The organism is Eisenbergiella sp. OF01-20, assembly GCF_003478085.1.
In the GTDB taxonomy this organism is placed as follows: domain Bacteria; phylum Bacillota; class Clostridia; order Lachnospirales; family Lachnospiraceae; genus Eisenbergiella.
Genome location: NZ_QUES01000002.1, coordinates 384659 through 442329, shown reverse-complemented (window position 1 = coordinate 442329; position 57671 = coordinate 384659). Strand labels below are relative to the sequence as shown.

45 protein-coding genes (2 of these 45 running past the window's edge) are annotated in these 57671 nt (G+C 49.7%); 30 read left to right on the top strand and 15 right to left on the bottom strand.

Going from position 1 to position 57671, the window contains the following annotated elements; translation table 11 throughout:
- A protein-coding gene (locus DXA36_RS05480; RefSeq protein WP_118677085.1) for a DUF1846 domain-containing protein crosses the window boundary here: on the bottom strand, positions 1 to 499 show its 5' end (the start). Its footprint begins 977 nt before the window's first position; the window shows 499 of its 1476 coding nt (coding positions 1–499); it begins with the start codon at positions 497 to 499; the stop codon falls past the left edge of the window.
- Positions 500 to 521: 22 nt separating this feature from the next.
- Positions 522 to 2126: a CTP synthase gene (locus DXA36_RS05475; RefSeq protein WP_118677083.1), complete on the bottom strand. Its 1605-nt coding sequence runs from the start codon at positions 2124 to 2126 to the stop codon at positions 522 to 524.
- A 287-nt stretch (positions 2127 to 2413) separates the two neighbouring features.
- On the opposite strand from DXA36_RS05475, the gene ftsH reads away from it, so the two are divergent.
- The 10 genes from ftsH (at position 2414) to fba (ending at position 14218) form a co-directional block, all read left to right on the top strand.
- Complete coding sequence (gene ftsH / locus DXA36_RS05470; RefSeq protein ID WP_118677081.1) at positions 2414 to 4879, top strand: ATP-dependent zinc metalloprotease FtsH; 2466 nt, start codon at positions 2414 to 2416, stop codon at positions 4877 to 4879.
- A 95-nt stretch (positions 4880 to 4974) separates the two neighbouring features.
- A complete protein-coding gene (uvrC, locus tag DXA36_RS05465) occupies positions 4975 to 6846 on the top strand; it encodes an excinuclease ABC subunit UvrC (RefSeq protein ID WP_118677079.1) in 1872 nt (623 codons plus the stop codon).
- A 117-nt stretch (positions 6847 to 6963) separates the two neighbouring features.
- Positions 6964 to 7911 (top strand): HPr(Ser) kinase/phosphatase, encoded by a 948-nt coding sequence (hprK, locus tag DXA36_RS05460; RefSeq protein ID WP_118677077.1) that lies wholly within the window; start codon positions 6964 to 6966, stop codon positions 7909 to 7911.
- Positions 7912 to 7914: 3 nt separating this feature from the next.
- Positions 7915 to 8853 carry an ROK family glucokinase gene (locus DXA36_RS05455; protein WP_118677075.1) on the top strand — a complete coding sequence of 313 codons (939 nt, stop codon included), beginning with the start codon at positions 7915 to 7917 and terminating at the stop codon, positions 8851 to 8853.
- 89 nt (positions 8854 to 8942) lie between these two features.
- Positions 8943 to 9854, top strand: coding sequence for a UDP-N-acetylmuramate dehydrogenase (gene murB / locus DXA36_RS05450; protein WP_182478943.1), 912 nt, complete (start codon positions 8943 to 8945; stop codon positions 9852 to 9854).
- A 117-nt stretch (positions 9855 to 9971) separates the two neighbouring features.
- Positions 9972 to 10832 (top strand): RNase adapter RapZ, encoded by an 861-nt coding sequence (gene rapZ / locus DXA36_RS05445; RefSeq protein WP_118677071.1) that lies wholly within the window; start codon positions 9972 to 9974, stop codon positions 10830 to 10832.
- A 40-nt stretch (positions 10833 to 10872) separates the two neighbouring features.
- On the top strand, positions 10873 to 11907 hold the full coding sequence (gene whiA / locus DXA36_RS05440; RefSeq protein WP_118677069.1) for a DNA-binding protein WhiA: 1035 nt from the start codon (positions 10873 to 10875) through the stop codon (positions 11905 to 11907).
- A 38-nt stretch (positions 11908 to 11945) separates the two neighbouring features.
- Positions 11946 to 12209 carry an HPr family phosphocarrier protein gene (locus DXA36_RS05435; RefSeq protein ID WP_009251556.1) on the top strand — a complete coding sequence of 88 codons (264 nt, stop codon included), beginning with the start codon at positions 11946 to 11948 and terminating at the stop codon, positions 12207 to 12209.
- Between the two features lie 92 nt (positions 12210 to 12301).
- On the top strand, positions 12302 to 13207 hold the full coding sequence (locus DXA36_RS05430; protein WP_118677067.1) for a diacylglycerol/lipid kinase family protein: 906 nt from the start codon (positions 12302 to 12304) through the stop codon (positions 13205 to 13207).
- A 147-nt stretch (positions 13208 to 13354) separates the two neighbouring features.
- Complete coding sequence (gene fba / locus DXA36_RS05425; protein WP_118677065.1) at positions 13355 to 14218, top strand: class II fructose-1,6-bisphosphate aldolase; 864 nt, start codon at positions 13355 to 13357, stop codon at positions 14216 to 14218.
- A 123-nt stretch (positions 14219 to 14341) separates the two neighbouring features.
- On the opposite strand, the gene DXA36_RS05420 is transcribed toward fba, so the two are convergent.
- The gene (locus tag DXA36_RS05420; RefSeq protein ID WP_118677064.1) at positions 14342 to 15829 is read right to left on the bottom strand and encodes a GntR family transcriptional regulator; all 1488 of its coding nucleotides are present in this window, start codon (positions 15827 to 15829) and stop codon (positions 14342 to 14344) included.
- Between the two features lie 159 nt (positions 15830 to 15988).
- On the opposite strand from DXA36_RS05420, the gene DXA36_RS05415 reads away from it, so the two are divergent.
- Complete coding sequence (locus DXA36_RS05415) at positions 15989 to 18358, top strand: response regulator (RefSeq protein WP_118677062.1); 2370 nt, start codon at positions 15989 to 15991, stop codon at positions 18356 to 18358.
- Between the two features lie 332 nt (positions 18359 to 18690).
- Here DXA36_RS05415 and DXA36_RS05410 read toward each other — a convergent pair whose 3' ends face one another.
- Positions 18691 to 19212 carry a peptidylprolyl isomerase gene (locus tag DXA36_RS05410; RefSeq protein WP_118677060.1) on the bottom strand — a complete coding sequence of 174 codons (522 nt, stop codon included), beginning with the start codon at positions 19210 to 19212 and terminating at the stop codon, positions 18691 to 18693.
- 169 nt (positions 19213 to 19381) lie between these two features.
- Here DXA36_RS05410 and DXA36_RS05405 point away from each other — a divergent pair, with 169 nt between their 5' ends.
- From DXA36_RS05405 to DXA36_RS05380, 6 genes are all read left to right on the top strand, one after another.
- The gene (locus DXA36_RS05405; protein ID WP_182478942.1) at positions 19382 to 20251 is read left to right on the top strand and encodes a GNAT family N-acetyltransferase; all 870 of its coding nucleotides are present in this window, start codon (positions 19382 to 19384) and stop codon (positions 20249 to 20251) included.
- Positions 20252 to 20296: 45 nt separating this feature from the next.
- On the top strand, positions 20297 to 21901 hold the full coding sequence (locus tag DXA36_RS05400; RefSeq protein ID WP_118677056.1) for a hypothetical protein: 1605 nt from the start codon (positions 20297 to 20299) through the stop codon (positions 21899 to 21901).
- Positions 21902 to 21916: 15 nt separating this feature from the next.
- On the top strand, positions 21917 to 22195 hold the full coding sequence (locus DXA36_RS05395; protein WP_118677054.1) for a hypothetical protein: 279 nt from the start codon (positions 21917 to 21919) through the stop codon (positions 22193 to 22195).
- A 228-nt stretch (positions 22196 to 22423) separates the two neighbouring features.
- Positions 22424 to 22762 (top strand): P-II family nitrogen regulator, encoded by a 339-nt coding sequence (locus DXA36_RS05385; protein ID WP_118677050.1) that lies wholly within the window; start codon positions 22424 to 22426, stop codon positions 22760 to 22762.
- Positions 22763 to 22792: 30 nt separating this feature from the next.
- The gene (locus tag DXA36_RS32865) at positions 22793 to 22930 is read left to right on the top strand and encodes a hypothetical protein (protein ID WP_182478941.1); all 138 of its coding nucleotides are present in this window, start codon (positions 22793 to 22795) and stop codon (positions 22928 to 22930) included.
- Between the two features lie 17 nt (positions 22931 to 22947).
- On the top strand, positions 22948 to 24237 hold the full coding sequence (locus DXA36_RS05380; RefSeq protein ID WP_118677048.1) for an ammonium transporter: 1290 nt from the start codon (positions 22948 to 22950) through the stop codon (positions 24235 to 24237).
- Between the two features lie 25 nt (positions 24238 to 24262).
- Here the strand turns inward: DXA36_RS05380 and DXA36_RS05375 are convergent, their stop codons facing one another.
- On the bottom strand, positions 24263 to 25180 hold the full coding sequence (locus tag DXA36_RS05375; protein ID WP_118677046.1) for a LysR family transcriptional regulator: 918 nt from the start codon (positions 25178 to 25180) through the stop codon (positions 24263 to 24265).
- A gap of 195 nt (positions 25181 to 25375) precedes the next feature.
- Between DXA36_RS05375 and DXA36_RS05370 the strand changes: the two genes are divergently transcribed.
- Complete coding sequence (locus DXA36_RS05370; protein ID WP_118677044.1) at positions 25376 to 26791, top strand: MATE family efflux transporter; 1416 nt, start codon at positions 25376 to 25378, stop codon at positions 26789 to 26791.
- A gap of 145 nt (positions 26792 to 26936) precedes the next feature.
- Positions 26937 to 29444, top strand: a complete 2508-nt coding sequence (locus tag DXA36_RS05365) for a glycoside hydrolase family 95 protein (RefSeq protein WP_118677041.1) — start codon at positions 26937 to 26939, stop codon at positions 29442 to 29444.
- A 143-nt stretch (positions 29445 to 29587) separates the two neighbouring features.
- Here the strand turns inward: DXA36_RS05365 and DXA36_RS05360 are convergent, their stop codons facing one another.
- The 3 genes from DXA36_RS05360 to DXA36_RS05355 all read right to left on the bottom strand — a co-directional run bounded on the left by DXA36_RS05360 (position 29588) and on the right by DXA36_RS05355 (position 32646).
- Entirely contained in the window at positions 29588 to 30082 is a 495-nt protein-coding gene (locus DXA36_RS05360; protein WP_118677039.1) for an HD domain-containing protein, read from the bottom strand.
- Positions 30083 to 30186: 104 nt separating this feature from the next.
- Positions 30187 to 30357 (bottom strand): hypothetical protein, encoded by a 171-nt coding sequence (locus DXA36_RS32860; RefSeq protein ID WP_182478940.1) that lies wholly within the window; start codon positions 30355 to 30357, stop codon positions 30187 to 30189.
- Between the two features lie 21 nt (positions 30358 to 30378).
- On the bottom strand, positions 30379 to 32646 hold the full coding sequence (locus DXA36_RS05355) for a helix-turn-helix transcriptional regulator (RefSeq protein WP_118677037.1): 2268 nt from the start codon (positions 32644 to 32646) through the stop codon (positions 30379 to 30381).
- A gap of 319 nt (positions 32647 to 32965) precedes the next feature.
- On the opposite strand from DXA36_RS05355, the gene DXA36_RS05350 reads away from it, so the two are divergent.
- The 5 genes from DXA36_RS05350 to DXA36_RS05330 all read left to right on the top strand — a co-directional run bounded on the left by DXA36_RS05350 (position 32966) and on the right by DXA36_RS05330 (position 38712).
- Entirely contained in the window at positions 32966 to 34633 is a 1668-nt protein-coding gene (locus DXA36_RS05350; RefSeq protein ID WP_118677035.1) for an extracellular solute-binding protein, read from the top strand.
- Between the two features lie 96 nt (positions 34634 to 34729).
- The gene (locus DXA36_RS05345) at positions 34730 to 35635 is read left to right on the top strand and encodes an ABC transporter permease (RefSeq protein WP_118677033.1); all 906 of its coding nucleotides are present in this window, start codon (positions 34730 to 34732) and stop codon (positions 35633 to 35635) included.
- Positions 35636 to 35681: 46 nt separating this feature from the next.
- Positions 35682 to 36566, top strand: a complete 885-nt coding sequence (locus DXA36_RS05340) for a carbohydrate ABC transporter permease (protein ID WP_118677031.1) — start codon at positions 35682 to 35684, stop codon at positions 36564 to 36566.
- Between the two features lie 52 nt (positions 36567 to 36618).
- Complete coding sequence (locus DXA36_RS05335; protein ID WP_147366548.1) at positions 36619 to 37668, top strand: hypothetical protein; 1050 nt, start codon at positions 36619 to 36621, stop codon at positions 37666 to 37668.
- A 129-nt stretch (positions 37669 to 37797) separates the two neighbouring features.
- Positions 37798 to 38712, top strand: coding sequence for a GNAT family N-acetyltransferase (locus tag DXA36_RS05330; protein WP_118677027.1), 915 nt, complete (start codon positions 37798 to 37800; stop codon positions 38710 to 38712).
- Positions 38713 to 38802: 90 nt separating this feature from the next.
- Here the strand turns inward: DXA36_RS05330 and DXA36_RS05325 are convergent, their stop codons facing one another.
- The 6 genes from DXA36_RS05325 to DXA36_RS05300 form a co-directional block, all read right to left on the bottom strand.
- The gene (locus DXA36_RS05325; protein WP_118677025.1) at positions 38803 to 41115 is read right to left on the bottom strand and encodes a hypothetical protein; all 2313 of its coding nucleotides are present in this window, start codon (positions 41113 to 41115) and stop codon (positions 38803 to 38805) included.
- A gap of 131 nt (positions 41116 to 41246) precedes the next feature.
- A complete protein-coding gene (locus DXA36_RS05320; protein WP_118677023.1) occupies positions 41247 to 42137 on the bottom strand; it encodes a carbohydrate ABC transporter permease in 891 nt (296 codons plus the stop codon).
- Positions 42138 to 42151: 14 nt separating this feature from the next.
- The gene (locus tag DXA36_RS05315) at positions 42152 to 43084 is read right to left on the bottom strand and encodes an ABC transporter permease (RefSeq protein WP_118677021.1); all 933 of its coding nucleotides are present in this window, start codon (positions 43082 to 43084) and stop codon (positions 42152 to 42154) included.
- Positions 43085 to 43212: 128 nt separating this feature from the next.
- Positions 43213 to 45006, bottom strand: a complete 1794-nt coding sequence (locus DXA36_RS05310; RefSeq protein WP_118677019.1) for an extracellular solute-binding protein — start codon at positions 45004 to 45006, stop codon at positions 43213 to 43215.
- Positions 45007 to 45194: 188 nt separating this feature from the next.
- A complete protein-coding gene (locus DXA36_RS05305) occupies positions 45195 to 46556 on the bottom strand; it encodes a response regulator (protein ID WP_118677017.1) in 1362 nt (453 codons plus the stop codon).
- Entirely contained in the window at positions 46553 to 48334 is a 1782-nt protein-coding gene (locus DXA36_RS05300) for a sensor histidine kinase (protein ID WP_118677015.1), read from the bottom strand. The genes DXA36_RS05305 and DXA36_RS05300 overlap by 4 nt, the downstream gene beginning before the upstream one ends.
- A 448-nt stretch (positions 48335 to 48782) precedes the next feature.
- Here DXA36_RS05300 and DXA36_RS05295 point away from each other — a divergent pair, with 448 nt between their 5' ends.
- The 6 genes from DXA36_RS05295 (at position 48783) to DXA36_RS05270 (ending at position 57499) form a co-directional block, all read left to right on the top strand.
- Positions 48783 to 50180, top strand: a complete 1398-nt coding sequence (locus DXA36_RS05295; RefSeq protein ID WP_118677013.1) for a hemolysin family protein — start codon at positions 48783 to 48785, stop codon at positions 50178 to 50180.
- Positions 50149 to 52113: an alpha-L-arabinofuranosidase C-terminal domain-containing protein gene (locus DXA36_RS05290; RefSeq protein WP_118677011.1), complete on the top strand. Its 1965-nt coding sequence runs from the start codon at positions 50149 to 50151 to the stop codon at positions 52111 to 52113. The genes DXA36_RS05295 and DXA36_RS05290 overlap by 32 nt, the downstream gene beginning before the upstream one ends.
- Positions 52114 to 52358: 245 nt before the next feature.
- Entirely contained in the window at positions 52359 to 52826 is a 468-nt protein-coding gene (locus tag DXA36_RS05285; RefSeq protein WP_118677009.1) for a MarR family winged helix-turn-helix transcriptional regulator, read from the top strand.
- 64 nt (positions 52827 to 52890) lie between these two features.
- On the top strand, positions 52891 to 55041 hold the full coding sequence (locus tag DXA36_RS05280) for an ABC transporter ATP-binding protein (RefSeq protein ID WP_118677007.1): 2151 nt from the start codon (positions 52891 to 52893) through the stop codon (positions 55039 to 55041).
- Positions 55038 to 56876: an ABC transporter ATP-binding protein gene (locus DXA36_RS05275; RefSeq protein WP_118677005.1), complete on the top strand. Its 1839-nt coding sequence runs from the start codon at positions 55038 to 55040 to the stop codon at positions 56874 to 56876. The genes DXA36_RS05280 and DXA36_RS05275 overlap by 4 nt, the downstream gene beginning before the upstream one ends.
- Before the next feature lie 17 nt (positions 56877 to 56893).
- Positions 56894 to 57499: a cytidylate kinase-like family protein gene (locus tag DXA36_RS05270; RefSeq protein WP_118677003.1), complete on the top strand. Its 606-nt coding sequence runs from the start codon at positions 56894 to 56896 to the stop codon at positions 57497 to 57499.
- 126 nt (positions 57500 to 57625) lie between these two features.
- Here the strand turns inward: DXA36_RS05270 and DXA36_RS05265 are convergent, their stop codons facing one another.
- On the bottom strand, positions 57626 to 57671 hold the end of the coding sequence (locus DXA36_RS05265; RefSeq protein WP_118677001.1) for an AlbA family DNA-binding domain-containing protein. It continues 251 nt past the right edge of the window; the window shows 46 of its 297 coding nt (coding positions 252–297); its start codon lies off the right edge, out of view; its stop codon occupies positions 57626 to 57628.

Sequence of the window (57671 nt, the reverse complement as noted above, 5' to 3'; positions counted from 1 at the left end):
TGGTTTCCACGTATTCATTCCTGCCATAGCCTTCGTCACTGACAATTAAGTCAATGTTATCGGGATAGCCTTCAATCACATAATGAAGATAGGAGCGGATTCCCAGATTGTTCAGCCGGACGCGGTACTGATCGGCAGAGGGCTGGCCGGAATACTGGGTGATAACAACGGAACTGGCGAGGAACCCCATTTTGCGGAAAGTTTCGATGAGACGGAGGACCTCGGCATCATAGGTAAGCCCGGAATCCATGCGGATTTTATTCCTTTCGATGGAAGGGGCGCTGATGACAAGCACAATTTCCGCCTGATCCTTCAGCTGGCGGAGCATTTTAAATTTACTGTCCGGTTCAAAACCGGGAAGGACACGGGAGGCGTGATAATCGTCAAAAAGCTTACCTCCGAACTCCAGGTACAGCTTGTCGCCGAACATGGCAATACGCTCCCTGATATGCTCTGACTGCATTTTTAAATATTTGTTGTTATCAAATCCGTACTTCATAGCTTCCTCTTCATCATTTCATTTATTTTTTCTTTTGCATGGCGGCGGCGATAAAGCCGCGGAACAGGGGATGCGGCCTGTTGGGTCTTGATTTTAATTCCGGGTGGGCCTGGGTGGCAAGGAAGAACGGATGTCCCGGAAGCTCACACATTTCCACGATACGGCCGTCAGGTGATAGGCCGGAAAGCTTCATACCATTGGCTGTCAGGACACTGCGGTAATCGTTGTTGACTTCATAACGATGGCGGTGCCGCTCGTGGATGGTATCATCCCCATACAGGGAAAAGGCTTTGGAGGTCTTGTCCAGAACACAGGGATAAGAGCCTAAACGGAGGGTGCCTCCGATATCCTCCACGCCATTCTGGTCCGGCATCAGGGCGATAACCGGATGGGTGGTGGAAGGATCCAGTTCCACGCTGTGGGCATCCGCATATCCGAGTACGTTCCGTGCGTATTCCACAATAGACAGCTGCATGCCGAGGCACAGGCCCAAAAAAGGGATATTATGGGTCCTTGCGTAGGAAATTGCCTGGATTTTCCCTTCAATACCCCGGTCGCCGAATCCGCCGGGAACCAGGATGCCGTCCGCATCTCCCAGCATTTCACCGGCATTGGCGGCGGTAACAAGCTCGGAATCCACCCACTTGATATTTACGGTAACGCGGTTGGAAATACCTCCGTGCTTCAGCGCTTCCACAACACTGATATAGGCATCGTGCAGCTGGATATATTTGCCCACCAGGGCGATGGTGACTTCAGACTCCGGAGAGCGGAGGGCTTCCACCATGGCCGTCCAGTCCGTCAGATCCGGTTCCCGGTTTTCCAGGTGCAGGCATTCACAGACAACATCGGCCAGATGCTCTTTTTCCATAGCGAGCGGCGCTTCGTACAGATATTCCACGTCCAGGTTCTGCAGCACATGGGTACTGGGTACATTACAGAAAAGGGCTATTTTATCCTTGATTCCCGTGTCAAGGGGGATTTCGCTGCGGCATACGATGATGTCGGGCTGGATCCCCATTCCCTGCAGTTCTTTGACGCTGGCCTGGGTTGGTTTGGTTTTCAGCTCCTGGGATGCGCGCAGATAGGGGATTAAGGTCACATGGATTAAAATGACATTTTCGTGTCCGGCTTCATGCTGGAACTGCCGGATGGATTCCAGGAAAGGCTGGCTTTCAATATCGCCGACGGTACCACCTACTTCGATAATGGCGATTCGGGTATCATCATCGGTAAAATTGCGGTAAAACCGGCTTTTAATTTCATTGGTAATGTGAGGGATGACCTGAACCGTCCCGCCGCCGTAATCGCCCCTGCGTTCCTTCTGCAGGACAGACCAGTAGATCTTGCCGGTGGTGACGTTGGAATTCTTACCCAGGTTTTCATCGATAAATCTTTCATAATGGCCCAGATCCAGGTCGGTTTCCGTACCGTCGTCGGTGACAAATACCTCGCCGTGCTGGATCGGATTCATGGTTCCGGGGTCAATGTTAATATACGGGTCGAACTTCTGCATGGTAACCTTATAACCCCGTGCCTTCAGAAGCCTGCCCAAAGATGCGGCGGTAATACCTTTACCTAGTCCGGATACCACGCCGCCTGTAACAAATACGTACTTTACTGCCATAGCGTTCTCCATTCTGCCATCAGATGGCCATATAAATTAGAAAAGTACGCCCTGAAGCGTACCGGTTCCCCGCCCTTTGTATCTAAACTCAATTTTAATATTATACAACGGAAAACAGAAAAAAATCTACCGTTTTCTGCAAAAAAATTAATAAATCTTTTATAGTTTGCCCCATAATTTCATAGAATTAATATTGATTTATATTCTCCCAAACCCTATAATAGGAAATGATTATCAGAATTTAGCCAGTTTCTTATAGAGAAGCTGTTACAGAAAGGTTTTACATTATGGATAATAACAACTTAAATAATTATAACGGCGGCAATGGCTTTAACAACGGCCAGGGCGGCGGCCCCGGAAACGGCCAGGGCGGACCGGGGGGAAACGGGCAGCCTCCCAAAAAGCAGAACCTGATGCTGCTTTTAGTTGCAGCGCTGGTCACGCTGGTATGCATGAGTTTTTTCATGAAAATGCTCAGCGGGGTATCCAACCAGGAAATCACCTATAACGAGTTCCTGGAAAAGGTGGATGCGGGCGAGGTCAAGAGTGTGGAAATCACGGATGACCAGATCAATATTATTCCCAAATCCGAGGAGAGCGATAACCCGTTTATGGCTGCCGAGGAAATCAATTATTATACCGGCAGGGTAGAGGACGATACGCTAATCCAGCATCTGTTGGACAAGGGTGTGGAAATAAAAGGGGAAATCCCCGATAATTCCGGGTTCCTGCTCTCCATACTCCTCACCTATGTCCTTCCTTTTGTTATCATTATTTTCCTGTTTAATTTCCTTATGAAGAAGATGTCCGGAGGCGGAGGCCCCATGGGTGTGGGAAAGAGCAACGCCAAGGTTTACGTGCAGAAGGAAACCGGTGTGACATTCAAGGATGTGGCCGGTGAAGATGAGGCCAAGGAATCCCTTGTGGAGGTGGTTGACTTCCTGCATAATCCGGGAAGATATTCCAAAATAGGCGCCAAGCTGCCCAAGGGTGCGCTGCTGGTAGGCCCTCCCGGAACCGGTAAGACCCTGCTTGCCAAGGCGGTGGCCGGGGAAGCCCATGTCCCGTTCTTCTCCCTGACCGGTTCGGACTTTATAGAGCTGTATGTAGGTGTGGGTGCTTCCCGTGTGCGTGATCTGTTCAAGGAAGCTACCAAAAATGCACCATGTATTATATTTATCGATGAAATTGATGCCATCGGCCGCAGCCGTGATTCCAAATACGGCGGCGGGAACGAGGAGCGGGAACAGACACTGAACCAGCTGCTTTCGGAGATGGACGGTTTTGACAGCTCAAGGGGTATCCTGATCCTGGGCGCTACCAACCGGCCGGAGATTCTGGATAAGGCGCTGCTGCGTCCCGGACGTTTTGACAGGCAGATCATCGTGGATAAGCCCGATTTGAAGGGCCGTGTGGAGATCCTGAGAGTACATGCCAAGGATGTGCTCATGGATGATACCGTGGATTTCGATGCCATCGCGCTGGCAACCAGCGGCGCAGTTGGTTCCGATCTGGCTAATATGATTAATGAAGCCGCCATCAATGCGGTAAAGCAGGGCAGGGATTACGTCTGCCAGAAGGATCTGTTCGAGGCGGTGGAGCAGGTGCTTGTGGGAAAAGAGAAAAAAGACCGTATTATGAGCAAGGAAGAGCGTCGTATCGTATCCTATCACGAAGTAGGGCATGCGCTGGTCAGCGCTCTCCAGAAAAACTCGGAACCGGTTCAGAAAATAACCATCGTCCCCAGAACCATGGGTGCCCTGGGATATGTGATGCAGGTGCCGGAGGAGGAAAAATTCCTCAATACCAAGGCGGAACTGCATGATATGCTGGTAGGCCTGCTGGCAGGACGGGCGGCGGAGGAAATCGTGTTCGATACCGTGACCACGGGAGCCTCCAACGATATTGAAAAAGCCACCTCCATTGCCAGGGCTATGGTGACCCAGTACGGCATGAGCAAGAAATTCGGCCTCATCGGCCTGCAGACCGTGGAGAGCCAGTACCTGGACGGACGGGCGGTGATGAACTGTTCCGATGTGACTGCTGCAGAAGTGGATTCCGAGGTTATGCGGATTCTGAAGGAGTGCTACGAAAAGGCTCTGGAACTGCTCCGGGGGAACCGGGAGGTTATGGACCGTATCGCGGAATATCTGATCGAGAAAGAAACCATTACCGGCAAGGAATTTATGAAGATTTACCGCAAGGAAAAAGGGATCCCGGAGCCTGAAGAAGACAGTGCCGGAGAAACCCGTTCCCGTATTTCGGAAAATACCCGTACGGAGACATCCGCCGGTGCTGCTGCGGGGAGTACTGCTGCCGATACCGGTGCATTCTCTTCCGGACAGGAAACCGTGTCCGGGCAGGCAGCGAAAGACGGAGAGGAAATAGTTCCCAAACCCTGGGATCTGCATTTCCGTCAGACGCAGGAGGAAAGCTTCACATCCGGCGGGAATGGAGGCGGACAGACGGCCGACGACGGCGCGGACGGGATTGCGCCTGCCGACGCAGGCCCACAGTCCGACTGGTGGGAAACAAAGGAAAGCGGCATACCGGGCCAGGATTTGGATTTCTTCCGTACCGGGGAGAACGGTACAGAGGAAGCGCCTGCGGGTGAACACCCACAGAATAGTGCAGCTTCGGATGGAACGGCGGAACGCAGCGGGGATAAAGACAACGACGAAACCTCCGCGGGACCGCGCGGGCCGGTAGGAAGATTTTCCAATACCGTGCTTCCTCCTTCCGATAAGAAATAAAATGAAGTTACAGACAAGGGATTCTTATGATTCTGGAATAAGAATCCCTTTTCACGTAAAGATCCCCGCAAGGGGATAACCGGAGTGAATTGAATATGTTTAATTTTGAAGAAGAATTAAAGAAGCTTCCGCCCAAGCCCGGCGTATATATTATGCATGACAAAGAGGATACCATTATTTATGTGGGGAAGGCAATCAGTCTGCGGAACCGGGTGCGTTCCTATTTCCGGGAGAGCACGAACAAAAGCCCGAAAATAGAAAAGATGGTAACGAAAATAGCCAGGTTTGAGTATATCGTCACCGATTCGGAGCTGGAAGCGCTGGTGCTGGAAAATAACCTGATTAAAGAGCACAGCCCCCGCTACAATACGATGCTCAAGGATGATAAAACCTATCCTTATATTAAAGTGACAACGGGGGAAGAATATCCAAGAGTCCTGTTTTCCAGACAGATGAAAAAGGACAAATCCCGCTATTTCGGCCCCTTTACCTCGGCTGCTGCGGTAAAGGATACGATAGAGCTGATAAATAAGCTTTACAAGCTGCGCACCTGCAACAGGGTGCTGCCCAGGGACTGCGGTATGGACAGGCCCTGCCTGAATTACCATATCGGACAGTGCAGCGCGCCGTGCCAGGGCGGAATTTCCCGGGAAGCGTACCGGGAGCAGGTGGATAAGGCCCTGGATTTCTTAAATGGTAATTTCAAGCCTATCCTGGCGGATTTACAGCAGAAAATGGAGCAGGCTTCGGAAAACCTGGAGTTTGAGGAGGCAATCCGTTACCGGGATCTGTACAACAGTGTGAAACAGGTGGCCCAGAAGCAGAAAATTACCGACAGCAACGGGGAGGATAAGGATATCATCGCCCTTGCGAAGGATGAAAACGATGCGGTGGTACAGGTGTTTTTTGTACGGGACGGCAAGCTGATCGGCAGGGAGCATTTTTATATGACCCATGTTTCCGACAGTACCGGGGCCCAGATTCTGCTGGATTTCGTCAAGCAGTTCTATGCCGGAACCCCGTTCGTTCCCAGGGAGCTGATGCTTCAGGAGGAAATCGAGGATGTGGAGGTGCTGGAGCAGTGGCTGGGAAAGCGCAGGGGCGGCCGCGTGCATATCCGTGTGCCTAAGAAGGGCACCAAGGAAAAGCTGGTGGAGCTGGCGGCTACCAATGCATCCCTGGTACTGAGCAAGGACCGGGAACGGATCAAGAGAGAAGAAGGAAGGACCATCGGTGCGGTGAAGGAAATCTGCGGCCTGCTTTCCCTGCCGGATATCAACCGGATGGAGGCCTTTGATATCTCCAATATCAGCGGCTTTGAAAATGTGGGATCCATGGTGGTATATGAAAAAGGGAAACCCAAGCGCAGCGATTACCGGAAGTTTAAAATACGCACCGTCTCAGGCCCTGATGATTACGCCTGCATGAAGGAGGTGCTTACCCGAAGGTTCCTGCACGGGATGGAGGAAGCGAAGGAGCTGCAGGAAAAACAGATTGAGACGGAATTCGGAAGTTTTACCAAATTCCCGGATCTGCTTCTGATGGACGGCGGAAAGGGCCAGGTGAATGTGGCCCGACAGGTGCTGGACGAGCTTCACATAGAAATACCCGTATGCGGCATGGTAAAGGATGATAACCACCGCACAAGGGGGTTATATTACCAGAATAAGGAAATAGTAATAGATACCCGCAGCGAGGGATTTAAACTGATTACCCGGATACAGGATGAAGCCCACCGGTTCGCCATTGAATACCATCGTTCCCTGCGCAGCAAGGAGCAGGTGCGCTCAGTTCTGGACGATATCCCGGGAGTGGGGCCGGCAAGGCGGAAAGCGCTGATGCGGCATTTCAAATCCATAGACGATATCCGCGGCGCGGAGGTTTCCCAGCTGTCCGAAGTGGCTGAGATACCGGTGCATATAGCGGAAGAAATCTATTCTTTTTTTCATGGTTCTGTGGTAAAATAAGCAAAGGTATACGTATGACTGAAAATAAGCCGGATCCGCGCCGGCTGCCGGATATGCATGCGGGCATGTCTGCCCGGCTCGTGTTTCGCGGGAATAATGGAAATCGGAGGACAAGGTATGTCACATGTGAATTTAACACAGATCATTGAGAAAATGAAACTGGAAAACCTGACGCCGGAAATTGATGTAAAGGGTATTAAGATCACCCAGCCGGACATCAACAGGCCGGCGCTGCAGATGGCGGGGTATTTTGAGCATTATGAGGCCACACGCCTTCAGATTATCGGTTTTGTGGAATACACTTACATGGAGTCCATGACGGAGGAGAGAAAGCAGAAAATCTATAACCAGCTGTTATCATACCCCATTCCCTGTATTGTATTTTCCAGAGAGCTTCATCCGGATCCTCTTTTCCTTCAGATTGCCCAGGAAAAAAATGTCCCTATTCTCATGACTAAAAAAGCGACTTCCGCTTTTATGGCAGAAATCATCCGCTGGCTGAATGTTATGCTTGCCCCCTGTATTTCCGTGCACGGCGTGCTGGTTGATGTATATGGGGAAGGCGTGCTGATTACCGGAGAAAGCGGAATCGGCAAATCGGAGGCCGCTTTGGAGCTGATTAAGAGGGGACACCGTCTTGTGTCGGATGATGTTGTGGAAATCCGAAAGGTGAGTGACGACACGCTGATAGGGAATGCCCCGGACATCACCAAGCATTTTATCGAGCTGCGCGGTATCGGAATCATCGATGTAAAGACCCTGTTCGGTGTGTCCAGCGTTAAGGATACCCAGTCCATTGATCTGGTGGTCCGCCTGGAGGACTGGAATAAGGACAAAGAATATGACAGGCTGGGACTGGAAGAGGAATATACAGACTACTTGGGCAACAAGATTGTCTGCCATAACATTCCCATCCGCCCGGGACGGAATCTGGCTATTATCTGTGAGTCGGCGGCAGTCAACCACCGGCAGAAGAAGATGGGCTACAATGCGGCCCAGGAATTGTATACCCGTGTACAGAACTCCCTGGCGCGCAGAAGAGAAGAAGATGAGGAGGACGATTAAATCATGGCAAATTATTGTTTCGGAGTCGATGTGGGAGGCACCACGGTAAAACTGGGCTGTTTTGATACGGAAGGGACTCTCCTGGAAAAATGGGAAATCCCCACAAGAACGGAAAACAGCGGAGAAGCCATTCTTCCCGATGTGGCCGACAGCATTCTGGCTAAAATGAAGGAACGGGAACTGACCCGGGAGGATATCATCGGTGTGGGCGTAGGCGCTCCCGGCCCCATCGACGGGGAAGGAACGGTTTATAACGCCGTTAACCTGGGCTGGGGGACTTTCAGCATCAAGAACCGTCTGCAGAGCCTTCTGAACATCCCCGTGGAGGCCGGAAACGATGCCAATGTGGCCGCACTGGGCGAAATGTGGAAGGGCGGCGGCCAGGGACACAAAAACCTGGTGGCAGTTACCCTGGGGACCGGCGTGGGCGGCGGAATTATCGCGGACGGCAGGATCCTTTCCGGTACCACCGGAGCTGCCGGTGAAATCGGCCACATCCATGTGATGGATGGGGAAACCGAAAAATGCAACTGCGGCAATTACGGCTGCCTGGAGCAGTATACCTCCGCAACCGGTATTGTGAGACTGGCAAAACGCAGACTGGCCCAGGATGACAAACCCAGTGTGCTCAGGAGCAATCCCAATATTTCCGCAAAGGCCGTATTTGATGCGGTAAAAGCGGGGGATGAGCTGGCGGCCGAAGTGGCGGAGCGTTTCGGGGAGATCCTAGGCAAGGAGCTGGCCAATATTGCCGGTGTGGTGAACCCTGAAATATTTGTAATCGGCGGCGGCGTATCCAAAGCGGGGCCGGTTCTGCTGGATTATATCCAGAAGAATTACATACCTTATGTGTTTGCCGGAAGCCGCGGAGCGCTGTTCGCATTGGCAACTTTGGGAAATGACGCCGGTATTTACGGGGCCGCTAAAATGGTGCTGGACTAAAAATACCGGTTACGGCATACTATATTGATAAGTTTATGTAACTGTGAAGGAACTGGACAGTTACAAGTTTATGAGGAATGGGAGCAGCAGTGAGTAAAGCTTTTATTGAATATCTGGAGAGTGTAGTAACACCGGAAAATATCCTTCTTGAGGAACCGATGCATAAGCATACCACCTTTCGGGTGGGAGGACCGGCGGAGGTATTTGTCACCGTCGATAATAAAGAACAGCTGGAAAAAATAATTAAGTACCTGAATCTTGTGGAACGGCCCTATTTCATATTGGGAAACGGAAGCAATCTTCTGGTGGGAGATAAAGGCTACCGGGGAGTTATCATCCGTCTGGGAGGGGAATTTACCGCCCTGAAAACCGAAGGCAATCTGCTGACGGCGGGAGCATCGGTGCTTCTGTCCGCGGCGGCCCGGGAGGCTATGGAAAACGGACTGACCGGAATGGAATTCGCATCCGGTATCCCCGGAAGCATAGGGGGCGGCGTCAAGATGAATGCCGGGGCCTATGACGGGGAAATGCGGCAGATTGTGGAATCCGTCCAGGTGATGTACAAGGATGGCAGCATTCTGGATCTGGACAATGACACGATGGAATTCGGTTACCGCAACAGCGTGATCAAAAACAGGCCCTATGTGGTACTGCAGGTAAGCCTGCGGCTTCAGCCGGGGAACAAAGAAGAAATTCTGGCCCGGATGAATGAGCTTGCCGCCAGGAGAAAAGAAAAACAGCCGCTGGAATTCGCCAGCGCAGGCAGCACCTTTAAGCGGCCCGAAGGGTACTTCGCGGGAAAGCTCATTATGGACAGCGGGCTGCGGGGAGCACGGATCGGAGGAGCGCAGATTTCTGAGAAGCACTGCGGTTTTGTTATCAACGACGGGACGGCCATAGCTGCGGATATTGCAGAGCTTATCCAGGAAGTGGTGGAAACCGTCAGGGACAAATTTGGTGTTACGCTGGAGCCTGAGGTCATATTTCTGGGAGATTTTTAACCGCATATATACCTACTTGCAGGAAAGACAGGAAAGCCTCCCACGGGGCTTTCTCTTTCTTCTTATTACAAAAGAAACCATACGGGCCGGGCAGGGGACATGAGGGAGGAAAGATAAGTGAGATTCGTAATTGTGACGGGGATGAGCGGCGGCGGAAAAAGCACAGCCATGAGGATGCTGGAGGACGTGGGTTTTTTCTGCGTGGATAATCTGCCGGTGCTTCTGATTGAAAAGTTCATGGAACTGCTGGTAATGCCGGGGAACGAAATATCCAAGGCTGCCCTGGGGCTGGATGTGAGGGCGGATCAATCCTTCGGGGATACCATGAAAATACTGGACAAAATGAGACAGAACGGGTTTGTATTTGAAATTCTTTTTATGGATGCTTCCGATGCTACCCTGGTGAAGCGCTATAAGGAAAGCCGCAGGGTACATCCGCTGTGCACGCCCGAAGACAACCGGGTGGAATCCGGTATCCGCAAGGAACGTGAGATTCTTACGAAGATCAAAAAGAGCGCGGATTACATCATTGATACCTCAAAGCTTCTGACCCGGGAATTAAAGGAAGAAATAGACAGAATTTTTGTGCAGAACGGGGAATATAATAATCTCATAATAAGTATTATGTCCTTTGGTTTTAAACACGGGATACCGGCGGATGCGGATCTTGTGTTTGATGTCAGGTTTTTACCCAATCCGTTTTATATCGATGAACTCAAATATATGACGGGGAACGATAAAGGGGTGCAGGATTATGTGATGAGTTTCCCGGAAGCCGGGCAGTTCATGGACAAGCTGGAGGACATGCTTCAGTTCCTGATCCCCAATTATATCAAGGAAGGCAAGTACCAGCTGGTGGTTGCCATAGGCTGTACCGGAGGCAAGCACCGAAGCGTAACGCTGGCAAATGATCTGTATGTGCGCATGAAGGATAAAGGAAATTATGGGTTGACCATCAGCCACAGGGATGTAAAATAAATCCCGGCGGAGGGCTTGCCGGTATCCAGGAGGGCTGGACATGTCTTTTTCAGGAGAAGTTAAGGAAGAACTGCAAAAACAGGTGGCCGCCGCAAGGCACTGCCAGATTGCAGAGCTGGCCTCTATTCTGCATTTCTGCGGCAGCTTACAGGCGGCAGAAAAAGTTAATAACCGGGAGGAAGGGGTTCGTCCATCTTCTTATGGTGAAAAGCTGGTGATTCAGGCAGAAAATGAAGCTGTTATAAGAAAATGCTTTACATTATTGAAGAAAACATTTAATATAAATACTAGCGTGAATGAAAAACGGGTGGGAAACAGCATGAAACCCGGGTTGAAACCCAGGGTCAGGACCTCTGCAAGGATCAGGGCTTATGATATCGAACTAACGGATCCTGTCCAGATTAAGCAGGTTCTGCAGGCTGCAAAGTTCATGGACAAGGAGGGGATGCTCCGGGACATGAGAGCCCCTGTCAGCGCTATGCTCATCAAAAATTCATGCTGTCAGAGAGCTTTTTTAAGAGGTGCGTTTCTGTCATCGGGTTCCATGAGTGACCCGGGAAAAAGCTATCATCTTGAGATTGTATGCACAAACCTTTTTCAGGCAGAGCAGATTCAGACAATTTTACTTTCCTTCGAAGTGGAAGCCAGAATTGTGCAGAGGAAAAAGTACCATGTTGTCTATATGAAGGATGGTACGGGGATATCAGATTTCCTGAATATTGTGGAGGCCCACAAATCCCTGATGAACTTCGAAAACTACAGAATCGTAAAAGAAATGCGTAACTCTGTGAACAGAAGAGTAAATTGTGAAACGGCCAATATCGGTAAGACCGTGAACGCGTCCACAAGACAGGCGGAGGACATTCTGCTTCTCCAGGAGAAATACGGATTTGAGAATCTTCCGGACGGATTGAAGGAGATGGCGGAAATAAGGCTTGCTTATCCCGATGCCCCCCTTCGTGAGTTGGGGGAATATCTGGATCCTCCGGTAGGAAAGTCAGGCGTGAATCACAGGCTTCGCAAGTTGAGTGAGCTGGCGGATAATGTCAGGTCGCAGCAGGGGATAAATAGGTAAAAGAAGTGGAAGGAAAGTAGTAAAAGGAGGAGTAATTTATGAAAATGAAGGCAGTCAAAATTCAGTTAAGCGGCGGACTGGAAGCAAGGCCGGTTGCTATGCTCGTACAGGTGGCCAGCCAGCATGACAGCACTGTTTATCTGGAATCGGAAGGCAAAAAGGTAAATGCAAAAAGTATCATGGGAATGATGAGTCTTGGCCTTGACAGCGGCGAACTGGTGACCGTTATTGCAGATGGTCCCGATGAAGAAGTTGCAGTAGAGGATATTGCGAAGTATCTTTGCAGCGGCAAAAGCAACTGAATGGAATAAAGACTTTCAAATAAAAAGAAAAGGAGCATATCTATGCTCCTTTTTTAAAGTTCCGAGGGGGCCACATAAGGAGGAATGTGAAAATGGCGAGAAAAAAAATGCTGTTTATTTATAATCCCAAGGCTGGCAAGGGACAGATAAAAAACAATCTTTGCGATATCATCGATGTTTTTGTAAAAGCCGGAAATGAAGTGACTGTTTACCCCACCCAATATGCCGGAGATGCCGTAAGAGTGGCGGCAGAAAAAGCAAAGAAATACGACTGTGTGGTATGCAGCGGCGGTGACGGGACTCTGGATGAGGTGGTTACCGGTATCATGAAGAGCAGCAAACCGGTACCCGTGGGCTACATACCTGCAGGGAGCACCAACGATTTTGCAAACAGCCTGGGAATACCCAAAAATATGAAGGCGGCAGCTGAAACCGTAGTGGACGGAAGGCTTTTTGCCTGTGATATCGGCGCCTTTAACGACGATACCTTTGTCTACATTGCAGCCTTCGGCCTTTTTACCGATGTTTCTTACGAAACGAAGCAGGAATACAAAAACGTCCTGGGGCATATGGCGTATCTTCTGGAAGGCATGAAACGCCTGCCCTCCATCAAATCCTACAAGATGAAGGTAACCGCCGAGAATCTGGAGATAGAAGGGGATTTCATTTTCGGGATGATCACCAATTCCATGTCCGTGGGAGGTTTTAAACGGATTACCGGCAAATACGTGGAGCTGGATGACGGCGAGTTTGAGGTCACCCTGATCAAACGCCCCACCAATGCCATCGAATTGAACCAGATACTCACCGATCTGGTTAACCGCAACATCGACACGGATCAGATGTACTGTTTTAAAACCGCCTCCCTTCACATCGAGTCCGAGGAAGAGGTATCCTGGACTCTGGACGGCGAATTCGGCGGCAAGCATCATGTTGTGGATATGGAGAACCGGAAGCAGGCCCTTCAAATCCGCGTGCCCTGGACACTGGAAGAATAAATACTCCCGGTTCTCCTCCGCCCCAGTGCCGCCCTTCATGAAAGTTGTGTGAAAAGTTTAACTTTCCTTATTTCCTTTTTTAAGAAGATGGGGTATAATAACACCAGTAAAGAGAAATTATTTTAAAATTTAATGGAGGTAGATAAAATGTTAGTATCAGCGAAAGAAATGCTCGACAAGGCAAAAGCCGGCCATTATGCAGTAGGCCAGTTCAACATTAATAACCTGGAATGGACCAAAGCCGTTCTGCAGACAGCACAGGAACTGAATTCCCCTGTAATCCTGGGAGTTTCCGAAGGTGCTGGCAAATACATGTGCGGATATAAGACCGTTGTTGGCATGGTAAACGGAATGCTGGAAGAAATGAACATCACGGTTCCGGTAGCTCTTCACCTTGACCACGGCAGCTATGACGCATGCTATAAGTGCATTGAAGCTGGATTTTCTTCCATCATGTTCGATGGTTCCCATTATGCAATTGAAGAAAACGTTGCAAAGACCACAGAACTGGTTGCAGCAGCTCATGAAAAAGGACTTTCCATCGAAGCTGAGGTTGGTTCTATCGGCGGCGAAGAAGACGGCGTTGTAGGAATGGGCGAATGTGCAGATCCTCAGGAATGCAAGATGGTTGCTGATCTGGGCGTTGATTTCCTGGCAGCAGGTATCGGCAACATCCACGGCAAATATCCCGCTAACTGGAAGGGACTTTCCTTTGAAACTCTGGATGCTATCCAGAAGCTGACAGGGGACATGCCTCTGGTTCTTCACGGCGGAACAGGTATCCCGGAAGATATGATCAAGAAAGCGATCTCCCTCGGTGTTTCCAAGATCAATGTTAATACCGAATGCCAGCTTTCCTTCGCGGCAGCTACCAGAAAATACGTGGAAGCAGGCAAGGATCTGGAAGGAAAGGGCTTTGATCCCCGTAAGCTTCTGGCACCCGGCGCACAGGCTATCAAGGATACCGTTAAGGAAAAAATGGAAATGTTCGGTTCTGTTGGAAAGGCTTGAGAATAAGCCTTATATCCTGACAGGATTATTACCAATACAGAAAATGAGAGCGTTGGCTGAGAGGCCGGCGCTCTTTTTTAGTGGAGGGAAGGAAAGGAAGTCATGGAGCCTGTTAAAAAGCCGTTACGGCAGAGGCTGATAAAGCCTTCCGCATAAAGGCGCAGGCAGCCTTTCGGGCCAGGGCACACACGGAAGAAGCTGGCTTCGGGGGCTCTGGTAAACCAACGCAAAAATGGAGGAAAAAGGGCGGGTGAATTCGTCCTCCTTATCCTCTGAGAGTGCGGTCTGCAATTGGGAAAAGCCTCGCCGGATTTCCGAATCCAGATGCCGGGTTATGGCGTTACATGCATGCATCCGGTCCATATAATGGCCCCAAATCAGAATGTTATCAAATTGCTCCAGAATGCTGCGCAGGCATTTTGAAGGCATATTTTCTTGCAGGAAATGCAGAAGGATCTGCACGATCTGAGCGGTGGAAGCGGTATTCTGGTATCCGGCCCAAAGCCTGGCTGTTTCTTCTTTTTCGGGGCGGCTCAATGCGGAAAATGCCGCAGAGGAAAGGCTGTCTGCACAGACGGACAGAATCTGAAGGACATCCAGAAATAAAACCAGATGCTCCGCTATTATTTTTTCATCCAGCCGGATCGGCTGCAATTCCCCGCCGTTTCGGCGCACAATGCCTTTTTTGTCCAGAGTCCTTACAAACCCGATATCACTGAGCAGGGAAACAGCGTTGGACGCGGTGGATTTGGAAATGTGGTATTCCTCCATGATCAGGGGGACAGAGGGCAGATAAGTACAATTATCGAATTCACCCATTTCACACCGTTTGAACAGGTCCCGGGCCACTACCGTATATAACGGTACCCGGGATTTGCCCGAAAACCACTGGTAGGAATCCTGTCCCGGATCTGCGGGATATTTTTTCCCCAAAGCCTCCAGATAAGAAGCGATCCGTGCGCCCATTTCCCTGTACATACGCCGGAGCCTGCCGGTCAGCGCCGCTTCCTGCCCGTCTCCTGCCAGGGACCGGATGTACTGCAGGTTGGTCCGGGCATAGGTGCAGGTGATGGTGAAAGGATTTGCCAGGCCGGAAGCCGACAGATAAGGGATCCGGGCATAATGTTCCATATCTGACTGGAGATCCAAAATAACCGGATTACGGAAGGGCTTAAGGAATTCGGTAAAAAAGCGGCTGGACTGCAGATAGAATGTATTGAGGTCAGTCTCCCTGGCGGCTGCAATTGTGAGGGAATCCAGTCTGCTATAATCGGGACAGCGCACGGCACCTGCTGCATATAACGGAGGCATCAGGATTTCCAGGCCCCGGTAAATATCCAGTATGCTTTCACTTCGTTTCAGAAGGACGGAAATATAGGACTGCTTGTTTTCATCAAAACAGACCACTGCCCGCTTCCCCGCCGAAGTTCGGATGAAGCCATCTATTTCCAGCATACCCAGAACCTTCCTGACTGTTGTAATCCCGATATTATACTGCCGGCACAGTTCCTGCTGGGAGGGAATGGACTGGCCGCAGCGCAGCACGCCGCTGTACAGCTGGGTCAGCATGGACTGGTATACGGTTTCGTAAAGATTATTCTCCGTCTTCATGACAGCTTTCCTTTCCCTTGTTCACGATTGCTTACAGTATAACATAAATGAAATGAATACAGAATGCTTGCTTAATATTGAAAGATGGAATAAAATAAACCTGTAGCTAAAACGAGAAAGTTTGGACGGGAGATCACTCCTTCGTTTCGAGGTAAAAAAATGGATACAGACAGCCGGGAAAGAGATTATGAATATACAACCCTGATGAATATGCTGCGTGTCAGTGTAAGCAAGCATTTATTAAATGAACATTTTTCATTGGTGTGGGCCAATGATTTTTATTATGAACTGATAGGGTATACAAAAGAGGAATATGAAATCCTTTATCATAATCAATGCGACAGCTACTACAGTAATGATGAACTGGGAATCCATGACGAGGAGGACTGGGAAAGGCTGGGAGGTGTGGTCACAAAAGCCCTGGAGGAGGGCCGATCGGGTTACAGCAATATCGGACGTATACGCAAAAAGAACGGTGAATATGCCCTTGTCCAGATGACGGCAACCTTTGTGAATGACTATATAGACGGATGCCAGGTATCCTATACCGCTATGACGGATGTCACGGATATTATCCAGCAGCAACGGGAGCAGTCCGTAACCTATGATAACCTACCCGGGTTTGTGGCGAAATGCCGCGTCGGGGGAGAACAGGGAATGGAACTTCTGGAGGCAAATTCCCGGTTTTATGACTTTTTTGGGGAAGGGGATGCTTTATTCCGGGAAAACCTGAAGCAGAATGCGGACGTGGTGGAACTTTACCGGAAGAAATTCCAATCCCGGGAAGCGGTGCATTTTGTGGCCCGCTGTATAAACAGGGATGGAAAAGAGGCCTGGCTTCAGGTCAATGCCGCCTGTTTGGATTCGCTGGGGGAAGAACCGCTGTATCTTTTCCTTTTTATTGATATCACAAATGAGACGGAGCTGCGGCAGATGCAGGAGAAGCTGGAGAAGCAGGCGCAGGAGCTGAAAACGGCCCTGCGTCTGGCGGAAAGGGCCAACAGGGCGAAATCGGATTTCCTGTCGCATATGTCCCATGATATACGTACTCCCATGAATGCCATTGTGGGGATGACGGATATCGCCAAATCCCATCTGAATGAGCCGGATAAGATCCTGGACTGCCTGAATAAGATAACCTTATCGGGGCAGCATCTGCTTGGGCTGATAAACGATGTCCTTGATATGAGCAAAATAGAAAACGGCAACATTTCCATCAGCAATATGCCCTTGTCCCTGCCGGAGCTGCTGACCAATGTGGTTACCATCACGCAGCCCAATATCAAAGCCAGAAACCAGAAATTTGCGGTTCGGCTGCATGATCTCAGGCATGAGAGATATTGCTCCGATGCGCTGCGTCTGCGTCAGATCCTGATTAACCTGTTATCCAATGCTTCCAAATTCACACCTTCCGGAGGCTCTGTCACTATGGATATCGCAGAACGGGCAGGAGAGGATGCCCTTTCTGTTTATCTGGACATTGTGATAACAGATACGGGAATCGGTATGAGCCAGGATTTTATGGAACATATTTTTGAGCCTTTTTCCCGCGAACAGGACAGCCGCGTGGATAAAACGGAGGGCAGCGGGCTGGGTATGGCGATAACCAAAAGGCTGGTGGAGCTGCTGGGCGGAAGTATCCGGGTAGCCAGCAGCGCCGGCGAAGGTTCCACTTTTTCTGTGTCGGTTCCCATGCAGTTGGACAATATGCCGCCGATGCCCCTGCGTTTCCCGGAGCTGAAGATTCTGGTGGTGGATGACGGGGAGGATATTCTGGAATACATGGAACAGGCCCTGCGGGAATTCGGCGTCATTGCGGAATGTACGGAAAGCGGCGCAGAGGCGGTGTCCAGGGTGGGAGAAGCCCGCCGGAAGGGCGCGGACTATGACGCCGTCATCCTTGACTGGAAAATGCCGGGCATGGACGGATTGCAGACGGCGCGGCAGATCCGGAAAGAGAATGGCGGGGATATCCCCATACTGATTATGTCCGCCTATGACTGGAGCGAGATTGAGGAGCCTGCCAAGGAAGCGGGAATCACAGGATTCCTGCAGAAACCAATTTTCCTCTCCACTTTGTGCTACGGGATACAAAAATATGTATTGGGACAGGATGTGGTGCAGGATGAACTGCCGACCTATGATTTTACGGGGAAACATATTCTTCTGGTGGAGGATAATGAATTGAACCGGGAAATAGCCCGGGAGCTGCTGCAGCAGACGGGGGCCGCCGTAGATGTGGCGGGCGATGGGAAGGCGGGTGTGGAAGCTTTTGAAAATTCCATGGAAGCCTTTTATGATCTGATATTGATGGATATCCGTATGCCGGTGATGGACGGACTCCGTGCGTCGAGAAAGATACGCCGGCTTTCAAGGAAGGATGCGGCCGGAATCCCCGTCATCGCCATGACTGCGGATGCTTTTGCAGAGGACGTGGCAGCTGCCAGGCAGGCCGGCATGAACGACCATATTGCAAAACCTATTGATGTACAGCAGCTTTACCGCCTGATTGCGCGTTATATTTCCTGACGGCCGTTCCGGCGGCCGCCGGTAACATAAAAAAAGCTCCCGTAAAAAGGGAGGATGCCAGGTAACTGCTTACCTGGCATTTATTATGAAAAAGCTATTTATAAAAAGTTTTGTTGTACGCTTAAGAGGAGAAGATGAAGTTTGGTGTTTCTTTGTTCGCTTCATCTTATGATTATAGTATAGGAAACAGAAGTGTCTAAACAGTGTGTGCCGGATTAATTTTTTTTGAAAAAAATATGAACAATATATGAACGCTTAATTTGGCAAAAACTGACAGAAAAGAAAAGGCCGCTCCCCGGTTTTGACGGGGGCGGCCTGCTGTACGTGTCTGTTTACATTTTTTCCGGTTCCGGATATTGCGTGCCGAAGGTTTCAACGGTCATGGTCTTAATGCGCTGCTCCGTGAGAGGACGGTCGGCGTAATCGGTATTGGTTTCAGCGATTTTATTTACATTTTCCATTCCTTCCGTCACTTTGCCGAAAGCGGCATAGGAACCATCCAGATGAGGAGAATTCTTATGCATGATAAAGAACTGGCTTCCTGCGGAGTTGGGAGCCATGGAACGCGCCATGGAAAGCACCCCTTCGGTATGCTTTAATTCGTTTTTAACACCATTCTGGGAAAATTCTCCCTTAATGGAATAACCCGGGCCTCCGGTTCCGTTTCCGTCCGGATCGCCTCCCTGGATCATGAAGCCTTTGATGACTCTGTGGAAAATCAGTCCGTCATAGAAATTTTTCTGAATCAGGCTGATGAAGTTGTTTACGGAAATGGGAGCGATATCAGGATAAAGCTCAGCCTTTATAACATCTCCGTTTTCCATGGTAATTGTTACAACGGGATTCTGTGCCATAAAATAATTCTTCCTTTCTGTTGTTATGTTGGTTACAATAAACCTGAGGGTTTGCTGCACCGGTCTGCTTCTCCCTCCCCGGCCGGGCGGGGAGAAGCAGGCCGGCGCAGCAGGCCGACAGGTTTATTGTAGCCGAAATATGACAATTCGTAAAGGGAGTACGCGGATTATGTTGGAGAAAGTGGTTCTGGAGCTGGAATGGGAACCGGCGGCAGCCAAAACAGAGGAGCTGGAGGAAGGGCTGGCCCTGTATCAGGTGAAGCTGGAGAGGGGAATATCGGAGGAGACGTTGACGGGGAACGGGATTGTTTATATCACGGACCGGCCGGATGCCGTGCGGGAAAGGGCGGGTAAGGATGCCTGTATCCTGCTTTTTCTGACGGAAGGGAACCGGAGCGGGGACTGGAAAGATATCCCTTATGCGGTGGAGTCGCTGGAAGGGCTGGACGGGGATTTCCTGGAAAAGGTGTATCAGAGGCATATAGGAGAACCTTGGGAAATCCTGGAGACGGAAAGGCTGCTGGTCCGGGAAATGGCGGAAGGGGATTTGGAGGCGTTATACCGGATCTATGATCAGGCGGACGCCGGGGATTTCCTGGACAGGCTTTCTGCGGATCGGGAAGAGGAGAGGGCCTATATGAAAAGTTATATTGAGAAGGCCTATCCTTTCTTTGGGTTCGGTATCTGGATGCTGGTGGAAAAGGAATGCGGGCGCTGTGTGGGCAGAGCCGGTTTTTGTAGGAGGGAGGGCTTTGCCTATCCTGAGCTTGGTTTTATTGTGGCAAAAAAGGAACAGCGGAAGGGATATTGCCTGGAAGCCTGTACGGCACTTCTGGAGTATGGTTTCCGGGAACTGGAGTTTGAGGGGATCCAGGCTCTGGTGGTAGAGGGAAACCGTGCTTCAGAAGAAATATGCAGAAGGCTGGGGGGCCATTTGGCGGAAAACATCTGCTGGAAGGGAAAGAACTGCCTCCGGTTTGTCTGGGAAGCCGGCCAGCCGTTATCTTCTGTTGACGTGATGGGCGCAAGAAAGTTATAATCCCTTTAGTAAGAAATACGATAAAGGATAAAATGGGGAGAGACGATGAAAAACAGAGCGGGGAGATTACTATCTATACTATTGCTTGTTTTGGGACTTCTGCTGACGGCAGGGCGCGGCAGTGCGGGGGAGGAGACGAGCCCGCAGGAGCAGGACGAAAAGGTGACGGTTTATTTTTTTCACAACAATCCCTGCGAATCCTGTCATGAAGGGAAAAAATTCCGGGATCTGGCATCAAAGACGATGGAGGGCAGGCAGACGGCAATCCCATATCAGATAGAAGAATACTATGTGTACCGTACGGACGGAAGGGAGGCCCTGGACCGGCTTGTACAGGAACTGGGGATTCCGGAGGAGGAAGTGTCCTATCCTATGGTGATTGTGGGAAACCGCTGGATTACGGGATATACCCGGATGGAGGAAGAGCTTTACGATTGTCTTGCACAAGCGGCGGGAATGGGGCCGGATATAACCGGAACGAGGGAACCCGGAAGCGGGGACGGGGATAGGACTCCGGGAAAAGCCGGAGGGGAAGGCGGGCTTGCTTTAGGGAATGCAGATAAGGGCAGCATGAACATCCTGTTTTTTTCTACGGAAAGCTGCAGCAGCTGCGATAAGGTAAAAGAATATCTGAAAGAGCTTCCGGCGGAAATAACGGCGGACGGAGCCGCCCTGCCTGTGAATATCCGGGAGCTATCCGTGATGGAAGAGGAAAATGCCTCGTATTTGCTCCGGTTATACGAGGCCTATCAGGTACCGGTGTCCCGGCAGAAGGTTCCGGTCATATTCATAGGGAACCGCTATCTGTCCGGTGAAAAGCAGATACGGAGCGGACTTGCGGATTTGATGAAGGCAGGGGAGGGGATCGGAGCCGGTTATGATCCGGAAATGCTTGCGGGTTCCGCTGTGGGAGGTGCCGGCTTTACCGCAATGGCATCCGTGGGGGCTGTCCTGCTTACCGGTTTCCTGAACGGGCTGAATCCCTGCGCCCTGTCCATGACCCTGCTGTTTCTCTCTCTGCTTGCGGCGGCGGGAGGCCGGTTCCTGCGGTACGGGCTTTGCTATCTGGCAGGGAAATTCCTGGCGTACCTCGGCCTTGGTATGGCGGTGGCAGCCGCGGCATCTTCCATCCCGATGGATGCCTTCGGAACGGCGAGGGATGTGCTGAATATTCTGCTGCTCGTTTTCTGTCTGGCGGCGGCCCTGGGGAATTTATGGGATTTTGTCCAGGTCAGGAAAGGGAATTTCGGGAAAGTGCGGATGCAGCTTCCCAAAGCGCTGCGCAGATGGAACGAAAAGCTGATGCAGTCGGCTGTGCGGCCGGGGATGGGGAAGCTTTTGTTTCTGGCTGTGTTCGGAGGAAGCGTGGTGATTGCCCTGGGTGAATTTTTCTGCACCGGACAGATCTATCTGGCGTCCATTCTGCAATGGGTGCAGTCGGCTCCGGGGGAAGGCGTCCCCTTCTTTATTTTCTGCCTCTATATTGCTGCCATGTGTATCCCTGCCCTGCTCATCATTCTTCTTGTGGCGGGCGGAAAAAGTGTATTTGCCCTTTCGGAAAAAAGCCTGCAGCGGATGCCTTTGGTGAAGCTGCTGTATGCGGTCCTGTTTCTTGTGTTCGCCCTGTTTTCGCTGTACATGCTGCTATAAGGGAGGTGCCGGCCTGTGTTTGGAAAAAAGAAGGAAAAAGAAGAGTGTATCCGTATCTGCCTGAACGGGGTGGAGATCTATCGGGGAACCATGACCGATCTTCCCCTGAAGGAAGAAATCATCCTGGGTAAAAGCGATGAGTTTTTTAACGATCCCAATCCCTGTTTTATCCACCGCAGCGCGGTCCGCGTCCGGCTTCTGGCGGAGCTGGAGGAGGCGGAAAAGCAGGAAAACTGGGAGCTTTGGAACCGGTATGCAGCCTTTCCGGGAGTGGATTCGGTAGAACGCATTTGAAGCAGCAGGGGGGCTGCGGCAGCCGGCAGAGGGCTGAAAAAACGGGAAATCTGCGGACGGCCTGTGTGAAGGAAATAATAAAAATAAAGAAAAAAACATTTGACATTCCTTTTCATGTGTGTATAATAGAGTTCAAACAAAGGCGTTTTAACCAATATCTGGTTAAGGCGCTTTTTTTTATTTTCAGAAAAAGGCACGAAGTGTCTGTTTCTCAAGGAGGGAACGCGTATGAAAAAGCTGGAAATTATTATTAAGCCGGAAAAGCTGGAGGATTTGAAAGAGCTTCTGGACACGGAGGAGGTAAACGGCCTGAATATCGTCAATATTATGGGCTGCGGGAATCAAAAGGGCATTGTGAAAAAATACAGGGGCGCCGAATACCGGGTGAACCTTCTGCCCAAGATCAAGGTGGAAACCGTTGTTGCCAGGGAACATGCGGATAAACTGATTGACAAGATAGTGAAGGAAATCAATACCGGCAGCATCGGTGACGGAAAGATTTTTGTATATGATGTGGCGGACGCCGTTAGGATCCGTACCGGGGAGCACGGAACCGACGCTTTGTAAAGGTCCCGGGAAACAGCAGGAAAAAACAGGATGGAAAAATTTATCGAAGGAGATAACAAAGGGGCTGCACTCTTTATTATCTCTTTTTTTGCGCATGTGCTTGATTTGCCCGGCGCGGTAACCGCTGTTAAGGAAGCAGGCCGGGGAGCAGAAAGCTCTGTGCTGTGAAAAGAGGAGGAAATGGTATGTATTTATCGGATTTGATTGCAGGCGGCATGAGTTCGGAAGCTGCGGTAGAATTATTGTTAAATATTGTATGGACCTGTCTGGGAGCTTTTCTGGTATTTTTTATGCAGGCGGGGTTTGCCCTGGTGGAAACCGGCTTTACAAGAGCAAAAAATGCCGGAAATATAACAATGAAAAATTTAATGGACTTTGTATTAGGAAGTATTTTCTTCTTTGTGATTGGTTTTGCTATTATGTTCGGAAAGGATGCCGGAGGGTTTATCGGAACAACCGGGTTTTTTGACACCTATGGCCTGGCGGATGCAAAAGGCATGTTCCATGGGCTTCCCATCGGGGTATTCATGATTTTCCACACGGTGTTCTGTGCCACCTCGGCTACTATTGTTTCCGGCGTCATGGCGGAGAGGACAAAGTTTTCCGCATATCTGATTTACAGTGCTGCCATTTCTGTTTTCATTTACCCGGTAACAGGGCATTGGATCTGGTCCGACGGCTGGCTTTCGGGATTGGGCTTCCATGACTTTGCCGGTTCCACGGCGGTACATATGGTAGGCGGTGTGTGCGCGTTTATCGGGGCCGCTGTTGTCGGCCCCCGTATCGGAAAATTTGACAAGGACAAAAAACCCCAGGCGATCCCGGGGCATAATATCATCATTGGCGCCCTTGGCGTATTTATCCTCTGGTTCTGCTGGTTCGGTTTCAACTGCGGTTCCACGACCGGCGCCGCAACAAGCCTCGGTGATATCGCCATGACCACCAATCTTGCCGCTGTGGTTTCTACCGTTACCGTTCTGTTCCTTACCTGGTTCCGTTACGGCAAACCCGATGTCTCCATGACACTGAACGGTTCCCTGGCCGGCCTGGTTGCGATCACTGCCGGCTGTGACGTGGTTTCGCCTTATGCGGCTATGGCTATCGGACTTGCTGCCGGTTTTCTGGTGGTATTTATTGTGGAACTGCTTGACAAGGTTCTGAAGGTTGACGATCCGGTAGGTGCGGTGGCTGTCCACTGCGGCTGCGGTGCGATGGGGACTGTGCTCACCGGTGTATTTGTAAAATCTTCCGTATTGGCGGACTGGGGCATGAGCCGTATGCAGTTCCTGGGTATCCAGGTGCTGGGCGTGGTATCCGTTATCGCCTATGTGGCGGTATGCGCGTTTGTCCTCTTCACCGTACTGAATAAAACCATGGGTCTGCGGGTTACCGCGGAAGAAGAAATCGAAGGCCTGGATATGCATGAGCACGGCATGAGCGCCTATGCCAACTTCCGGCTGCACGATGACCGATAAGGCTTCTTTGTGTTCCTTGTAATTTCTACTTCGGTTCCGGCAGAGCGGAAAACAGCCGGAGAAAAGCATTTCCCGCAAGGGATAAAGGCGTATCGGTCCGGTAAATAACGCAGATTTCCCGTTCCGGGACAGTTTCCGTCAGGCGGATCGCAAACACCTTTCCTTCCTCCAGCGCGTTTTCCGCAAACGGGAGGGGGACAAAGCCGACTCCCAGATTATTGGCAGCCATAGGTGTGATTAAATCCGTGGTAGCCAATTCAATATCCGGGCTTATGGTAAGATGGAAGGAGAGAAAAAAATCGTCCAGATATTGTCTGGTGACCGTCCCGGGCTCCATACAGATGAATGGATATCCGGCCAGCTCCCTGGGAGTGACCTGGCGGCCGGCCAGCGCGGAGAAATCGGATCCTGCGATGAAAATATCCTGAAAACCGGCGAGCCTGGTGACGGAAAAATTGTCCCGGGGAAGAAAAGCCCCTTTATAATCAGGCCGCATAACCAGTATGGCAAAGTCGATGTGTCCTGCCCGGAGGGCGGCCAGAGAGGCGGGGGTGCTGGTGTTGTTCACTTTTATTTTCACACCGGGATGGGAGGTCTTAAACTGCTTCAGAAAAGGAAGCAGAAAAAAATGAAGGGTGGTTTCACTGGCCCCGATACGGACCTGGCCCTCCAGCAGTTCTTTTTTTGCCCTCAGTGCGTTTTCCGCTTCAAAAATATGCTCACAGGCGGTCTTTACATGTTCATACAGCATCACCGCTTCCGGTGTCAGCGATACCCCTTTCCGGGAGCGTTGAAACAGGATGCAGCCCAGTTCCTTTTCCAGAGTCTGTATGGCATGGGTGACGGTGGGCTGCGTGACATAAAGCGCCTTTGCCGCCTCCGTGAAGCTTCTGAACTTTGCCACATAGTAAAAGGTTTTGTAAGAATCAAAGCTTACGCTCATCTATTAGTTCCCCTTTCCGTCTCAGGCGTGCCGTGTCTTTCTGGACAGATACATAGATAATATCTATAAAATAAATAGAAAATATTGATTTTATTTATCTTATGGAAAGTAGTATAATACAGGACGGTCTGAAAGGCAAATAAACAGATACGTTAAGTAAATCTATGAGGACGGCAGAACAGGGAGGAAAGAAGAATGAATAAGGATCTGACGGTGGGAGAACCGCAAAGCGTGCTATGGAAATTTTCCATACCGATGTTTGTCAGCGTGATTTTCCAGCAGCTGTATAATATTGCGGACAGTGTCATTGCGGGCAAGTTTGCAGGGGAGGATGCGCTGGCTGCGGTGGGCGCCTCCTATCCGATCACTATGATTTTCATGGCGATCGCGGTGGGAAGCAACATCGGCTGCTCAGTGGTGATTTCCCAGTATTTCGGGGCAAAATGGTACAAAGAGATGAAAACGGCGGTTTCCACCACCATGCTTGCCTCTCTGGTCCTGTCCGTACTGCTTACGGCAGCAGGGCTTTTGGGCAGCAGGGGGCTGATGCATATGATCAATACCCCGGATAATATCTTTGGGGATGGGGATCTGTATCTGCGGATTTACGTCGGAGGGTTTGTTTTTCTCTTCCTGTATAATGTTGCCACCGGAATTTTTACCTCGCTGGGTGATTCGAAAACACCGCTGTATTTTCTGATTGGTTCCTCCATCGGGAATATTTTTCTGGATACGCTTTTTGTAGCGGTATTTCACTGGGGAGTGGCCGGTGTGGCATGGGCCACTTTCCTGGCGCAGGGAATTGCCTGTGTCCTGGCGCTTGTTACCCTTAAAAAGAGGCTGGCGGCCATACATACGGAGGAAAAGGCCGCGGCCTTTTCCTGGAATATGCTGGGGAAAATCAGCAGGATTGCGGTTCCCAGCATCCTGCAGCAAAGTTTTATTTCCATAGGGAATATCTTTATCCAGGGACTGATTAATTCTTATGGTTCCTCGGTTATTGCCGGTTATTCCGCGGCGGTTAAGCTGAATACCTTTGCCATCACCAGCCTGACGACCCTGGGAAACGGAACCAGCAGCTTCACGGCCCAGAACCTGGGGGCAGGAAAACAGGAGCGAGTTAAGAAGGGATTCCGGGCATCGGTAAAGCTGGCCTTGCTCATCACGGTCCCCTTTTTCGCGGTCTTCTTTTTCGGAAGCCATGCCGTGCTTTCCTTATTTATGAATGAGGGGAGTACGGTGGCGATGGAAACCGGAGCACAGTTTTTACAGATTGTCTCTCCCTTTTATTTCGTAATTTCCCTGAAGCTGATGGCGGACGGCGTCCTGAGGGGAGCGGGGGCGATGAAATCCTTCATGACAGCCACATTTACGGACTTGTTTCTGCGTGTCATCCTGGCCTTCGTGCTGGCGGTGCCTTTTAAAACCATGGGAATCTGGCTTTCCTGGCCTATCGGCTGGACGGTTGCTATGGTGCTGTCCCTTTTCTTCTATAAAAAAGGGGTGTGGAAAAACAGTTTCCTGACGGCAGCAGAAGAGGAAATGGAGGAGGAAGCGCTGGTATTGGAGGCGGAGGGTGTGATTGTGTTCCCGGAAGAAGGAAATATTTAGTATCGTCTCAGGTAGGTTCGCTCCTGTTATAACATCTGAAGAATGGTATCCTTATGTGAAAAATTGTTTCTGTACGTTTTCCCCGAAATGTGATACAAACAAGGTATGATAATCGCTGCGGCGGTACAGAAAGGGGAAACAAGGGATGAAGGATTATTGTCTGTGGGAAAAGCAGCCTGCCGGACAGTTCTGTGATGCCCATTATCTGGGAAACGGGAGTCTGGGGATGTCTGTTATGGGCAAAGCGGTGCTGGAGGAGGTATTTATCAATGAAGATACCCTCTGGTCGGGGAGCGAGGGCTTTTATCTGAACCCCCGGCATTATGACCGGTTTGTGGAAGCCAGAAGGCTTGTTTTGGAGGGAAGGGAAAAAGAGGCCAATACCATTATTAATAATGATATGGAAGGCCGCTGGTTTGAAACCTATCTGCCCCTTGCCAGCCTGCATATGACTATGGGGCAGGCGGATAACAGGAGAAACATGCCTCTTAAGAGGGTGATAGAGCCTCAGCCGGAAGATATTAAGGAGTACCGGCGCTGCTTGAGCCTCGGGGATGCGGTGGAAACGGTTTCCTGGATGCGGGACGGAATCAGATACCGGAGAGACTATTTTGTCAGCTATCCGGATAACACGGCGTATGTGTATTGTACGGCGGAGCCGGAAGAGGGACGGGGGAAGGAAAAGGTACTGAATTTTGCCTTCGGCCTGGATTCTCCGCTTCATTATAGCAATGGGACAAAAGACGGGGAGGCTTTTCTGACAGGGATAGCCCCGGATCATGCGGAACCTAATTACACAGCGGTTACGCCCCGTTTTATTTACAAGGATCCGGAAAATTCGGATGCGCTCCGGTTTGCATGCTGCGCCAGAGTGATTTCCAGTGACGGAACCGTGGCTTCGGATGGTGCGAGGGTGTACGTGAGCGGAGCGGGTTATGCCCTGCTTGCCATCCGGGCTGCTACCAATTATGCGGGCTACCGGGTTCCCAGAGATCGGGATGCGGGCAGACTGCTGGCGGAAATACGAAGCGGTATCGACAGCCTGCAGAAGGCGGGACGGGACTATCAGGGGGCAATGGAGGCACATCTTAGGGATTACCAGGCGCTTTATAACCGGGTGGATCTGGATTTGGGAACCCAGCTTACCGGAAACCTTCCCACCACCCAGAGGCTTCGTTTCTGCGGGGAAGGAGTGGATGATCCGTCCCTGGCGGCTCTGATGCTGCAGTACTCCCGGTATCTGACCATAGCAGGATCCCGTCCCGGCAGCCAGGCGCTGACCCTGCAGGGGATATGGAACGACACGCCGAATCCGCCCTGGTCCAGCAATTATACCAACAATATCAATGTGGAAATGAATTATTGGCCCTGTGAAGTCCTGGGCCTTCCGGAATGCCATCTCCCTTTGATGGATTTGCTGACGGAGCTGGCGGACGCGGGCAGGCAGACAGCAAGGGAATATTATCATATGGGCGGCTGGGTGGCCCATCACAATGCGGATTTGTGGCGTTCCACGGAGCCAAGCTGTGAGGATGCTTCCTGGAGCTGGTGGCCTTTTGGCGGCGCGTGGATGTGTGAACACATCTGGACCCATTATGAGTTCACCAGGGACAGGGAGTTCCTGAAAAAAATGTATCCCGTACTCCGGGAAGCGGCTGTATTTATGCTGGATTTCCTGGTGGAGAACAACGACGGCTATCTGGTGACAGCGCCCTCCCTTTCCCCGGAGAATAAGTTCCTTACCAGCGGGGAAGAAACCGTAATCGAACTGATAGAGGAGGTGGCAAAGGAAAGCCGATGCTCGCCTAACCATCCCTGTATCAGTGCGGTCACCATGGGATCTGTCATGGATATGAGCATCCTGCGGGAGCTTTTTTCCAATGTGGAAGAGGCGGCCCGGATTCTGGATATCAAAGGGGATCCGGTGCCCGGACAGGCGGCGGAAGCCAGGAAAAGATTCCCTCCGTATCGTACCGGGCGGTTCGGACAGCTGCTGGAATGGTATGAGGACTATGAAGAGTGTACGCCGGGTATGTCTCACACATCCCATATGTATCCGGTATATCCCGGCGGGCTGATTACCGAAACCGGTACGCCGGAGCTGTTCGAGGCGGCACGGCGCAGTCTGGAGAGAAGGCTTCTTCATGCAAAAAAACAGAGCGGCTGGCCCGGTTCCTGGAAGGTTTCCCTGATGGCACGGTTTAAAAACCCGCTGGAATGCGGGCATATCCTGAAAAGCACAGGAGAGGATCTGGGTGCGGGCATGATGACCGGCGTAAATCAGCAGATGGATGCGATATTCGGTCTTGGTGCTGGTGTGGCGGAGATGCTGATACAAAGCCACCAGGGCTTTATTGAGCTTCTTCCTGCCGTACCCGTGGACTGGATAGACGGTTCCTTCCGGGGAATGCGGGCGAGAGGGGGATTTTCGGTATCCGCAGCCTGGAAAAAGGGAAGATTGACGGAGGCGCAGATCCGGGCGGAAGCGGACGGCCTTTGCCGTATCAAGGCCCGGGGCCTGCTGCGCGCGAACGGTTCAGGGGGCAGCAGGGAGGCTGCGGATGGAATGGCGGAATGGGAAGCCCGGAAGGGGGAGACTTACACCCTGGAGTTTTCCGGCGAAGAAATAGCGGACAGGAGCTACCAGGTATAGGGCTGCCTGATCCGTTTCCGGGATCGCTGACAAAAACAGGACCGGCCTGTGGGAAAACCCGCAGCCCGGTCCTGTTTTCTGCCTGGGAGACAGGCGTCAGTTAAAACGCCCTCCCGGCACTCTCTATGAAATTAACGCAGGCATTAAGCCGCGCTTACCACCACACGCCCATTGCGGCTGAGAGCGATGCCGATATGGAAAACTTCCACACAGGCACAGAGCTTATCCGCACCGGAAATAATCCAGGCTTCCTGGGTTTTCGGAAGAGGGCCCAGGGGAAACATATGGGACAGTATGGCTTCTTTTTCTTTTTCGGTGATATCGAAGGTATCTTCGCTGTTTGCCGCAGCCACCTTGGGATGGCAGAAGGCCTGCATTTCCCGGGAGGGACGGCCCTGCCTGGGATCATATAAAAAGAAATCATGGAGCAGTCCTGCCCTGGCGGCCGCTTTGGCGTCGCAGCCTAATTTCTTTGCCAGCAGCCATGAAATATAAGAGACATTCATGCTGTGCATCAGCCTTGTGGTTGCATAATGATGCCTGAAGCAGTTCAAGGCTAAGAATTCCCTGTTTGTGAGGATGTCAGAGACATCCTCAAGATACTCTGCGTCAATATCCTCCGACAATGTAATGTCCATCGGCAACACGCCCTTTCTCTTTTTGTCTATTTATATTATGACGCAAGTCCGGAAGGGTATCAATAGACTTAAGAAAGATATAAGATTCTTTTCACAAAGTACCTTCATATATCGTTTCGGAAGAACCTGCGGTAAAGGCGGCCTCCCTGTTCAAAGAGCCACAGGGCGGCGTGCATGGCAGGCTGGGCCAGGAGGAGGAATACTGCCAGGACCAGGGAACCCATGATAAATTCCGGCGCGCCGAAGAGATAGCTGCCCTTTTCCCGGAAGGACATTTCACGCCTGCTAAGTTTGAGTTATATATTTGAATCCTTGCTGATATCCTTCACAGCTTCTGTTTGGCCGCTATACGTCCGTTGTTTCACCATCCCGGGAGAAATCCCTTCGTATTTTTTGAAGATACGGATGAAAGAGGAGGTATTTGTATAGCCTATCATTTCGGTCACCTGGGAAACCGAATAAGCCTGGGTGGACAACAATTCCCGGGCATGCTGTATACGTACCTGATTGATGTAATCCAGCAGTCCGGTATTGGTTTCCCGTTTGAAAAGCTTGCTGATAGCGGCAGGTGACATCTGGAAAACGGAAGATATGCTGTTTACACTTAAATCATAACACTGATAGTTTTGGTTAATATAATCGGTTATCTGACGGACGAGCTGATGAATCCGTGTCTGCGCCTGGTTTTCCAGCCATTCGGATAGCTGCTGAAGATTGGAATACAAAGTATCTTTCAATTCTTCTATTGTGACACAGTTCAAAAGTGCTTCTGTCTGGGCTTCTACGGAAACAGGGAAATTTTTATCATCCAGCTTCATAAGGCAGGAGCGGAAAAGGCTGATGATGGAATACATATTCAGACGGGCATCGGAAAGCGGCTGTCCCTGGTAAAAATGGAGTAGAAACAACTGGTCGATATATTCGCAAGCCCGGCTGAATTCGGATGCAACGATTGCATTCTGAAATTTATAGGTGATTCCGGTCATAAGCTGGTAATCCTTTGTGAAATGATGTCCGCATGCCCATTGTGCGTTATAATTGGCCCAATGAAGGTTGAAAATCCTGCAATACTCCAGTGCTTCGGAGGCTTCTTTATAAACGTGTGGGAGACAAGAGGACGTGGCATTTGCAGACGGTCTGCTTACGCCTGTGCGTATTCCTGCATTATAGGAAACCAGTAAAGGCAATAATGTCTGCTTCAGGCTGTCTAAAGCGGCAGTAATCGCATGACTGTCCCCATGGAAAAGTGTGATAAACAGGTTGTTATCCACGATGCTTTTTTGCTGCAGGGTATCAGGTATTAATTCATCTATCACATTTGCAGTAATAAACCGGATTAAGGACAGGTTTTCCTGCTGGTCTCCCTGTTCATGGAAAAGCTGTCCGCAGTCCCGGAGATCCAGGATTAGAATCAGCGCAGAATTGTTTTCACTATCCCAATTTTTTATTATGGGTATTGCCTGTATAATCGTCCATTCCTGGGGCGTGTAGACTCCTGTCAGGAATCGGCCCAGATAATAATCGGAAAGCGCCAGTTTGTTCCGGGTCAGTTCTTTTTCAATTTCCCAGGTTTTTTGTGTAATACTGTCAATATGATGTTCAATCCGATCATATTCGTTTTGTGAACAGGTTCCGGCCCCCGCTTTAGCCAAAAGTTTTATAAGTGGCTTATAATTTTTCCTGGCAAAATAATAGACCAGAAGAATGGAAATAGCAATACAGGAAAAGTTGCTCAATAAAATAAGGAACTGCGTATTATTAAATCGGGAAATAAATTCTTTTTCCGGGACATATAAGCTATAGGTGAAGCCGGAAATATCTGAAGAAACGGATAAAACGGAACTGGTATCTCCTTCTGCCAGGGCCGGTTTGGAAACAGGAAGGAGTAATTCCGTATTCGCAGACTCGGATCGGATTACTAACTTATGGTCCGCTATGCTGTAGGGCAGGGTGTCCAGAACGGAATGCTCCAGTGTGACAGCCAGATAGGCATTATTGGGAGAGCCTGAAATCAGCGGAAGGGACAGCAGATACAGTATCCCGGTATCAGGCAGGACATAATAGGTGTTTTGGAAGGAGGTTTCAGGATAGGCCTGCGGCGGCAGATTTTCCATACAGAAATCATGGAAAAGAGTATCCGTATAGCAGGATTTATTGGTGATACAGGTTTCCAGATCAGGCAGATACAGCGCAATGGAGCTGATATAGTGGTTGGATATACTATATTCCTGAAAACGCTGCTGAATCGTGTAAAAAGAATAATGTTCCTGTGCGGAAAGTCCGGATAAGGATACCAATCTGTCGATCTCCTTATTCAGTGAGAATTCCAGGGCTAAGCGGTTCATTTCCGATAATTTTTCATCCAGAAGAATTTGTGTGTTGATCAGTTCATTGCGGTAGGCTTCCTGGGTTTCCTGCCGTACCGACTGTATCAGCAGGTGCATTAATATGCTGGATATACAGAATGGCAGACATAATATGAGCAGATAGGAAAGAACCCATGAAAAAAGAACGGTATTTTTGTGTATCAGATGCTTATAAAACCAATTCCAAATACGTTTCATCCATTCCCTGCCCTCGTTCCTTAAAGATTGTTGCAGCTCCCGGTGCAGCTATAGCAATTATAGCATATTGCAAAAGAAAATCCTCACGTTGGAAAAAATTGAATAGGAAAGAAAAAATTGTGTATCCGTTTTTCCCGTTACATACGATTTTGCAAACGTGATAAAAAATTGTAAATTTACCAGCGCCAAGAAAACTGATATAACAAAACCAAGTTCTCACAGTGGTGCGTATCGGTTAAGAACTGCACCGGTTAAGAACGATACATGCCGGAGATGGTTCCGGGAATATTTATTACAAGAAAGAAGGAGAGGGATAAGAATGAGCTTATTTGGAAAACGGGGTTGGCTGCAAAAAAGTCTGGCTTTAACAGCTTCGGCTGCATTGGTTCTGGGGACGGCAGGCTGCGGCAGTCCGGCAGAGGATGTCTCGTCTCAGACATCTGCTGAAATGGAACAGGAAGAAAGCAGCCCGGAAGCATCTGAGACTTCCGGGAATGCGTACGAGGATCTTTCCCTGGAAGGCGTGGAACTGACCATTTGGGCGCCTATTTACTGGGTGGGAAAGACAATGACCTATGACGATAATGAAGCCTGGCAAAAGGTCCAGGAAGAATTGGGAGTAAAACTAACTTTTATCCATCCGCCGGCTACGGAAGAAAAGGAACAGTTTAATCTGATGCTTGCATCGGATGATCTGCCGGACATCATATGCACCGGTTGGGATGGGGATAATATGTTCATAGGGGGCAGAGATAAATATGTGGATGACGGAGTCATTATACCGCTGAATGATCTGGTTCCTACCTATGCTCCCGATTATTTAAAAGCGATTGAAACAATCGTAGAAAAAGATCAGCAGAAGGATTTTTATACGGACAATGGACAGCTGACGGCTTTTTATGGGATTTCCCCTTATGAGGAATGGTGTTATAACGGGATATTAATAAGAAAAGACTGGATAGAGGAGCTGGGGCTGGAAAGACCGGTAACCCTGGAACAATATGAGGATGTGCTGACGCAGTTTAAGGAAAAGAAAGGCGCACAAAGCCCCTTGATTATGCCTAAAAACGGCATTGACGGGTTCTCAGGCGTATTTATGACCGCCTGGGGAATCGGACCGGGCTTTTACCAGGAAAACGGAACCGTTAAATATGGGCCAATCCAGCCGGAATTCAAAGAATATCTGGCATTAATGAATGACTGGTATGAAAAAGGCCTGATTGATAAAGATTTCTCTACCAGGGATGAAGATGCAATGAAGCGGATGATGACGACAGGTGTTACCGGAATGATTATCCATAGCCCGGATACGGTAGGAGCCTGGATGGATGGCGTATCCCCTATTATGACTGGCGGTTACCCGGTAAAAGAAGAAGGGGAACGGGTTAATTACCGTCTGACAAACTATCAGGTAAGGCCGCAGTTCAGCTATTCTATAACCACGGCATGTAAAAATCCGGAGGCTGCGGTAAAATTTCTGAATTATGGTTATACCCAGGAAGGGTATATGCTTTATAATTACGGAACGGAAGGGGATACCTATAACCTTACGGGAGAAACGGTAACCTATAACGGCATTGAATACCCGTTGGTGGAATATACGGATAAAATGCTGAATAATCCGGACTATCCTGTATTGGATGCCATCCTTACTTTTAAAGCCCATATAGGGCCGTTTATCCGTTTTGAACATGAAGGCAATCCAGCTTTAAATATGCAGAATGCCGAGATACGGAAGGCATTAACGGATGAGGCGGATACGGGGTTAAATATTCCCATGACCACACTGAATGCGGAAGAAGGTAAGGAATACGCCAGGATTATGAACCAGATACAAACTTACCAGGATACGGCTGTCCTGCAGTTTATTATGGGAACAAAAAGCCTGGATGAATTTGATTCTTATGTGGAAGACATGAAAAAGCTGGAAATCGAATCAGCTGTCTCTTATCAGCAGGCGGCACTGGAGAGGTATTATAACAGATAAGCAAGAAACAGGGAACCGGAGATTTACGTCCGTTGCAGCCATAGCAAACGGCTGTAACGGGCGGGTTCCTGTTTCACGGGAGGGAGACGAAAATTTATGCCTGGTAAGTTGATTAAGGATATCAGGAAATTTAAGTATGTATACCTGATGCTTATTCCTGTGTTGGCCTATTATATCATCTTTTGTTATGCGCCGATGGGCGGACTGATTATGGCGTTTAAGGATTATGCGCCAAGGAAAGGGATATTTGGGAGCGACTGGGTCGGATTCAAATATTTCCTTGATTTTTTTAACGATATGTATTTTGTACGGCTGATGCGTAATACGTTCATGCTGAATGTTTATGACATTATCGTGGGGTTTCCGGCCCCTATTATACTTGCCTTGCTGTTAAATGAGATAACGGGGAAAAAATTCAAAAATACGGTTCAGACCATGCTTTATATGCCTAATTTCATATCGCTGATTGTGCTTTGCGGTATTGTAGTGGATTTTTGTGCCACGGAAGGCGTAATCAATGATATCCTGTCCTTTTTAGGGTTTGAAGCGAATAATCTGCTGCAGAATCCCTGGCTTTTTAAACCTATTTTTGTCATAACAAACCTGTGGCAGTATGCGGGGTGGAACAGTATTATTTATATGGCCGCTATTATGGGGATTAATGAAGAACTTTATGATGCCGCTTATGTGGATGGCTGCGGCAGGTTTAAAAGACTTATCCATGTAACGCTGCCGGGACTCTTGCCTACAATTGTAATTATGTTTATTATGAGGCTGGGGAATATTATGACGGTAGGTTTTGAAAAGGTTATTTTGCTCTATAATCCCCTGACTTATGAAACCGCTGATGTTATATCCTCCTATGTTTACCGGAGAGGTATCCTTGAGGCAAATTACAGTTATGCGGCGGCAGTAGGATTCTTTAATTCTCTCATTAATTTTGGGTTTTTAATTCTTGCCAACTGGCTAAGCAAAAAAGCTACGGACGAAAGCCTGTGGTAAATTTGGAACTGTAAATCAACAGCCGTAAGGCTCTGGGAGAAATAGGATGAATACGAATAAAAAAATTTCTTATATTTTAGGAAACCTGGTTATGAAACTTTTTCTGGGGATAATTGCTGTTTTATGCCTGTATCCTATATTGTATATCCTTTTAGCCTCGTTCAGCGATCCGTTAAGGCTTGTCCAGCATACGGGGTTATTATTTAAGCCTCTGGGTTTTACCCTGAAGGGTTATGAGGTGGCTTTGAGTTATAAAGGGATATTTACAGGTTATATCAATACGGCATTCATTGTGGTATTTGGAACAATGGTAAATATGGTGATGACGGTCCTGGGGGCATATGCGCTTTCCAGAAAAGAGATGTATACCTACCGCTTCCTTAATTTGTTTTTTGTATTTACCATGTTTTTCAGCGGCGGCCTTATCCCTACTTACATATTAATAAAAAATCTGGGCCTGATAGACAGTTTGTTTGCCCTGATTTTTCCCGTTGCAATTAATACATGGAATTTAATCATATTGAGGACTACTATTTCCGGATTGCCTGAAAGCCTTGTTGAATCGGCAAGGATTGATGGAGCCAATGATTTTGTAATCCTATGGAAATTGATTGTCCCGCTTGTCAAACCTACATTGGCGGTGCTTGTACTGTATTATGTGGTAGGGCACTGGAATTCCTGGTTTAATGCTATGCTCTATATTAAGGACAGGGATAAATTCCCGCTGCAGCTGATACTCAGGGAAATATTGATTGCAAATACATCCAATGCGGCATCTTCCATGGGACTTGATTTGTCGGAAATGGATAAGTATAAACAGCTTGTAAAATATTGCACGACAGTGATCGCCACGCTGCCTATCTTATGTGTGTATCCGTTTTTACAGAAATATTTTGTAAAAGGGGTAATGATCGGTGCGGTTAAGGGCTGAGTACGCCCGGGAAACGAAACCGTTATTATGCGGAAAAGGAATGGAGATTATTATGCAGAAATTAAGCGAACAGGCCAGGGGAGTGCTGAATGATAAAAAACGGATTGGGATCAGGGACGGATGGTTTGGAAGAATGCAGGGGTTGTTTGACGGAAAAAGGGATTCTTTTTTAGAAACCCATTTTTTCGCAGTCAATGGAACGACCGGGAATGCTGATTTTGGACTTTTATACGAAAACCCGGCGGAATGGGTAATTATGGAACTGGAAGATCTGGCAGGGAAAGCAAGTCTGATTGATAATGAAGATATGTTTGTTCCATTATGTATCGAACCTTCTTTTTATGGCGTCCATTTCATTGATAAAATTCTGGGGGCAGAGGTGTTTTTCCAGGACGGCCAATGGTACAATCACTATCTGGAAAGAGAAGTGGGAAGCCTGGAACGGCCCGATCTGGACAGAGACGAAACATGGAAATCTGCCAGGGAAGCGGCGTTTTCTTTCCGGGATGCAGAGGTCCGGCTTCCCTTGTTTGGGCTGCCTACGATTGCCAGCGCCCTCAATATTGCAACCAATTTGTATGGGGAAGAGATTCTGGCAGCGATGCTGATGGAACCGGAAGCGGCGGCCCATGATCTTGCGGTTATCAATGACTTGTTATGTGAAATCCATCAATGGTACCGGGCGCACCTGCCTGCCTGTCAGCTCCAGCCTGTAATATCCTGGAACCGGACACAGCCTCCGGGATACGGGCAGTTATGCGGCTGTACCACACAGCTTCTTTCGGCCGGTTTATATGAAGAATTTATTATGCCGCTGGATGACAGGCTCCTTTCCCTATACCCCGGCGGAGGCATGATCCATTTTTGCGGTTCCCATACTCATCTCCTGGAAACATTAAGCAAAATGCCTCATTTGAAAGCGGTCCAGTTAAATGACAGGGCAGCCTGGGATTTAGCGGAATATTATCACAAATTGCGGGAGGATCAGATAATCTATCTGAATCCCTGCGAAGGAATGGATATAAAAAAGGCAATTGAAATTACCGGAGGAAACAGGCTGGTGATAGCGGATACGGTGAGAACTTCCGGTTATGATGTATAAGTTTACGGTTTATGGAAAACGATTCTGCCTCCCGTGACACCCTAAGCAGGGATCCCTTGCCTGCATCCGCCGCCGGTGATAGAATAAAAAGAAAAAAAGATAGGCAGATACGAGGGAGGACACCAGGAAATGAAAGAAATCAGACAGGCGGGGGAGATACGGATCCGCAAAGGCAGCCGGCTCGACAAAGAGGAAAAGGAAAGAATTACAGAATTGACGGCAGTCTGTAACAAAGCGGACGGAACCTGCAATGAACTGTTCCTGACCAATGAATTCAATGTGTTTCCGGAAATGCCCTGTTTTTTCCGGGCTTATCCGGAAAACGGGGATGGGGAGCCGGAACTCGCCGGGATTCTTATCGTATATGCCGATCAGGAGACAACGGCGGAGATTTCCGCGTATGTCCATCCCGGACAGAGAAAGAAAGGATTTTTCAGCGCTCTTCTGCATGCGGCACTGGAGGAATGCAGGGCCTATGGATATCAGAAACTGGAATTTAAGACGGAGAAGGCCTTTGCCGGTGCGGAAGAGATCCTGAAACAATATGGGGCCGTCCCGCTGCGGGAAGAGTACCTGATGATTTGGAAGGAAGATACGCAGGCCATGGTGCAGGGCGGAGGCCTTCTTGCGGTCAGGCCGGCACGGGAAGGGGATTTGGAAGCAATAGCCGTGATCCAGGCGGAGGCATTCGGTGATACCCCGGAAATGGCCCGGCGTTATGTGGAGAGTTCTTACCAGAGCCGGGATACCCTGCTGACGGTTATTGAGGATTCGGAGAAATGCACAGGCTGCTGCTGTCTGGATATCAGCGGGGAGCGGGCCGTGATTTTCGGATTGTGCATCGCCTGCGCTTCCCGGGGAACGGGACAGGGCGGACGGCTTCTGCAGGAGACGGTGCGTTTGGCGGCGTCGCAAAAGGACGAGGTAGCCCTCTGTGTGGAGGCAGGAAATGAAACCGCGCTGCATCTGTATGAAAGGTGCGGCTTTTGCAAAGCCACGGAGTACCGGTATTTCGGGTGTCCCATAGAGGCCGTCAGCCGATAGGACTGCCCCGAAATCCGTTTGGATTATAAAAGAAAAAAATGGCAGGCCGTGTCCCGCATATCAGACACGCCTGCCTGGGCACTGCCGCACTCAGCACTCTCCATGCAGGGAAAACATCAGCGTATCCCCCATACGCATTTCAAGTGTCAGCGTTGTCACATTATGTCCGTAATAACGCTTCTCATACACCTCAAAAGGGCTGCACGGATGTTTAAAATACAGGGTGTGCTTTCCTTTATAGGATGCATGAAGTGTTACAAAATTCTTATTCGCAAACAGGATGTCATCCTCTTTATTATAGAGATGGCAGCCCGCATATTCCGCCAGGGAGGCCAGAAGCTCCGCACGCAGAATCTGGGGTGCGCAGTATACACTCGTCCAGCCGTCCATTTCCTTCAGCCCGTAAGCGGGAAGTCCCAGCTCACAATAGGTGCCCAGGATAACGGCCTGAGGATCATCGATGTAAAAGCCCGGGTTCATATAGGCGGGCAGAATCACGTTTTCAAGCCACACATTCGAATGCACATCCCTGTCAATGAAGCCATACCGGCGATCCTCCACCGCATACCGCACCGCGGGATGCTTCCGATCGGTGATTTTAAACCGCGGCGAACAGGTATGATCGATCCGCCCCGTCTTAAAACCGGTGAGCTGCTCTATATTTTCATTACCCATCACAAGCCCGGCATCCGGGTTGATAAATCCGGGCGCATACAGCCACAGTACCACCGCGTGGTTTTTCCTGGCCTTTCGGATGATGGCTTTGCGCTCCTCATCCGTCAGGCAGAAAACATTCATCATCACGTACAGCTTATAATCCGGCATATCTTCCCGGGCGCAGTCGTTGTGGAAATAGTAATCCACCGGCGCGCCGATCCGCGGCAGATCTGAAGTCCTGTAATAATCCAGCATCAGGGTATTGGTATACATGGAAACCGTATGGCAGCTCTCCTGATCATAAATAAGGGCGATTTCGTTTTCCTTGTTCCGGTCAAGCCCATAAGCAAACCGGGCGATTTCCTCCTGTCTGCTAAACAGCTTATATATATCTTCCTGCTGATACCGCCCGCCTTGTGCATGCTGATCAAACCACCATGCATAAATATCGTCACACAGGACTCTTGCAAAATCCCGTTTCAGGGTCACTATGCTGTCCCGCACATCATAAAGCCCCATGGCGTCCCGGTAAAAGCTGTCCTCCAGATGGGTGCGGCTGTCCTCCTCCGCCACAAACATCTGGCCCCGCAGCCGGAAGGAATCCTGCATTTCTCTCTGGGCCACGCTGCCGCCCGGCTCCCTGTTATTATAAACGCCCGGCGCCGCCAGAAAATCCACATAACCGGAGTCCAGTATCGGAAGTGTGGAAGTGGCCGTACTGCTGTTAAAGAAATCGGTACATCCGTAGGAACCGTAAAACGCCCCTACAATTTTGCCGGCATAACGCTCCTTCAGCAGCCTGGCAAAGTAAATGATGGCTTCCGCCGTAGCTTCATGAAACGCGTCGTAAAAGTCCGCCACATACCTGTAATCCGTCATATTTAAGAACACGCCAAGATTGGCGGCCTTTTCCGCGTCCATGTCAATATTTTTACCGATAATACGCTCCGCGCTTTCGTAATACTTCATGGCATCCATGATGCCTTCTTCCATAAAAATAAAGTACTGATCCTGCACATTGGGGATGACCGGCCTTTCGAAAGAAGCATCCTCTTTTTTCCATGCCTTTTTAAGCTTATCCTCCGTCCCGTACCGTTTCCTTAGGAATTCCCCGTAGAACTTCAGGAAGGAAGGGGAAAAATCGCCATATTTATTTTTTTCCCTGTCACAGATCACATTCACCGGATACCATTCCGAGGTGCCGCCGGCCGCCAGAAAATAGCCTATGACCCGATCTGCAAACGGAAGCGAATCCACCTTATCGCAAAATTCCTTCAGCGCCTTTCCCGCCGCTTCCTGCCATTTCTCAGAAGCAAAAGAATACATGCCCGGAATTTCATCCATATGGACTTCGGAGGACAGGATTGCCGGCTCGTGGCTTCCGTCCTGGTAGGTGATCAGTTCCTCCTTGTTTTCCTCCATCCAGTCCACGGGCGGGTGCAGTCCGATCCTCACTATAATATAGGCATCCGGCACCTGCTCCAGAAGGGTTTCGGCATTCCTGACAAACGCTTCCATTCCCCCGGGCTCATGCTGGCGCATGCCGTGTTCATCCGTATCATCCTTTCCCGGCCGAAGCCAGTCCGTATTGGTCATCAGGAAAAAAACCTTCAGCCCGGATTCACCCAGCCGTTTAATATACTCCGGCTTATGAAAACGTGTTGTCATAGCCATAGGCGGCCAGGCCTTTCCGTCAATCACCAGTGCCGGGCTGCCGTTTACTTTTTTCACCTCTGCAAAACTCATATCCGTATCCTCTCCTCCCTGTCATACCTTACTGTCTTTCATGCTTTTCTTTGTTTACAGCCGTCCGTACTTAGCTGAACGGCCGCCTTTGTGTTCCTGTAACTGTTCAGTACCTTCACAGTTACGTGTTCCTATTCCTTTACAGAGCCTACGGTAATTCCCTTTACAAAGAATTTCTGCAGGAACGGATAAACGACCAGGATAGGAATGATGGAAATGAACAGCTGGGCGCTGCGCACTGTTTTTTCACTGAGGCTGGAAAGCAGGGCCAGCTGCTCCGGCGTCATATTTGTCATGGTCTGGTTATTGTTAATGATCTGGGTTGCCAGATAGGTCGCCATGGGGTAGTTATTGGGATTATTCATGTAGAACATGCCGTCAAACCACGCGTTCCAGTGTCCGATCATGGAAAAGAGCAGCAGGGATGCCAGGGACGGCTTCGACATAGGCAGAATGACCTGGAACAGTGTCTGCCAGTGGTTGGCCCCATCCACGAAGGCGGCTTCCTCCACCGCCCGCGGAAGGCCTCTTATGAAGTTCATCATGATGATCACATTCCAGATATTCATGGCGCAGGGAAGGATCAAAACCCAGAAGCTGTCCAGCAGATGCAGGTTTTTAATGACCATATAGGTGGGGATCAGGCCGCCGCCCAGGAACATGGTAATGGCAAAATAGGTCATATACCAGGTACGCCCCCGGAAATGAATGGAGGATCGGGAGAGCGGATAAGCGGTAAGCACAATCAGGATCATATTCAGGGCCGTGCCTATCACAACTCTTCCTCCCGCAATACCTACGGAATGGAAAAAATCCTTCTTTTTCATCAGGTACTCATAAGCGGAAAGGGAAAACTCCACCGGGATAAAGGTTACGCGCCCGGCCATAGCGGCGTTGCTGCTGCTTAAGGACATGGCGAGGACGTGCAAAATAGGAAAAATACAGGTCAGCGCCACAAGAGCCAGAACTACCGTATTAAACAGCTGATAAACATAGTAAGAACCCGAACGTTTGATTTTCATCTGACGCACCCCCTTTAAAAGACGCGGTAATCGCTTTTTTTATAGAGAATCAGATAACTGGTCCCCACAAAAATCAGCGAAATCACCGATTTAAACAAGCCCATGGCCGCTGCGGCCGAATACTGGTGGCTGGTCATGCCAAGGCGGTATACCAGGGTGTCCAGGATATCCACGGTTTTCTCAACGGTAGGATTATACATGATCAGGATCTGTTCAAACCCTGCGTTCAGAATATTGCCAAGCCCCAGAACGGTCAGGACCGCCACCATAGGCAGGATGCTGGGCAGCGTTACGTGAAGCACCTGCTTCCACCGGCCGGCCCCGTCTACCTGCGCCGCTTCATAAAGCGTGGGATCCACATTGGTGATAGCCGCAAGCAGCAGCACCGTGTTGTATCCCATTCCTTTCCAGACATCCGAGCCGATGATTATGGTGCGGAAATATTTGTTGCTTACCAGAAATGCCGTGGGATCCGTGCCGAAAAGGTGCAGCATGGTATTATTGATGATGCCGTCATAGGCGAAAATTTCCAGTATCATGCCTGCCAGAATAGCCCAGGAAAAGAAATAGGGTATGAATACAATAGTCTGCACCGACCGTTTAAACCAGCTTTTTGTCACCTCATTTAACATCAGGGACAGGATCAGGGGAACAAGAATACTCAGGACGATCTTGAAAAATGAAATGATCATGGTATTTACAAAAGCCGTCCGGAAACTGGGCATGGTAAAAATGTACTGGAACTGCTTTAACCCTACAAAAGGGGATTCCCGGAAGCCCATCAGGGGCTTGAAATCCTGGAAGGCCATCACCAGGCCAAAGATAGGAAGATAGGCAAAAAAAGTGGTGAACAGCACCGCCGGTATCAGCATAACGTGCAGCTCCCTGGTCCTGTACAGGCTCTTTTTTTTCTTTTTTCTCTGTAAATCCGTTTTCTGCTGTGCCATGGACTTATACTCCTCTCCCAGCCGATAAACAACGGATGCCGCCTGCTGCGGGCCATCCGTTGTTTGAGAAAATGCCATATTTTACGTATAAAATATGGCATTTTCTTTCTTATGGCTGCATTTACTATTTATTTGTTATTCTGATACCATTCGTTTACTTCTTTTGCGATTTCGTCGCCGCCCTGGGCCTTCCACTGTTCCACAAATTTATCAAAGTCGGAAATCGGGGTTTCGCCCATGACCATGCTCAGGAAGGTATTGTTGCGCAGCTTGTCAAGCTCTGCTTTCCTGGAAACCATGGCAGGTGTGGTGACATAAACCTCATCGTAAATGATGTCTGCGGTTTCTATGGTCTTTATCATGTTGGCGACACCGCCGTCAGGGGCGAGACGGCTGAAATAGGTACCCCAGGCAACACCGTCGTCGGGATTTTCCTTATAATTCAGGTAGGAAGCCCAGGAACCCCAGAATTCGTTGTTCTTGGCGGCATCCGCATCCGTGATTTCCGTCTTGCCTTCTTCCGCCAGCTTGTTGATAACTTCGAAGTTGGTCCGTAAGCAGGTGGGAGAGTAGATACGGTAAGGAAGCCATGTATAAACGTAGCTGTACCATTCTGTTTTTTCTTCTTCGGTCATGGCATTCTGTCTTTCGGGATTGCTGTTTTCCAGCGTATACTGTAAGGACCAGTACATCATCTTGAATACGGCTTCCGGGTTCTTGCAGTCACGGCCCACCACTACAAAGTTGTTAACCGGATAACGGTCAACCATGATAGTCGGCTGGTTTCCGTCAGGAGAGAGATTGGGACCGATCACCCAGTTGGAGTCGGGATGCTCTACTTTATTGGTATTCAGCGGCCAGTTGGGAACCCACCAGGATGCGGGGACTATGGCATATTTGCCGGCTACGATATCGTTGACAATGGGAGAATCCGCAGCCCAGATATCATATGCGGCGAAATCCTTCTGGAAATAGCCCTTGTCATACCATTCATTCAGCTTGGTCAGAGTGGTTTTGATCCCTTCGTCGATCCCGGCGTACTGCAGAGTGCCGTCTTTGTCGTACCAGCCGTCCGCCCATGTTTCATAGGCATGGAAGAAGGGCTGGAAGTCCGCCAGCTGCGCGTCCATGTAGTTCTTGCAGGCGGGGATGACAGGGCCGCCGGTCTTGCCGTCGCCGTTATAATCCACTTCCATCAGCTTGTCACAGAGCGCTTCAAACTCTTCAATGGTTTTCGGAAGCTGGTCAGCGGAAGTAATGCCCACGCTTTCGAGCTGCGTCATGTTATAAATCATCTGTGAGGTCATCTGCGCCGGGTCTGTACCCATAGGCAGTCCATAAATGCTTCCGTCCTTTTTGGCAACATTGATAAAATTTCCGTCATAATTGAAGATGTTATCCAAATCGTCACAACGGTACTTCTCATAATATTCGGTCAAATCGGCGAGGCCGCCCTGGCTTGCCAAATCTTCAAAATCGTTCGGGTTTACCATAAATACGTCCGGAAGATTGCCGGCTGCCAGTTCTGCGCCGAATTTCTCTTCATATTGATCCGCATTTACGATCCAGTCATAGATCAGGTTGATATTCAGTTCTTCCTTCAAAAGCCTGACGGCTGTGGAGGTTTCGGGCGTACAGTCGGCAGGGGTATTGGGATCCTCGGATTCCCTGTACTGAAGCACGATATGGATATCCACAGGTTCGTCATAAGGCTCCAGCAGAAGCTCTTCCGCACTTTTAGCCGATTCCCCGCTATCTGCTGCAGCTGCGGAGTCTCCCGTATCGGCTGCGGCTTCCGTGTTTGCGGTATCGCCGCCTGTGGATGTGCTGCCGCCCGATGTGGACGCATTTGATCCGCAGCCGGCCAGACAGGCGGCTGTCATTGCTGCGGAAAGGAGCATTGCGATTACTTTCTTTTTCATTCTTTATCCCCCTTATTGTGATCGTTTGTTTACTGTTTATAATTATATCAAATGTTAGATTATATTGAAGGCCGTTTTGTGCATAAAAACGGGATAATTGTATTTTTTCATTTTTTGAAATACAATTATCCCCTTTTTATGATACAATTGTGCAGTTTTACTGTTTTGGCTGTTAATTTTTCTGCTTTTCAGTTATTATCACGGTACTGTTTAGGATTTTCACCGGTTCTTTCCCTGAAAATCCTTCGGAAATAGTGTTCATCCATATAACCGACCTGGCTGGCGATCCAGTATATGGGCTGTCTGGTTTCCACAAGGTATTTTTTGGCTGATTCTATACGCATATCATTCAGATAGGTCACAAAAGTCTTTCCCGTGATTTTTTTAAAGTGCTTGGAAAAATGGCTTTTGCTCATTCCCGTCAGACGGAGAAGCTCCTCCAGCGTGATTTCCCTGTCCATATGTTCCCTAATATAGTTCATGGCCTTATGTATGGCCTCCATCGTACCGATTTCCTCATTGGCTTCCCCAATCCGTTTCCTTACCAGGCGGCGGGTGTCGTCAAACCATTCCCTCCACTGGTACCACCACCGGAAGCCGCCTACCTCTTCAAAATACCGGGTGAAGTCCTTCCCGGAAAAACCGGACCAGTAGAGGCTGAAGTGATAGAAAACAGCGGTCCGCTCTTCCCGGGAGAGCGCGGCGCGGCGGATTTTTTCCATTCCTTCTTCATAACATTCCTCATAGACCATAAACTCCATTTTCAGGCTCAGCTCCAGTATTTCCTTTCTGGATGCGCCGGACGGCTCCTGTAAAAGCGCCGGATAAAGGTAGGTATAGGTAAAACAGCCGGGCCGGCGATCCTCAAACAGCTTATTTTCCAGCCTGGTTTTCAGGGTATCCTCCAGCTGATCATAGGCGGTCCCCTTTACCTGCTTGATTTCCAGAAGGGAGGACTCTTCCGCCCCGAAATCTTCAATGATGGATTTCAGGCGTATGCTGTTGCACTCCCCTGAAAAAAGAAGCCGTGTCTCGCTTAAGAATTCGAAGGGGAACGTATGCCTTTCCAGCAGTTTTACCGCTTCCTCACACTTTAGTTTACTCTCCGTTTCCCAGACATATATCTCGTTATAGAGCACATTCCTTCCGCCCAGCTGTGTATGGTGCATGGTTTCCAGATAGCGGATTTTGATCCCGTTCATCAGGGCGTCTATATTTTCTTCCTCAATCTGTGCTTTGGTGATATAATCCAGGATGCCGATACGCAGAGCCTGCTGGATGAGTTCGAATTCCTGATGCATGGTCAGGACCACGATCTGCAGATCCGGGCGGATCCTCTTGACCTCCTGGAGGAAGGGAATCCCCGAAAGCCCCGGCATTTCCAGATCGGTAAACAGAAGATCCACCTCAACTTTCCGCAGAAACGACAGCGTTTCTTCCCCGCTTCCCGAATCACCCACGACTTCCATCCCGTAGGTTTCCCAGTCAATCAGGCCGAGAATCCCACGGCGGACCAGCTTTTCGTCATCTACAACAAATACCTTGATCATTTTACGGATATCCCCCTCTCCGACTTATCCCTCTTTCCGCAGATCTCCTCCGCCTCAAACGGAATCCGGATTTCCACCACGTTTACCCCGTCCGCCGTCCGTTCCGCTTTCAGTTCAAAATCATCCCCAAACCGGTTTTCCAGCATGCGGGCCACATACTGAAGTCCGATGCCGTTGGAAGAAATATCGTTTTTCTGTACCAGGACCGCTTTGATTTGTTCCGGATTAATAGGGGTTCCGTCATTTTTTACGAGAATAGCGATTTTCCCGTTCGCAAGAAGCTCCACCTCGATCCAGATATCCCCCTGATCGGAACCGCTGTGCAGGATGGCGTTTTCCACAAGGGGCTGTAACACAAACCGGGGCATATCCGCCTGCAGGATTTCCGGATGCTTGCCGGTGTCCATATGAAAACGGATATCATACTTCAGCTGCTGCAGGACAATATAGGCGCCGACGGCCTCCAGCTCGCTTTTCAGAGTGGTCTCCCTTGTTTTCGACATGTTATATAAAAGCAGTTTGTTCAGGGATGTGATGAAATGCACCATTTCCTTGTCTTTTTTTCCGGCGGCATACCATTTCAGGGTATCCAGGGTATTATACAGGAAATGCGGGTTTATTTTACCGAGAACCACCTTGATTTCAAGCTCGGATCTCTTTTTCCCTTCCTCCTGCACCCGGTTCAGAAGAAGGAGGATGTTGCTTTTCATCTTGTCAAGCAATGCGAAGTTATCGTCGAATTCCTGAATATTCATCTGCTCCACCTTGGTCTCCACATCGTTGTCCGATGCTATCAGCTGAAGCCGCTTTTCGAATTTGGTAAAAGGCGTATAGATACTTTTCCACTGAAGGACGGAAACGAGAATACAGGCAAAAACCGCTAACAGGGTGACCACACTCAGGTTCAGCGCCATCCCGTATATCTGCCGGTAATATTCCTTTACAGGAACCCACAGATGGATTTTCCAGCCGCCTTCCTCTGTCCTTTCGTAGGTTTTATAGCGGCGTTTTTTTTCTGCAGGCCCTGTCATGCTGTTCTGCAGATCCGAATAAAGAGGAACCAGATTTTCGTCGGAACAGTACATGATGCGCCCTTCCTGGGATTCGACCAGAAAGATGGTGTCCATGCCCATGACACTGCCCGGAAAGAGCTTCTCCAGATACTTGTATCCCGATTCCAGATAAATGTAGATATCCCCGTATTCCTGTTCCATTTTGTAGGATCGCAGCAGCGAAAGGCAGGGGTAGGATGCCACTTTGGATTTGGACTCGTGCGGCCCGTAAAAATCCATCTTCTGCCATCTGCACAGAAAATAGGTATCCTCCGGCAGTTCTCCGTTCGCCAGGGAGGTCTGGTTGATTTTGACGGGCGTTTTGCCGCCTCTGGGGATATAGATATAGGTGAGGTTTCCGATAGAAGGGTTGGCGATTTCATAATTGGCGATCTGCTCCCTGAGATAAATCAGCAGCTCCCCTTTCTTTATCGTGTCCTCCTCATCAAAATACAGATGAAGGTTCTTGCCCACGGTACCGTCGGCCTCCAGCAGCCAGGATATGGAATTCATGCTGTTCATGAGCGCCGCCATATCGACAGATACCTTATTCAGATTATTTTCAATTTCTTCATCCACATCGTTGTGGTTGATCCGGTAAAACTGCCACAGAATCAGTACCTCCACCACAAGAAGAGGTACCAGCACTCCGAAAACCCAGACCTTGATAATCCGTCTGGCAAACGATTTCGAAGCCTTTCTTCCCAACTTCCGCTCGTCATGCATGTTATGTATCCCTTTACCTTACGATAAAACCCCATAGTTTATTTACAGTATATCATATATCCTTATTTCATTCTACCCGCCTTTTGGCGGGAACAGTAACATATCCATGAAAAATTAATGCTAAGATGCCTCCTGCTTCCTTGACATGTACTCTGTTTTTTCTTTATAATAAATACATCAATCAAACTTTGAGTTCATCAGCAATACGTGAAGAAAGGAAAGGGCTTTCATGGAAGACGCGGACCCTGAGGGGGAAACGAATGATAACCGGAAAATAAAGCGGAAACCTTTAAAGGGCATAGCCTGTTAGCATCAGCTTGACAGGCTGTGTCTTTTTGTGCTTTTTTGGAGAAAAAAAGCGCTGCCGCCGGGAGGCGGAGAGGGGGAATGGAGAAACACTCCATAGAGAGAGACTGCAAAACAATAGAGGAAAAAGGAGAGATTTATTTTGACATCGATACCGAAACAATTACTTTTACAGGTAGTTCTGATTTTATTAAATGCGTTTTTTGCTGCGGCGGAGATCGCGGTGGTTTCCCTCAACGGGACGAAACTGCGGAAGCTGGAGGAGGAGGGGGATAAGAAGGCGGGCAAGCTGCTCCGTCTGGTGGAGGAACCGGCCTCCTTCCTATCCACCATCCAGGTGGGTATCACGCTGGCCGGTTTCCTGGGAAGTGCGTTTGCCGCCGATAATTTTTCTGAATATCTGGTAAAATGGGTTTATGTGGATCTGGGCTTCAGGGGGATACCGGAAGCGGCGCTGGATACGATGGCCGTGGTGGTTATCACCATTATCCTTTCGTATTTCACCCTGATTTTCGGGGAGCTGGTTCCCAAAAGGATCGCCATGCAGAAATCCCTGGAGGTAGCCCGGTTCAGCAGCGGTGTTATATCCGGCGTGGCAGTTATCATGAAACCTATCATTTGGTTCCTGTCCTTTTCCACCAATACGGTCCTTCGTATCCTGCATATGAAAACAGAAGCGGAGGAGGACTCCGTCACGGAAGAGGAAATACGCATGATGGTGGAGCTTGGCGGCGAAAAGGGGACCATCGATCAGGAGGAACAGGAATGGATACAGAATGTATTCCGGTTTGATGATATTTCCGTAAGGGACGCCATGACGAGGGAGGCCGATGTGGTTTCCTTTTCCCTGGAGGAGGGGGAAGAAGAAATCCTTCGTACTATCAGGGAGACAGGGCTTTCCAGATATCCGGTTTACGATGAAGATATCAATGATATCGCAGGTATATTGAATGCAAGGGATTATCTGCTTAACCGTGGCTGCACAGAGCCGAAACAGATGCAGGAGCTGCTGCGGGAGGCATATTTTGTCCCGGATACGATCCATGCGGATGACCTGTTCCGGGATATGCAGACCAATAAGGTGCATATCGCCATTGTCATTGATGAGTATGGGCAGACGGCGGGGATTATTACTATGGAGGATCTGCTGGAGGAAATCGTAGGCAACATCTATGATGAGTTTGATCCCGATCAGGTGCCCGAAATGGTCCGGCTGGAGGAGAATCTCTGGCGGGTTTCCGGCGGGGTTGCTATGGACGAACTGGCGGAAGAGCTTGCTATTGACCTGCCGGAGGATACGGATTATGATACCGTTGGGGGCATGATATACAGCTGCCTCCGTACTATTCCTGCGGACGGAAGCCAGTTTGACGTACAGGTGAACGGCCTGGATATCCATGTGGAGGCCATCGAGGATCAGCGGATAGAGACGGCCCTGATCCGAAAAAGGGAACCGCAGGAAGAAGAAAAAGAAAACGGGAAAGCGGAAAAAGAAAGGGCGGGAAGAAATGAATCAAATAAAAATCAGCCGGGAAATTAAAACGGCCATACAGCCGGGAATGTTCGGCCTGTTTTTTGAAGATATTAACTATGCGGCGGACGGAGGGCTGTATGCGGAAATGCTGGAAAACCGTAATTTTGAATTCCGGGAATCCAGAGGCTGTTACGACCATTACAGCCAGGAATTTGCGGGCCTTTACGGCTGGAGCGCCTATCCGGCAGAAGGGAAGGGAACGCTTTTGCTGGATACGCGGATGCCCCAGAATCCGGTGAATCCCCATTATCTGATTTTTACGGCCGGTCAGGCCATGGCGGGTTTTACCAATAAAGCCTACGACGGTATTGCCTTGAAAAAGGATGCCGTTTACCGGGTCAGCTTCTGGGCGAAGGCGGAGGATTACCGGGGCCATATCCTGGTGGATGTGGAAAAAGAAGGACAGGTTTATACACAAAAGGCGGAGCTTGGGGGCATTGACGGGGAATGGAAAAAATATGTGCTGACGCTGACTGCGGCGGCGCAGGTGCGGAATGCATCCTTTGTCATCCGGCTGTCAGAGGCCGGCAGCGTTGCCTTTGATATGATATCCATGATGCCACAGGATGCAGTATGCGGCCTGTTCCGCAGGGATCTGGCCGAGCTTCTGAAGGAGCTGAAGCCGGGTTTCCTGCGTTTTCCGGGAGGCTGTATTGTGGAAGGAAATACGCTGGAAAACCGGTACCGCTGGAAGGAAAGCGTGGGACCCGCAGAGGAAAGGCGGGTGAACTGGAGCCGCTGGTCCGTCCATGACACAAAAGAGGAGTGCGGTTATAAAACCCCGTTTTCTCATTATAACCAGACGCTGGGACTGGGCTATTACGAATATTTCCTTCTGTGCGAGTATCTGGGGGCGTCACCGGTTCCCGTAGTGAATGTGGGGCTTGCCTGCCAGTACCAGTCCACTCAGAAGGTGGCCTCAGACAGCGGGGAGTTCCGGGAATTTATCCAGGATACCCTGGATCTGATTTCCTTTGCCAACGGGGATACCGCAACACAATGGGGTGCCCTTCGTGCCGCCATGGGCCATCCGGAGCCTTTCGGCCTTACCATGGTGGGAATCGGGAATGAACAGTGGGAAACGGAGGATGTGGATTATTTCCACAGATATGAGCTGTTTGAGGAGGCTATACATAAGGAATACCCCGATATCCGTCTGCTGGGTTCCGCCGGGCCTAATGTGAATTCCCGGGAATATGAAGCCGCCTGGAACTGGATCCGTCCCGCAGCACGCAAAAAGGATACTTTTGTTTATGCTGTGGATGAACATTATTATGTGCCGCCCAAGTGGTGCTTTGACAATGTGGGCTTTTACGATGCATATCCCCGCGAGGTGAAGGTGTTTGCGGGAGAATACGCGGCCCATCCCCAGGGGATTGCCGATTTTACCCTCCGCAATAATATGGAAGCGGCCCTTGCGGAAGCGGCGCTGCTTACGGGAATTGAGCGGAATGCGGATGTGGTGGTGCTGGCGTGCTACGCCCCTTTGTTTGCAAGGATTGGATATACACAATGGTCGCCGGATCTTATCTGGTTCGATGACATACATGCCTACGGGACGCCCAGTTTTTATGTCCAGAAGCTGTATTCCCTGCATACGGGACAGGAGGAGCTGGAAACGGACGCTTGCCTGGAGGAGCAGCTGTATTGCGCGGTAAGCTGTGACCGTAAGGAAATGGAAGTGATCGTGAAGCTGGTGAATGGGGCGCAAGAAAGCCGCCAGATTACAATAGAGCTGGAAGAAGGCTGGAAGACAGGAACGGCCCTGACCCGGATCGAACTGTGCGGGGACTGCCTGCAGCAGGTAAATTCCATCGGCTGCCCGGAGCGGATCCGGGACAGACAGCAGACAGAGGAAATGGGAGGAAACCGGCTGCAGATTGAGGTAAAGCCGTTTTCCGTAACTGTTCTGCGCATCCCGGCGCAGTCAAAACCTTGAGCAGATAAAGCTTCCGTACAGATACCTATGGTTAAATAAGAGAACCGTTAATTCGCACAAAAAGTTTTCCCCAATTTGTGCGGATTGACGGTTTCTTTATATATTTTTTATACTTTTTTTCTAAAAATAACATTGTAATTGCGGGCTTCGCGGCCTATAATTTTTAACTAAAGCAATTGTTAACATTGTTAAATGTTGTTTTTGCAAATTAAGGTAAGGCTTTTAGCCGCGAAAGGAGTGGAAAAATGACGGCGGACGAAATGCGCACTGCCTTGCTTCGGACTACATTTCGATATGGCAAGGTGAATATGGGGATTCACCTGGGGAATATTACCCATGGGGAATTCACAACACTGCAAATGGTTCATATGTATAGGAAGAAGCATCCCGGAGAATACGGCATTGGTGTATCCGAACTGGCGCGATGCTCCTATATGTCACCGCCTGCCATGTCCAGGACACTGAAGGCTGTGGAAGAAAAAGGGCTGGCGGAACGCAGGGTAGACAGTCAAAACCGAAGGAAAACCTATGTCCGCCTGACTCCCGAAGGAGAAAATGCCAGACAGCATGCCTGGAGGATGTGTACGGATTACATCAACCGGGTAATAGAAGAAATGGGAGAAGAAAAGATGGAAACCTTCCTTGCTTTGTGGGAAGAAATGGTGGATCTTATGGAAAAAAACATACCTATGTTTTACGAGGAGCCATCTTGACTTATTTGGCACAAGACAGATGGCTGCAAACGCCATAGAGCATCTGAAAGGAGAGACTGAAAGAATGTGGAAATTGTTTAAACACCTGGGTGAGCACAAAGTCACCGTCCTGCTCATCGTTCTGCTTCTGATAGGCCAGGCGTACTGTGATCTGGCGCTGCCTTCCTATACTTCCGATATCGTGGATGTGGGGATTCAGCAGGGAGGCATAGAGAATGCGGTGCCCGTGAAAATGAGGGAGGAAACCTTTGACAGCCTGGGCCTGTTTATGACGGCGGATGAAAAAAAGGAAGCACAGCAGGCCTATGATCTGGTGGATGGCATATATGAGCTAAATACCTCGGATGAGGAGACGATTAACCGTCTCAATGAGGATTTTGGAATGCCTATGGTGATTCTTGGCTCCATCCGGGAATCCGGGCAGACGGATGTCGAAAGCCTGAAGGGAATGATGGAAGCCCAGGGCATTGACGATTCCAGGCTTACCGCCATAAAAGAGGAGGCCGTTCAGGAAATGGGGGATATGAGTGATTCCGTGATCACCCAGAAGGCCATCCTCTTTATCCAGGGAGAGTACGAAGCCCTGGGAATGGATCTGGAGCAGGTACAGATGAATTATCTGCTTTCCACAGGCGGAAAAATGCTTGGCCTGACACTGCTCATGATGGCGGCTGCTATTCTGGCCGGCCTTCTGTCCTCAAGGACCGCAGCCAGAATCGGTATGGATTTAAGGGGAAAGGTTTTTACCAAGGTTGTGTCCTTTTCCAATAACGAGCTGAATAAGTTTTCTATTGCTTCTTTGATCACGAGAAGCACCAACGATATCCAGCAGGTACAGATGGTGGAGGTTATGCTGCTGCGTATGGTGCTGTATGCCCCTATCATCGGGATAGGCGGTATTGTCAAGGTAATGAGCACTAAAACCGGCCTGGGCTGGATTATCGGGGTAGCGGTAGCGGCTATTTCCGTCGTGGTGCTTGTGCTGATGCAGGTGGCTATGCCCAAATTCAAGAAAATGCAGTCCCTGGTGGACCGTCTGAATCTGGTGTCCAGGGAAATCCTTACCGGAGTCCCCGTCATCCGTGCTTTCAGCAGGGAAAAATTCGAGGAAGACCGTTTTGAAACCGCAAATAAGGATTTGATGAAAACCCAGTTGTTCACCAACCGTGTCATGACCTTTATGATGCCTATGATGATGCTGATTATGAACGGTGTTACCGTCATGATCATATGGTTCGGAGGAAAGGGAATCGATGCGGGGAACCTTCAGGTAGGCGACATGATGGCGTTTATCACCTATACCATGCAGATTGTCATGGCCTTCCTGATGATCACCATGATTTCCGTTATGCTTCCCCGTGCCGGAGTGGCTGCGGAAAGAATCCAGGAGGTTCTGGATACGGATCCTACCATACATGATGCGCCTTCCGTGAAAGATGACCGGCTGTCAGCGGTAAAAGGAGAGCTTTCCTTTGAAGATGTTTCCTTCCGGTATGACGGAGCAAAGGAGGATGCCCTGGAGAACATCAGCTTTACGGCAAGGCCGGGCGAAACCACAGCGATTATCGGCAGCACCGGCTGCGGGAAATCCACGCTCATTCATCTTGTCCCCCGGTTTTATGACGTAACAAAAGGGAAGATTACCATAGACGGCGTGGATATCCGGGAAATGTCCCAGCATAAGCTGAGAAGTATCCTGGGTTTTGTCCCTCAGAAGGCAAACCTGTTCTCCGGTGATATCGCTTCGAATATCAAGTACGGCGGTTCCTATATTACGGATGAAATGATGAAGCAGGCGGCCGATATTGCGCAGGCTGTGGAGTTTATCGAAAGCAAGGCGGAAGGGTATGAAAGCCCTATCGCCCAGGGCGGCAGCAACGTGTCCGGCGGACAGAAGCAGCGTCTTTCCATCGCCAGGGCCATTGCCAAGGATCCGAAGATTTTCCTGTTTGACGACAGCTTTTCCGCGTTGGACTACAAAACGGATATGGTTCTGCGGAAAGCCCTGCATGAAAAAATAGAAGATGCCACGGTAATTATTGTGGCACAGCGTATCAGCACCATCCTCCATGCCAACCAGATCATTGTACTGGATGAAGGGCGGATAGCCGGAATCGGAACCCACGAAGAATTGCTTACGTCCTGTGAGGCATACCAGGAAATTGCCCGTTCCCAGTTGTCTGAGTCAGAGCTGAAAGGAGGAAGCGCATCATGAGTGAGAATCAGAGAAGACCGGTGAAGATGCATGGCCCCGGCGCCCGGATGGGCGGTGAAAAGGCCAAAGATTTTAAAGGCACCATAAAAAAACTGGTGAAATATATGGGCAGCTACTGGCCCGCATTTGTTGCCGTATTGTTTTTTGCTATCGGCAGTACCGTATTCGGTATTATCGGCCCCAAAATATCAGGTAAGGCCACAACGGAGCTGTTCAACGGACTTGTTGCCAAGGTTTCCGGCACCGGAAGCATTAATTTTGAAAAAATCGGTCAGATCCTGCTGCTCCTTCTGGGGCTGTATGTGCTGAGCGCGGTCCTTTCCTTTGTACAGGGGCTGATCATGACCGGCATATCCCAAAGGCTGGCCTACCGTTTCCGGGAGGAAATCTGTTCCAAAATTAACCGGATGCCCATGAAATATTTTGAAAGCAGGACGGTAGGTGAGGTGCTTTCCCGTATCACCAACGATGTGGATACGCTGGGACAGAGCCTTAACCAGAGCGTAACCCAGCTGATCACCTCCCTGACCACCATGGTGGGCGTGCTTATCATGATGCTGAGCATCAGTCCCCTGATGACCCTGATTGCCATAGTCATTCTCCCCATATCCGCGGGACTGATAGGGCTTGTGGTAAAAAAGTCCCAGAAATTTTTCGTTGCACAGCAGAAATACCTGGGCGAAATCAACGGGCAGGTGGAAGAGGTTTACAGCGGCCACAATATCGTAAAGGCCTATAATAAGGAAGAGGATGTGGAACAGATTTTCCACGAAACCAACAATATCCTTTACCAGTCCGCATGGAAATCCCAGTTCCTTTCTGGCCTGATGCAGCCTATCATGACCTTTGTGGGCAACCTGGGCTATGTATCGGTAGCCGTGGTGGGAAGTATGCTGGCTGTCAGGGGAACGATCACTGTCGGTGATATCCAGGCATTTATCCAGTACGTAAGAAACTTCACCCAGCCGATTACCCAGCTGGCACAGGTATCCAATATGCTCCAGTCCACTGCGGCCGCCGCAGAGAGGGTATTTGAATTCCTGGAAGAAGAGGAAGAAGAACAGGTGGCGGAAAATCCCGTACATCTGGAATTTCCCCAGGGTAGGGTGGATTTCCGGAACGTGGTGTTCGGCTATAACCCGGATAAAATCATCATTCATAATTTCAACTGTTCCGTAAAGCCCGGCCAGACAGTAGCCATAGTCGGTCCTACCGGAGCCGGAAAGACCACAATGGTTAAGCTTCTCATGCGTTTTTATGATGTGAACAGCGGTGCGATTCTGGTGGACGGTTCCGACGTGCGGGAATTTAACCGGAGCGAGCTTCGTGAAATATTCGGTATGGTGCTCCAGGACACCTGGCTCTTTAAGGGCACCATCATGGAAAATATCCGTTACGGCCGTCTGGATGCCACGGATGAAGAAGTGATAGAGGCGGCAAAGGCAGCCCATGCCCATCATTTCATACAGACACTGCCCGGAGGCTATCAGATGGAGCTTAATGAGGATGCGAGCAACGTTTCCCAGGGACAGAAGCAGCTTCTTACCATTGCCCGTGCTATTCTGGCGGATAATAAAATAATGATTCTGGACGAAGCGACAAGCTCCGTGGATACCAGAACGGAGCAGCAGATCCAGAAAGCCATGAACCGGCTTATGGAAGGAAGAACCAGTTTCGTAATCGCCCACAGGCTGTCCACCATTCGTGATGCAGACCTGATCCTGGTAATGAAGGACGGCGATATTATCGAACAGGGCAGCCATGAAGAACTCCTTGCAAAGAACGGCTTCTATGCAGAGCTTTACAATTCGCAGTTCGTGGATGCAACCGCATAGAAAGGGAGAAAAAGGAAATGGGAAATCTGAGAACAATCACTATAGAGCGTCAGTATGCCAGCGGCGGCCGTGAAATCGGGAAAAAGCTGTCCCAAAAGCTGGGAATCCCCTATTATGACGGGCAGCTTCTGATGATGGCGGCGGAAAAATACGGTCTTAACCCGGGAGAAGTCCGGGCCAACGATGAGAAAGTCAACAGAAGCCTTCTTTATTCGGTGGCCGCTGCGGTGGAAAATTTCCGTGGAAATGACAGGGGAATGCTGCCTTACCGCATTTATCAGGCACAGGCGGAGACAATCCGCCGCCTGAGCCTGGAAGGCCCCTGTATTTTCATCGGCCGCTGTGCGGGCGAGGTGCTTAAGGATAAACGCAGGAGCCTGCATGTATTCATATACGCTTCCTCCATGGCGGACAGAAGGGAACGGGCCAACAAGGCGGATCGTATTCCCATGACCGATGCGGATTCTTATATCCGCATGAAGGATAAACAGAGAAAAGATTACTATAAAATGTATGCGGAGAAGGAGTGGGGAGATCCCCTGAATTATGATTTGTGCCTGAACAGCTCTTCTCTCGGATATGACGGATGTGTTGAGCTGATAGAAAGAGCCGTACAGATGTGAAGTACATGAGTGATTGCAAAGCACGACTGCTTTCCTGCCGTGCGTTCCGTAAGCAAAAATTTTCCGGATATACAAAATACCGGCCGGCTTTCCTGGGAAAGCCGGCCGGAACGGATCCTGCTGAATTCAGAAATTTAAAACATATTTTGTTGCCTTTGCTTTACCGGTTACA

Bases quoted from the DNA above. Each gene is read 5' to 3' on its own strand.
- DXA36_RS05475 (WP_118677083.1), bottom strand. From the start codon at position 2,126: ATGGCAGTAAAGTACGTATTTGTTACAGGCGGCGTGGTATCCGGACTA.
- ftsH (WP_118677081.1), top strand. From the start codon at position 2,414: ATGGATAATAACAACTTAAATAATTATAACGGCGGCAATGGCTTTAAC.
- uvrC (WP_118677079.1), top strand. From the start codon at position 4,975: ATGTTTAATTTTGAAGAAGAATTAAAGAAGCTTCCGCCCAAGCCCGGC.
- hprK (WP_118677077.1), top strand. From the start codon at position 6,964: ATGTCACATGTGAATTTAACACAGATCATTGAGAAAATGAAACTGGAA.
- DXA36_RS05455 (WP_118677075.1), top strand. From the start codon at position 7,915: ATGGCAAATTATTGTTTCGGAGTCGATGTGGGAGGCACCACGGTAAAA.
- whiA (WP_118677069.1), top strand. From the start codon at position 10,873: ATGTCTTTTTCAGGAGAAGTTAAGGAAGAACTGCAAAAACAGGTGGCC.
- DXA36_RS05435 (WP_009251556.1), top strand. From the start codon at position 11,946: ATGAAAATGAAGGCAGTCAAAATTCAGTTAAGCGGCGGACTGGAAGCA.
- DXA36_RS05430 (WP_118677067.1), top strand. From the start codon at position 12,302: ATGGCGAGAAAAAAAATGCTGTTTATTTATAATCCCAAGGCTGGCAAG.
- fba (WP_118677065.1), top strand. From the start codon at position 13,355: ATGTTAGTATCAGCGAAAGAAATGCTCGACAAGGCAAAAGCCGGCCAT.
- DXA36_RS05420 (WP_118677064.1), bottom strand. From the start codon at position 15,829: ATGAAGACGGAGAATAATCTTTACGAAACCGTATACCAGTCCATGCTG.
- DXA36_RS05415 (WP_118677062.1), top strand. From the start codon at position 15,989: ATGGATACAGACAGCCGGGAAAGAGATTATGAATATACAACCCTGATG.
- DXA36_RS05410 (WP_118677060.1), bottom strand. From the start codon at position 19,212: ATGGCACAGAATCCCGTTGTAACAATTACCATGGAAAACGGAGATGTT.
- DXA36_RS05405 (WP_182478942.1), top strand. From the start codon at position 19,382: ATGTTGGAGAAAGTGGTTCTGGAGCTGGAATGGGAACCGGCGGCAGCC.
- DXA36_RS05400 (WP_118677056.1), top strand. From the start codon at position 20,297: ATGAAAAACAGAGCGGGGAGATTACTATCTATACTATTGCTTGTTTTG.
- DXA36_RS05385 (WP_118677050.1), top strand. From the start codon at position 22,424: ATGAAAAAGCTGGAAATTATTATTAAGCCGGAAAAGCTGGAGGATTTG.
- DXA36_RS32865 (WP_182478941.1), top strand. From the start codon at position 22,793: ATGGAAAAATTTATCGAAGGAGATAACAAAGGGGCTGCACTCTTTATT.
- DXA36_RS05380 (WP_118677048.1), top strand. From the start codon at position 22,948: ATGTATTTATCGGATTTGATTGCAGGCGGCATGAGTTCGGAAGCTGCG.
- DXA36_RS05375 (WP_118677046.1), bottom strand. From the start codon at position 25,180: ATGAGCGTAAGCTTTGATTCTTACAAAACCTTTTACTATGTGGCAAAG.
- DXA36_RS05370 (WP_118677044.1), top strand. From the start codon at position 25,376: ATGAATAAGGATCTGACGGTGGGAGAACCGCAAAGCGTGCTATGGAAA.
- DXA36_RS05365 (WP_118677041.1), top strand. From the start codon at position 26,937: ATGAAGGATTATTGTCTGTGGGAAAAGCAGCCTGCCGGACAGTTCTGT.
- DXA36_RS05360 (WP_118677039.1), bottom strand. From the start codon at position 30,082: ATGGACATTACATTGTCGGAGGATATTGACGCAGAGTATCTTGAGGAT.
- DXA36_RS32860 (WP_182478940.1), bottom strand. From the start codon at position 30,357: ATGTCCTTCCGGGAAAAGGGCAGCTATCTCTTCGGCGCGCCGGAATTT.
- DXA36_RS05355 (WP_118677037.1), bottom strand. From the start codon at position 32,646: ATGAAACGTATTTGGAATTGGTTTTATAAGCATCTGATACACAAAAAT.
- DXA36_RS05350 (WP_118677035.1), top strand. From the start codon at position 32,966: ATGAGCTTATTTGGAAAACGGGGTTGGCTGCAAAAAAGTCTGGCTTTA.
- DXA36_RS05345 (WP_118677033.1), top strand. From the start codon at position 34,730: ATGCCTGGTAAGTTGATTAAGGATATCAGGAAATTTAAGTATGTATAC.
- DXA36_RS05340 (WP_118677031.1), top strand. From the start codon at position 35,682: ATGAATACGAATAAAAAAATTTCTTATATTTTAGGAAACCTGGTTATG.
- DXA36_RS05335 (WP_147366548.1), top strand. From the start codon at position 36,619: ATGCAGAAATTAAGCGAACAGGCCAGGGGAGTGCTGAATGATAAAAAA.
- DXA36_RS05330 (WP_118677027.1), top strand. From the start codon at position 37,798: ATGAAAGAAATCAGACAGGCGGGGGAGATACGGATCCGCAAAGGCAGC.
- DXA36_RS05325 (WP_118677025.1), bottom strand. From the start codon at position 41,115: ATGAGTTTTGCAGAGGTGAAAAAAGTAAACGGCAGCCCGGCACTGGTG.
- DXA36_RS05320 (WP_118677023.1), bottom strand. From the start codon at position 42,137: ATGAAAATCAAACGTTCGGGTTCTTACTATGTTTATCAGCTGTTTAAT.
- DXA36_RS05315 (WP_118677021.1), bottom strand. From the start codon at position 43,084: ATGGCACAGCAGAAAACGGATTTACAGAGAAAAAAGAAAAAAAAGAGC.
- DXA36_RS05310 (WP_118677019.1), bottom strand. From the start codon at position 45,006: ATGAAAAAGAAAGTAATCGCAATGCTCCTTTCCGCAGCAATGACAGCC.
- DXA36_RS05305 (WP_118677017.1), bottom strand. From the start codon at position 46,556: ATGATCAAGGTATTTGTTGTAGATGACGAAAAGCTGGTCCGCCGTGGG.
- DXA36_RS05300 (WP_118677015.1), bottom strand. From the start codon at position 48,334: ATGCATGACGAGCGGAAGTTGGGAAGAAAGGCTTCGAAATCGTTTGCC.
- DXA36_RS05290 (WP_118677011.1), top strand. From the start codon at position 50,149: ATGAATCAAATAAAAATCAGCCGGGAAATTAAAACGGCCATACAGCCG.
- DXA36_RS05285 (WP_118677009.1), top strand. From the start codon at position 52,359: ATGACGGCGGACGAAATGCGCACTGCCTTGCTTCGGACTACATTTCGA.
- DXA36_RS05280 (WP_118677007.1), top strand. From the start codon at position 52,891: ATGTGGAAATTGTTTAAACACCTGGGTGAGCACAAAGTCACCGTCCTG.
- DXA36_RS05275 (WP_118677005.1), top strand. From the start codon at position 55,038: ATGAGTGAGAATCAGAGAAGACCGGTGAAGATGCATGGCCCCGGCGCC.
- DXA36_RS05270 (WP_118677003.1), top strand. From the start codon at position 56,894: ATGGGAAATCTGAGAACAATCACTATAGAGCGTCAGTATGCCAGCGGC.